Annotated in this window: 49 protein-coding genes and 3 pseudogenes (1 of these 52 only partly in view); 34 read left to right on the top strand and 18 right to left on the bottom strand. The window is 70.4% G+C overall.

Going from position 1 to position 56091, the window contains the following annotated elements; all coding sequences use genetic code 11:
- Positions 1-600 carry the 3' portion of a DUF3489 domain-containing protein gene (locus GXW74_RS28170; protein ID WP_246523938.1) on the top strand. Its footprint begins 192 nt before the window's first position, so only the last 600 of its 792 coding nucleotides appear in the window; its start codon lies beyond the left edge, outside the window; the stop codon is at positions 598-600.
- 495 nt (positions 601-1095) lie between these two features.
- Here GXW74_RS28170 and GXW74_RS23185 read toward each other — a convergent pair whose 3' ends face one another.
- A complete protein-coding gene (locus tag GXW74_RS23185; protein WP_338148311.1) occupies positions 1096-1944 on the bottom strand; it encodes a SulP family inorganic anion transporter in 849 nt (282 codons plus the stop codon).
- A 316-nt stretch (positions 1945-2260) separates the two neighbouring features.
- Here GXW74_RS23185 and GXW74_RS23180 point away from each other — a divergent pair, with 316 nt between their 5' ends.
- From GXW74_RS23180 to GXW74_RS23155, 6 genes are all read left to right on the top strand, one after another.
- On the top strand, positions 2261-2491 hold the full coding sequence (locus tag GXW74_RS23180; protein ID WP_211848970.1) for a hypothetical protein: 231 nt from the start codon (positions 2261-2263) through the stop codon (positions 2489-2491).
- Complete coding sequence (mbhE, locus tag GXW74_RS23175) at positions 2425-4503, top strand: hydrogen gas-evolving membrane-bound hydrogenase subunit E (RefSeq protein ID WP_211848969.1); 2079 nt, start codon at positions 2425-2427, stop codon at positions 4501-4503. Before GXW74_RS23180 ends, mbhE begins: the two co-directional genes overlap by 67 nt.
- Positions 4503-4910, top strand: coding sequence for an MnhB domain-containing protein (locus tag GXW74_RS23170; RefSeq protein ID WP_246523935.1), 408 nt, complete (start codon positions 4503-4505; stop codon positions 4908-4910). The genes mbhE and GXW74_RS23170 overlap by 1 nt, the downstream gene beginning before the upstream one ends.
- Positions 4911-4946: 36 nt before the next feature.
- Complete coding sequence (locus GXW74_RS23165; RefSeq protein WP_211848968.1) at positions 4947-5255, top strand: monovalent cation/H+ antiporter complex subunit F; 309 nt, start codon at positions 4947-4949, stop codon at positions 5253-5255.
- Positions 5248-5721 carry a monovalent cation/H(+) antiporter subunit G gene (gene mnhG / locus GXW74_RS23160; protein ID WP_211848967.1) on the top strand — a complete coding sequence of 158 codons (474 nt, stop codon included), beginning with the start codon at positions 5248-5250 and terminating at the stop codon, positions 5719-5721. The genes GXW74_RS23165 and mnhG overlap by 8 nt, the downstream gene beginning before the upstream one ends.
- Before the next feature lie 212 nt (positions 5722-5933).
- The gene (locus GXW74_RS23155; protein ID WP_211848966.1) at positions 5934-6935 is read left to right on the top strand and encodes a calcium/sodium antiporter; all 1002 of its coding nucleotides are present in this window, start codon (positions 5934-5936) and stop codon (positions 6933-6935) included.
- Between the two features lie 12 nt (positions 6936-6947).
- On the opposite strand, the gene GXW74_RS23150 is transcribed toward GXW74_RS23155, so the two are convergent.
- The 5 genes from GXW74_RS23150 to GXW74_RS28685 form a co-directional block, all read right to left on the bottom strand.
- Positions 6948-8390: a GntP family permease gene (locus GXW74_RS23150; protein WP_211848965.1), complete on the bottom strand. Its 1443-nt coding sequence runs from the start codon at positions 8388-8390 to the stop codon at positions 6948-6950.
- Entirely contained in the window at positions 8387-9475 is a 1089-nt protein-coding gene (locus tag GXW74_RS23145) for a patatin-like phospholipase family protein (protein WP_211848964.1), read from the bottom strand. The genes GXW74_RS23150 and GXW74_RS23145 overlap by 4 nt, the downstream gene beginning before the upstream one ends.
- The gene (locus GXW74_RS23140; protein ID WP_211848963.1) at positions 9472-9966 is read right to left on the bottom strand and encodes a phosphate-starvation-inducible PsiE family protein; all 495 of its coding nucleotides are present in this window, start codon (positions 9964-9966) and stop codon (positions 9472-9474) included. The genes GXW74_RS23145 and GXW74_RS23140 overlap by 4 nt, the downstream gene beginning before the upstream one ends.
- 40 nt (positions 9967-10006) lie before the next feature.
- Positions 10007-12754: a cation-transporting P-type ATPase gene (locus GXW74_RS23135; RefSeq protein WP_211848962.1), complete on the bottom strand. Its 2748-nt coding sequence runs from the start codon at positions 12752-12754 to the stop codon at positions 10007-10009.
- 90 nt (positions 12755-12844) lie between these two features.
- Positions 12845-13669 carry a universal stress protein gene (locus GXW74_RS28685; protein WP_211848961.1) on the bottom strand — a complete coding sequence of 275 codons (825 nt, stop codon included), beginning with the start codon at positions 13667-13669 and terminating at the stop codon, positions 12845-12847.
- 424 nt (positions 13670-14093) lie between these two features.
- Between GXW74_RS28685 and GXW74_RS23125 the strand changes: the two genes are divergently transcribed.
- The 4 genes and pseudogenes from GXW74_RS23125 to GXW74_RS23110 all read left to right on the top strand — a co-directional run.
- Complete coding sequence (locus GXW74_RS23125; protein ID WP_211848960.1) at positions 14094-16772, top strand: AMP-binding protein; 2679 nt, start codon at positions 14094-14096, stop codon at positions 16770-16772.
- Positions 16773-16890: 118 nt separating this feature from the next.
- On the top strand, positions 16891-17190 hold the full coding sequence (locus tag GXW74_RS23120; protein ID WP_211848959.1) for a helix-turn-helix domain-containing protein: 300 nt from the start codon (positions 16891-16893) through the stop codon (positions 17188-17190).
- Between the two features lie 47 nt (positions 17191-17237).
- On the top strand, positions 17238-17930 hold the full coding sequence (locus GXW74_RS23115) for a CBS domain-containing protein (RefSeq protein ID WP_211848958.1): 693 nt from the start codon (positions 17238-17240) through the stop codon (positions 17928-17930).
- A 30-nt stretch (positions 17931-17960) separates the two neighbouring features.
- Positions 17961-18992, top strand: a pseudogene (locus GXW74_RS23110) (NAD(P)-dependent alcohol dehydrogenase); the annotation flags it as partial.
- A 77-nt stretch (positions 18993-19069) separates the two neighbouring features.
- Here the strand turns inward: GXW74_RS23110 and GXW74_RS23105 are convergent.
- Positions 19070-19729, bottom strand: a complete 660-nt coding sequence (locus tag GXW74_RS23105; RefSeq protein WP_211848957.1) for a DUF2459 domain-containing protein — start codon at positions 19727-19729, stop codon at positions 19070-19072.
- Between the two features lie 92 nt (positions 19730-19821).
- Here GXW74_RS23105 and GXW74_RS23100 point away from each other — a divergent pair, with 92 nt between their 5' ends.
- From GXW74_RS23100 to GXW74_RS23085, 4 genes and pseudogenes are all read left to right on the top strand, one after another.
- On the top strand, positions 19822-20451 hold the full coding sequence (locus GXW74_RS23100; RefSeq protein WP_211848956.1) for an exopolysaccharide biosynthesis protein: 630 nt from the start codon (positions 19822-19824) through the stop codon (positions 20449-20451).
- A 12-nt stretch (positions 20452-20463) separates the two neighbouring features.
- Positions 20464-21033: pseudogene (locus GXW74_RS23095) on the top strand (universal stress protein); the annotation flags it as partial.
- A complete protein-coding gene (locus GXW74_RS23090; RefSeq protein WP_338148310.1) occupies positions 21013-21513 on the top strand; it encodes a universal stress protein in 501 nt (166 codons plus the stop codon). The pseudogene GXW74_RS23095 and the gene GXW74_RS23090, both read left to right, overlap by 21 nt.
- Positions 21514-21545: 32 nt before the next feature.
- The gene (locus GXW74_RS23085; protein WP_338148309.1) at positions 21546-23225 is read left to right on the top strand and encodes a cation:proton antiporter; all 1680 of its coding nucleotides are present in this window, start codon (positions 21546-21548) and stop codon (positions 23223-23225) included.
- 11 nt (positions 23226-23236) lie between these two features.
- Here the strand turns inward: GXW74_RS23085 and GXW74_RS23080 are convergent, their stop codons facing one another.
- Together GXW74_RS23080 and GXW74_RS23075 are read right to left on the bottom strand one after the other, a co-directional pair.
- Positions 23237-24565, bottom strand: a complete 1329-nt coding sequence (locus GXW74_RS23080) for a sodium-dependent transporter (RefSeq protein WP_211848952.1) — start codon at positions 24563-24565, stop codon at positions 23237-23239.
- A 442-nt stretch (positions 24566-25007) separates the two neighbouring features.
- Complete coding sequence (locus GXW74_RS23075) at positions 25008-25316, bottom strand: hypothetical protein (RefSeq protein ID WP_211848951.1); 309 nt, start codon at positions 25314-25316, stop codon at positions 25008-25010.
- Between the two features lie 645 nt (positions 25317-25961).
- Here GXW74_RS23075 and GXW74_RS23070 point away from each other — a divergent pair.
- From GXW74_RS23070 to GXW74_RS23015, 12 genes are all read left to right on the top strand, one after another.
- Complete coding sequence (locus tag GXW74_RS23070) at positions 25962-26285, top strand: DUF465 domain-containing protein (RefSeq protein WP_211848950.1); 324 nt, start codon at positions 25962-25964, stop codon at positions 26283-26285.
- 102 nt (positions 26286-26387) lie between these two features.
- Positions 26388-27116, top strand: a complete 729-nt coding sequence (locus tag GXW74_RS28680; RefSeq protein ID WP_211848949.1) for a Crp/Fnr family transcriptional regulator — start codon at positions 26388-26390, stop codon at positions 27114-27116.
- Positions 27117-27423: 307 nt separating this feature from the next.
- Positions 27424-27891, top strand: a complete 468-nt coding sequence (locus GXW74_RS23060; RefSeq protein ID WP_211848948.1) for a hypothetical protein — start codon at positions 27424-27426, stop codon at positions 27889-27891.
- A complete protein-coding gene (locus tag GXW74_RS23055; RefSeq protein ID WP_211848947.1) occupies positions 27888-29177 on the top strand; it encodes an MgtC/SapB family protein in 1290 nt (429 codons plus the stop codon). The genes GXW74_RS23060 and GXW74_RS23055 overlap by 4 nt, the downstream gene beginning before the upstream one ends.
- A 415-nt stretch (positions 29178-29592) precedes the next feature.
- Positions 29593-30090: a Na+/H+ antiporter subunit E gene (locus tag GXW74_RS23050; protein ID WP_211848946.1), complete on the top strand. Its 498-nt coding sequence runs from the start codon at positions 29593-29595 to the stop codon at positions 30088-30090.
- Entirely contained in the window at positions 30083-30361 is a 279-nt protein-coding gene (locus GXW74_RS23045) for an MrpF/PhaF family protein (protein WP_027285822.1), read from the top strand. The genes GXW74_RS23050 and GXW74_RS23045 overlap by 8 nt, the downstream gene beginning before the upstream one ends.
- Positions 30358-30669 carry a cation:proton antiporter gene (locus tag GXW74_RS23040; protein ID WP_027285821.1) on the top strand — a complete coding sequence of 104 codons (312 nt, stop codon included), beginning with the start codon at positions 30358-30360 and terminating at the stop codon, positions 30667-30669. Before GXW74_RS23045 ends, GXW74_RS23040 begins: the two co-directional genes overlap by 4 nt.
- On the top strand, positions 30666-31640 hold the full coding sequence (locus GXW74_RS23035) for a hydrogenase subunit MbhD domain-containing protein (RefSeq protein ID WP_211848945.1): 975 nt from the start codon (positions 30666-30668) through the stop codon (positions 31638-31640). The genes GXW74_RS23040 and GXW74_RS23035 overlap by 4 nt, the downstream gene beginning before the upstream one ends.
- Before the next feature lie 10 nt (positions 31641-31650).
- Positions 31651-31968, top strand: coding sequence for an NADH-quinone oxidoreductase subunit K (locus GXW74_RS23030; protein ID WP_211848944.1), 318 nt, complete (start codon positions 31651-31653; stop codon positions 31966-31968).
- The gene (locus tag GXW74_RS23025) at positions 31965-33407 is read left to right on the top strand and encodes a complex I subunit 5 family protein (RefSeq protein ID WP_211848943.1); all 1443 of its coding nucleotides are present in this window, start codon (positions 31965-31967) and stop codon (positions 33405-33407) included. The genes GXW74_RS23030 and GXW74_RS23025 overlap by 4 nt, the downstream gene beginning before the upstream one ends.
- Entirely contained in the window at positions 33404-34879 is a 1476-nt protein-coding gene (locus GXW74_RS23020; protein ID WP_211848942.1) for a complex I subunit 5 family protein, read from the top strand. The genes GXW74_RS23025 and GXW74_RS23020 overlap by 4 nt, the downstream gene beginning before the upstream one ends.
- The gene (locus GXW74_RS23015; RefSeq protein WP_211848941.1) at positions 34876-36564 is read left to right on the top strand and encodes a complex I subunit 5 family protein; all 1689 of its coding nucleotides are present in this window, start codon (positions 34876-34878) and stop codon (positions 36562-36564) included. The genes GXW74_RS23020 and GXW74_RS23015 overlap by 4 nt, the downstream gene beginning before the upstream one ends.
- Before the next feature lie 182 nt (positions 36565-36746).
- Here the strand turns inward: GXW74_RS23015 and GXW74_RS23010 are convergent.
- A pseudogene (locus GXW74_RS23010) lies at positions 36747-37489 on the bottom strand (IS5 family transposase); the annotation flags it as partial.
- A gap of 381 nt (positions 37490-37870) precedes the next feature.
- On the opposite strand from GXW74_RS23010, the gene GXW74_RS23005 reads away from it, so the two are divergent.
- The 4 genes from GXW74_RS23005 (at position 37871) to GXW74_RS22990 (ending at position 40502) form a co-directional block, all read left to right on the top strand.
- A complete protein-coding gene (locus GXW74_RS23005) occupies positions 37871-38197 on the top strand; it encodes an ATPase inhibitor subunit zeta (RefSeq protein ID WP_211848939.1) in 327 nt (108 codons plus the stop codon).
- Positions 38194-39228, top strand: coding sequence for a universal stress protein (locus GXW74_RS23000; RefSeq protein WP_338148308.1), 1035 nt, complete (start codon positions 38194-38196; stop codon positions 39226-39228). The genes GXW74_RS23005 and GXW74_RS23000 overlap by 4 nt, the downstream gene beginning before the upstream one ends.
- Entirely contained in the window at positions 39221-39436 is a 216-nt protein-coding gene (locus GXW74_RS22995; RefSeq protein ID WP_211848937.1) for a hypothetical protein, read from the top strand. The genes GXW74_RS23000 and GXW74_RS22995 overlap by 8 nt, the downstream gene beginning before the upstream one ends.
- Positions 39437-39509: 73 nt before the next feature.
- Entirely contained in the window at positions 39510-40502 is a 993-nt protein-coding gene (locus GXW74_RS22990; RefSeq protein WP_211848936.1) for an IS481 family transposase, read from the top strand.
- 161 nt (positions 40503-40663) lie between these two features.
- Here GXW74_RS22990 and GXW74_RS22985 read toward each other — a convergent pair whose 3' ends face one another.
- The 6 genes from GXW74_RS22985 to GXW74_RS22960 all read right to left on the bottom strand — a co-directional run bounded on the left by GXW74_RS22985 (position 40664) and on the right by GXW74_RS22960 (position 49760).
- On the bottom strand, positions 40664-42007 hold the full coding sequence (locus GXW74_RS22985; protein WP_211848935.1) for an MFS transporter: 1344 nt from the start codon (positions 42005-42007) through the stop codon (positions 40664-40666).
- Positions 42008-42076: 69 nt separating this feature from the next.
- On the bottom strand, positions 42077-45598 hold the full coding sequence (locus tag GXW74_RS22980) for an efflux RND transporter permease subunit (RefSeq protein ID WP_211848934.1): 3522 nt from the start codon (positions 45596-45598) through the stop codon (positions 42077-42079).
- A 10-nt stretch (positions 45599-45608) separates the two neighbouring features.
- Positions 45609-47120: an efflux RND transporter periplasmic adaptor subunit gene (locus GXW74_RS22975; RefSeq protein WP_211848933.1), complete on the bottom strand. Its 1512-nt coding sequence runs from the start codon at positions 47118-47120 to the stop codon at positions 45609-45611.
- Positions 47121-47168: 48 nt separating this feature from the next.
- The gene (locus GXW74_RS22970; RefSeq protein WP_211848932.1) at positions 47169-47573 is read right to left on the bottom strand and encodes a hypothetical protein; all 405 of its coding nucleotides are present in this window, start codon (positions 47571-47573) and stop codon (positions 47169-47171) included.
- Between the two features lie 139 nt (positions 47574-47712).
- Entirely contained in the window at positions 47713-48849 is a 1137-nt protein-coding gene (locus tag GXW74_RS22965; RefSeq protein ID WP_211848931.1) for an MFS transporter, read from the bottom strand.
- Positions 48846-49760: a transcriptional regulator GcvA gene (locus GXW74_RS22960; RefSeq protein WP_211848930.1), complete on the bottom strand. Its 915-nt coding sequence runs from the start codon at positions 49758-49760 to the stop codon at positions 48846-48848. The genes GXW74_RS22965 and GXW74_RS22960 overlap by 4 nt, the downstream gene beginning before the upstream one ends.
- Before the next feature lie 146 nt (positions 49761-49906).
- Here GXW74_RS22960 and GXW74_RS22955 point away from each other — a divergent pair, with 146 nt between their 5' ends.
- The 3 genes from GXW74_RS22955 to GXW74_RS22945 all read left to right on the top strand — a co-directional run bounded on the left by GXW74_RS22955 (position 49907) and on the right by GXW74_RS22945 (position 54957).
- Complete coding sequence (locus tag GXW74_RS22955) at positions 49907-50158, top strand: DUF1127 domain-containing protein (RefSeq protein ID WP_211848929.1); 252 nt, start codon at positions 49907-49909, stop codon at positions 50156-50158.
- Positions 50159-51310: 1152 nt separating this feature from the next.
- The gene (locus tag GXW74_RS22950) at positions 51311-52429 is read left to right on the top strand and encodes a HamA C-terminal domain-containing protein (RefSeq protein WP_246523940.1); all 1119 of its coding nucleotides are present in this window, start codon (positions 51311-51313) and stop codon (positions 52427-52429) included.
- Positions 52426-54957, top strand: a complete 2532-nt coding sequence (locus tag GXW74_RS22945; RefSeq protein WP_211848927.1) for a DEAD/DEAH box helicase — start codon at positions 52426-52428, stop codon at positions 54955-54957. The genes GXW74_RS22950 and GXW74_RS22945 overlap by 4 nt, the downstream gene beginning before the upstream one ends.
- On the opposite strand, the gene GXW74_RS22940 is transcribed toward GXW74_RS22945, so the two are convergent.
- Positions 54954-55265, bottom strand: coding sequence for a DCL family protein (locus GXW74_RS22940; RefSeq protein ID WP_211848926.1), 312 nt, complete (start codon positions 55263-55265; stop codon positions 54954-54956). The genes GXW74_RS22945 and GXW74_RS22940 overlap by 4 nt on opposite strands.
- Before the next feature lie 321 nt (positions 55266-55586).
- Positions 55587-55979: a hypothetical protein gene (locus tag GXW74_RS22935; protein WP_211848925.1), complete on the bottom strand. Its 393-nt coding sequence runs from the start codon at positions 55977-55979 to the stop codon at positions 55587-55589.
- Positions 55980-56091 lie beyond the last annotated feature (112 nt).

Below are 56091 nucleotides of genomic sequence, written 5' to 3'. Positions count from 1 at the left end.
GACGAGGGCACCCGGATCGTGGCGCGCATCACCGATGAGGGGCTGCGCGCCATCGGCATCGACCCGAACGAGGACGACGCGCAGGCCGCCGCGCCGGTCGCCGGCACGGCGCCCACGGGCGGGGAGGACGCCGCGGAGGGAGACGCCCCTGCGGAGGAGGCGGAACCCGTCCACGCCGCGCCGACACCGGCGTCGCGCACCAGCCTGCGCGACGCCGCCGCGGCGGTGCTGGCCGCCTGGGACAACGAGGCCAACCGCGAGACGGACATCATCGCCGCCCTGGATGCGCCGATGGAAGCCCTGCGCACCCTGCTCGCCAGGAAGGCGCCCCGCCAGGTGGGGGAGCCCGGCGCGTCGCGCAAGCCGCGCGAGGGGACGAAGCAGGAGGCGGTGCTGGCGATGCTCCGTCGCGAGGAGGGGGCCACAATCGCGCAGATCTGCGGGGCGACGGGCTGGCAGCAGCACACGGTCCGCGGATTCTTCGCTGGCCTGAAGAAGCGGCAGGGGATCGAGGTGCAGGTGCTGGAGCGCATCCGCGAGGTCGGCCCAAATAAGGATGGCGCACGCGGGAGCTACACGATCTACAAGGTAGCGGGCTGACCTGCACGCGATTGGATCAGGGCTCGCTGCTGAGGCAACGCGAGCCCTGATGCTGCGGGACCACGGCTCCACCCTCCTCGTTCGCCCGCGCGCAGATCGGCGGTCCCTGCGGCTGACGCCAGCAATGGGGAGGGGGGCTCGAATCTCTGGCACCTTGGGGGAGCCATCCGCGGGAGGGGGCACGCAGGGATTATTCCCGCCTAAAAAAGAGCCTTCGGATTCATCGAGCCCGGCCGGCCGATGCGGCCGAACGGCGCTTGCGAGACGCGCGGCTGGTCCGGGACAGGTGCCTTCAACTGAACGCGGCGGCTCGGGCCGATGATCCGCCGCCGTTCAATTTATCTCGCCTGCACCCAACATCAGCCGAGCTGATATTGGCGCCTCACGCTATGGATAGCGGCCGTACCCCAACGGCGTTCACGCGACTTCGCCGCAGCCAACGCACAAGCCCACAGACCGGATGAAGCCCACGGAGCGATCCGATCGTGCCGCGGCTCACGGCCTCATGGCTGGCGTGTTGTCGAGAACGGCCTCAAGCGTCGAAGCCCGGCCTATGTCACCGACCAGGTCCGCAAAGCCCTCCCGTCGCAGAAGGTCGCGCACGGCGCCGTGCGCCCCTATCACGGCCAGGCGTGCGCCTCGGCGCTCCACCTCGGCATGCAGCTTCCGCAGCATCGCCGTGGCCGCGAGGTCGAGATAGGGCGCGGCGGAGAGGTCGCAGACCACAAGGCGCTGCGTGGCGGGGCCCGCGGCGCCGAACCGCGCGATGACGGCATCGAGCACAGCCTCCGCATTGACGTAGAGCAGCGATCCTTCCGGGCGGAAGGCGATGACCCCCGGGATCGGCTCGTTCTCCGGGTGGCGCGCCATGTCGCTGTACCGCGTCGTGCCCGGCACGCGGCCGAGGAACGCCACATGCGGCCGGCTCGTCCGCACCAGCATGATCAGCACGGACACCAGTGCCGCGAGCAGGATGCCCTGCAGGATCCCGAACAGCAGTACGCCCGCCAGCGCGACCGCAGCGGCCGCGAAATCGGGCCGGCTGACGCGCCACAGGCGGATCAGCGCCGGAATGTCGATCAGGCCGGCCACGGCCGTCAGCACGACCGCCGCCAGCACCGCCTTCGGCAGGTTCGCGAACAGCCCGGTCAGGAACAGCAGGCAAAGGCCGAGCGCCACGGAAGCAAGGATCAGCGTGAGCGGCGTGCGCGATCCCGCCTTCTCCGCCACGGCGGATTGCGACAGCGCCGGCAACTGGGTCATGGCGATGGTAATGCCCGCGCCGGCCTTGAAGCCGACCAGGATGCTGTCGCTGATCAACTTGGTCAGCACGCTCAACCGCAGCGTCCAACCGCAGCAACGGGAGAAGCGCTAAGCGGAGACAGCCTCGCCCGACCTGTGCTTGCGTGGCATCTGGCTGAGGTGGACCCAGATGGTTCTCAACCTTGGGACGCGTTCGCGCCGGTCATCCGTCGTGCGGAAGACGACCGCGAGGACTGGGTCCAGCACGGGGGCCGTCGTCACGGGGCGAAGTTGTCGGAACCCGCACACATCCCCACGTCCCGGCGCTAGCGCCGCTGGAAAGCAAGAACGGCGTCCGCATGCCTTCGTACTGCGGTGCGTCCTTTACCTGCCGGTGCGAAGCCTGCAATCAGGCGGCATGCTCGCGCTGCCCGCCATTCCGCTCCTTGCCCTGGCCTGCGTCCCGCTGGTTGGCTGGGGGCTGCGCCGTGCCCCCGTCATGGCGCCCTGGCTCGCCGCGCTCCCGGCGGCGCTGTTCCTGCTGGTCCTCACGACCCCCGACGGGGCCATGTTCAGCCTGCCTTGGATCCCGACGCTCGGCGTAGAGCTTTCCGCCTCGACGGCCTGTCGCGCCTTTTCGCGCTGCTGATCGCCGGCATCGGTGCCGGCGTGTTCCTCTACGCTGCCGCCTATCTTGAAGGGCACCCGCTGCTGCACCGCTTACTCGCGGTGCTCACGCTGTTCATGGCGGCGATGCTGGGCGCGGTTCTGGCCGACGACCTGCTGCTGCTGTTCGCCTTCTGGGAACTCACCAGCCTCGCCTCCTTCCTGCTGATCGGCTTCGACGCCCATCGCGCCGAGGCGCGCCGTGCCGCGCAGCAGGGGCTGATGGTGACGGTGGCCGGCGGCCTCGCCATGCTCGCAGGGATCCTGGTGCTGGGGGATGCCGCCGGCACCTTCCGCATTTCCGCCATCCTGGCGCAGGGCAGCACCCTCGCCGCGCATCCGGCGGCGCCCTGGATCGTGGTGCTGATCGCAATCGGTTGCTTCGCCAAGAGCGCGCAGTGGCCGCTGCATTTCTGGCTGCCCAACGCCATGGCGGCGCCGACGCCGGTCTCGGCCTATCTTCATTCGGCCACCATGGTGAAGCTCGGGGTCTATCTGCTGGCGCGGCTGAATCCCGCCTTCCAGGAGATGGCGCTGTGGCAGGGCCTGCTCACCGGATTCGGCACCGCAACCATGCTGGCCGGCGCGGTGCTGGCGCTGCGCGAGCGCGACCTCAAGCGCAAGCTCGCCTGGTCCACGGTGGTGGCGCTCGGCACGCTGGTCGCGTTGATCGGCATCGAGGACCCGCTCGCCGCGACCGCCGCGGTCGTCTTCCTGCTGGTCCATGCGCTTTACAAGGCGAGCCTTTTTCTGATTGCCGGCATCGTGGACAAGAAGGCCGGCACGCGCGATGCCATGCAACTGCGCGGTCTGGCTCGGCGCATGCCCATCACCGCAGCCGCGGCGCTGCTGGCGGGGCTCTCCATGGCGGGCGCGCCGGGCTTCATCGGCGCCTTCGCGAAGGATCTGCTGTTCACCGTTCAACTCGGCGTGCCGGGACTGCTGCCTGCGGTCGCGCTGGTGGTGAACGCGGCGATGGTGGTGGTTGCGGGCGTCGTCGCGGCGCGGCCCTTCATGGGCAAGCCAATGGAAACCCGCGACGTGGCGAAGGATCCGCCGCCTGCGCTGCTCGTCGCGCCGATCGTTCTGGCGACGCTTGGGCTCGTGTTCGGCATGGCGCCGCACCTCATCTCCGCCGCCATCATCGAGCCTGCGGCCGGCGCCATCCTCGGCCGGCCGACGGGGATCGCGCTCGGCGAGAAGCAGGGCGGCACGGTGGTGATGACCATGTCCTTCGCCGCGCTCGGCCTCGGCCTGCTGATGTTCCTGGGCTGGCGGCGCCTGCAGCCCACGCTGGCCGGCCAGACCTGGCTCGACACCTACGGTCCGGACGCCGGCTATGGTCGCGCGATGCGCGCCGTCTCGGCCGTCGCGGTGGCGCTTACGCGCCGGGTGCAAGGCGGCAGCCTGCGCGGCTACCTGGCGGCGAGCCTCGCATTGGTCTTCGCCGGCGCGGCGCTGGTTCTGATGGCTCGCGGGGGGCTCGCGCTGCCGCTGCCCGGTCCGTGGGCCGGGCCGGCACAACTCGCGCTCGCGGCTGTCATCCTCGCCGGCGCGCTGGCCGCCTGCCGGCTGCGTGCGCTGTTCGGCCAGGTGATGGCGGCAGCACTCGTCGGTTTCGGCGTCGGCATCCTGTTCCTGACGCTGGGCGCGGCCGACCTCGCCTTCACCCAGTTCACCGTCGAGATCCTGGCCATCGTGCTGCTGGTCGCGATTCTGGCGCGGCTGCCCTTCCACGCGCCGGACGCGCGGCGCGCGCCGGAGCGCCGGCGTGACGCGCTGCTCGCCGCCGGCGTGGGCGCGGCCGGCACCGCCATCCTGCTCGCCGTGCTTTCGGTGCCCTTCGACCCCTTCATCACTGAATGGATGGGTCAGGCCGCGGTGCCGGAGGCGAGGGGGCGCAACGTCGTCAATGTCATCATCGTGGATTTCCGGGCGCTCGACACGCTGGGCGAGATCGCGGTGCTGCTGCGCCGGGCCGGGAAGCCGGGCTGATGCTGGACAGCCTGATCCTGCGCGCCTCGGCGCGCTACGTGCTGTGGGCCTGCGTCGCGCTGTCGGTCTTCGTGCTGCTGCGCGGCCACAACGAGCCGGGCGGCGGGTTCATCGGCGGGCTGATCGGCGCGCTCGGCTTCGTCTTCCACGCGCTGGCGCGCGGCCCGGCGGCGACGCGGCGCGTGCTGCGGCTCGACCCGCTGGCCTGGGGCGGCATCGGGCTGCTGCTGGCCGCCGGCTCCGGCCTGCCGGCGCTGCTGCTGCACGCCGAGCCGCTGCTGACGCACCAGTGGATGGAGGGCCTGCCGATCGGCACCGCGATCCCCTTCGACATCGGCGTCTATCTCGTGGTGCTGGGCTTCGCGCTGGCCTTTGTGCTGCCCTTCCTGGGCGAGGACGCGGCATGAAGGCGGCACGGTTCGCACGGGCGGGGCGGCTCTGAGATGGAAACGCTGCTCGCCCTGCTGTTCGGCCTGCTGCTGGCCGCCGCCTGCTACATGCTGCTGGCGGTCGCGGTCGCGCTCACCGGCTGGCGGATGCTGCGCGGCCCGGGCATCGCCGACCGCGCGGTGGCGATGGACCTGCTCGGCCTGCTCGCGGTCAGCGCCACCGCGCTCGCGGCGCTGGCCAGCGGGCACCTCGCGCTGCTCGATGTCGCGCTCGGCCTCGGCCTCGTGGGCTTCGTCGGCGCGGTGGGCGTCGCCGCCTTCATCGCGCGCGCCTCCCGCCCGCCGGAGGCGCGCGATGACTGACGCGCTCGCCGCCCTGCTGCTGGTGCTGGGCGCCGCCATCGCGCTGATCGCGGCGATCGGCGTGGCGCGGCTGCCCGACGCCTTCCTCCGGATGCACGCCGCCACCAAGGCGGGGGTGGTCGGCGCGGGACTGATCCTGATCGGCGCCGGCCTCGCCTTCGGCAGCGGTGATGCCTGGCTGCGCGTCGGGCTGATCGTGCTGTTCCTGCTAGTGACGGTGCCGCTTTCCTCGCATGCGCTCGGCCGCGCCGCCTATATCGGCGGTGCGCCGCTGTGGGCGGGCAGCGCCGAGGACGCGCTGGCCGGCGTGCTGCCGCGCCATGCCATTGATGACGAAACCGCCTCTCCCGCCCCGGTGCAGCAGGCCGCTGCCATCCCGGCGCCGGCCATCGCGTCCATGCCGGGTGCGCCGGACGGCCCGGCGCGGCCCGCCGGTCCGGGCGACGCGCGCGGCGCTGCGCCCTGACCGTCCGTGCTGTAGTACGATCGCAGCCGCGCGCCCGCGCAGTTCCGGGCCGACACGGGGCATCTCGCTGGCGGCGGGGCCTTTGGCCTTCCGGACGCTTCCGAGGGAGACGATACGGCAGGCATGACAGGGCCCGTCGGATCTGCCCAGACTCCACGGGCCGGATTCGTGCGCCGCCCGCCGATCGGGACCTGCCAACATGAGGACGACCAATGAACGACGCTCTTCTGATCGCGGGTGGCCTGATCCTGCTGGTGGCGGGCGGGGAGCTGTTCGTGCGCGGCGCCGTGCAGATCGCCGAGCGAATGGGCGTGTCGCCGCTGCTGATCGGCCTCACCCTGGTCGGCTTCGGCACCTCGACGCCCGAGCTGGTGACCAGCGTCAAGGCCTCCCTGGCGGACTCGCCGGGGATCGCGGTGGGCAACATCGTCGGCTCCAACATCGCCAACATCCTGGTGATCCTCGGGCTCGCCGCGCTGATCACGCCGATCGCCGTCGGCCGCGGCGCGCTGCGGCGCGACGGGACAATCGTCGCGGCGGTGGCGCTGGCCTTCACTGGCGTCAGCCTGTTCGGCACGCTCGACCGCGCGGTGGGCACGCTGTTCCTGCTCGGGCTGGTCGCCTATGTCGCCTATGCCTGGCGCGAGGAGCGCCGCGGCGAACCCGACCACGCCGCCGCCTTCGAGAAGGCGCAGGCCTTCGAGGAGGTCCACCCGAGCGGGCTGCATGCGACCAACGCCTCGGCGCCGGGGGCGGGCTGGAAGGGGGTCGCGATCTCGGTCGGCTTCGCCTTCGGCGGGCTCGCGGTGGTGGTGCTCGGCGGCGGCCTGTTGGTGGACGGCGCGGTCGGCCTGGCGCGCGGCCTCGGCGTGTCGGAGACGGTGATCGGGCTGACCATCGTCGCGATCGGCACCTCGCTGCCCGAACTGGTGACCTCGGTGATCGCCGCGCTGCGCCGCCACGCCGATGTGGCGCTGGGCAACGTGCTCGGCTCCAACATCTACAACATCCTCGGCATCGGCGGGGCGACGGCGCTGATCGCGCCCACGCCCATACCCGCGGCGATCGTCGCCTACGATGGCTGGGTGATGCTCGGCGTGTCCTTGCTGCTGCTGCTGGTGGCGCGGACCGGTTGGCGGATCGGCCGCCGGGAGGGCGCGGGGCTGCTCGCGCTCTACGCGTTGTATGTCTGGTCGATCTGGCCGGCGGCGTGACGTGGGCCGCGCTCAGAACGCGCCGAACCGCCCGGCGAGGACGAGCACGACCACCAGCGCCAGGATCGGCCCGGCGCAGGCGACGGCGAAGATGTCGGCATAGGCTTCGCGGTGGGTCAGCCGGCAGATCGCCAGCAGCGTGACCACCGCGCCGCTGTGCGGCAGCGCATCGAGCCCGCCGGTGGCGATGGCGGTCACCCGGTGCAGCACTTCCGGCGCGATGCCGGCGGCGAGCCCGCGCGCGAGATAGGTCTCGCCCATGGTGCCGAGCGCGATGCTCATCCCGCCCGAGGCGGAGCCGGTGATGCCGGCCAGGATGTTCACCGCGATGGAGAGCGAGACCAGCGGATTGCCCGGCGCGATGCCGAGCACCGCGTCGCGGACCAGGGCAAAGGCCGGCAGCGAGGCGACCACCGCGCCGAATCCCACCAGCACCGCCGTGTTCAGCGCGGGGATCGCCGCGGCATTGGCGCCTGCGCCGAGGGTCTCGCCCAGCCGCGGCAGGCGGCGGCGGTTGGCCAGCACGGTCAGCACGATGGTGGCGGCGAGCGCGAGCAGGATCGCCCAATACCCGATCAGCTTCGCCGGATCCGCCCCGCCCAGGCGCGGATCGGCCGGCTGCCCGGCCAGCAGGGCGGGCAGGACCAGGCCGGCGAACAGCCCGTTCAGCGCCACCACCAGCAGGATCGGCGCGGCGGCGAGCGCCAGCGGCGGCGGCGCGGCGGCCGCGGCGGCGCCGTCGCGCTGCGCCTCGGCGATGTCGAAGCCTTCGCCCTGCGCCATCTCGCGCAGTCGCGCCGGCGCGGGCGGCGGTGGCTCCGGCGCATCGGCGGCGAAGCGGCCGCGCCGCGCCCGCCACAGCAGCCAGGCGAGGCCGAAGCCCAGCATCACCGCGCCGCCGATCAGCCCGAGCCCGGGGGCGGCGAAGGCGGTGGTGCCGAAGAACGGCATCGGGATGGCGTTCTGGATCGCCGGCGTGCCGGGCAGCGCGGTCATGGTGAAGGTGAAGGCGCCGAGCGCGATGGTCGCCGGGATCAGCGCGCGCGGCAGGCGGGCGCGGGCGAACAGCTCCGCGGCCAGCGGCTGCACCGCGAAGGCGACGACGAACAGCGACACCCCGCCATAGGTCAGCGCCGCGCAGGCCAGCACCACCGCCGGGATGGCGTTGGCCGGGCCGAGCCGCGCCGCCAGCGCCGCGGCCAGGGCGCGCGCCGCGCCGGTCTCCTCCATCAGCTTGCCGAAGATGGCGCCGAGCACGAACAGCGCGAGGAACTGCGCGAGGAAGCCGCCGAGCGCGGGCATCATGACATGGGTGAGCGAGGCCAGCGCCGGCGCGCCCGCCGCCAGCACCGCGGCCAGGGCGGCGAGCGGGGCGGCGACCAGCACGCTGACCCCGCGATAGGCGAGCAGGATCAGCAGCGCCAGCGCGGCGAGGATGCCGAGGATGCCGCTCACGGCAGCATTCCGGCGTCGGGCGGGACGGCCAGCGTGGCGCGCCGGCCGAGATCGGCGCGGTGGCGCGCGAGCCAGGCGCCGGCGGCATCGAAGCCCTGCTGGTGCAGGCACTGCAGATAGGACCACTCGGGCAGGCGCGCCCTGTCGCCGGGCGCGAAGACGCTTTCGTCGGCGCTGATCCGGTGCAGCCGCAGCGAGCCGAGCCGGTTGAACAGCGGCTCGGCGCCGGCACCCGCCCCGCCGCCCTCTGCCAGCGCGCGCTGGAGCGCGGCGATCGCCCGCAGTTCGTTCACCAGGCTCGCGTTGAAGACGATCTCGTTCAGCCGCTCCGCGGTCGCGGCGGCGCCGCGCGGCGCCTCGCGCCGTTCCTGCGGGGTGAGCTGGACGATCAGCAGGTCGCTCGCGTCGGCTTCGGCGATCAGCGGCGCCAGCGGCGGATTGGCCAGGTAGCCGCCATCCCAGTAGGCGCGGCCGTCGATCTCGACGGCGCGGAACAGATGCGGCAGGCAGGCCGAGGCCAGCACAGCCTCGGGCGTCAGGTCGGCGTTGCGGAAGACACGCAAGGCGCCGGTCGCGACGTCGGTCGCCGAGAGGAACAGCCGCGGCGCGTCGGCGGCGCGCAGGCGCTCGAAATCCACCGCCTCGGCCAGCAGGCGGCGCAGCGGGTTGAGATTCTGGCCCAGTGCCGTGCCGCCGCCGAGCCCGCCGATCGCCGTCTCGGCGAAGGCGCGCCAGGCGGCCTGGGTGGCCGACCACAGCGCGAAGGGCGCCCATTCGGGCAGCGCCGCGCCGAAGGGACCGGCCGCGAGCCGCGCCGCCTGCGCCGCGCGGCTGACACTCTTCCAGAACTGCCACAGGGTGCGCTGCGCCGCCGGGCGGCCGCCCTCCATCAGCCCGTGCGCCAGCAGCACGGCATTGACCGCCCCGGCGCTCGCGCCGCTGATGGCCACGATTTCGATGCCGTCCTCGTTGAGCAGCCGCTCCAGCGCGCCCCAGGTGAAGGCGCCATGCGCACCGCCGCCCTGCAGCGCGAGTTCGAGCCGGACCGGCGGCATTGCGGTGCCGGATGGCGGGCGGGCGGTCAAGTGCCGGCGTCCCCGTCGCGGCGGGCTGGCGGTGTTTCGGCGTTGTCCTTCCGCGCCAACCGCACGCTGACCGGGGGCGTGTTCTGGACCAGCCAGTAGCCGACACTCGTTGCGACGACCAGAAGAGCGAGTCCGAACATCTCCATCGGCTGGGTCGTCTCCTGGTCCAGGATGATCACCTTCCGCGCCACCGCCATCAGGGCGGTGGCGATGACGATCTTGATGTGGATGACTTCCTCGCGCAGGTAGATCGTGATGTTGACGAAGATCTCGATGGCAACCAGCACGGCCATGAAGGCGCCGAAGGTCGCCAGCATGTCGGCAATGGTCAGGATGAAGCGCGGCGGCGAGGCGAGACGCTGCCAGATCACCCAGCCGACATCCACTACTCCCATGATGATCACGAACACCATCATGACCGCCATGGCGCGGACACACATGCGGATGACGTATTGCAGCCGGTCGATGAGGGGTTCCTGGTCCGGCGCCATGTCGGATCCTTCTTATTGGGGCGATGGCAGGTGGTGGCAATCAGGCAGCGGACACGACTAAGGGGCGCAGGCAACGTATCGCCAATTTCTCCATCTCCAGCAGCGCGAAGATCAACACTGCGACCGCCAGCACGGGCAATCCTTCCCCGAGCGGGTCCAGCGGGCGCGACGCGAAGAGCACCTGCATGGGCTCAGCGTAGGTGAAAAGCAACTGCAGGACGATGACGGCCGCGACGCCGAGCAGCACTGCCCGGGTGCCGAGCATCCCGCGCCAGGTCAAGGAAGCGCCGTGCCGGTAGCGAACGCTGAACAAATAGGCGACTTCGGCCGCCACCAGCGTGTTGACGGCCATGGTCCGTGCCGTCTCGACCGACAGCCCCTGCGCGGTGGCGTATTTGAACATGCCGAAGACGCAGCCGAAGAACAGCAGCGAGACGAAGACGATGCGCCAGACCACGAAGCCGGTGAGGAGCGGCTGGTCGGCCGGGCGCGGCGGCAGGCGCATGGTACCGGGCTCGGTCGGCTCGAAGGCGAGGGTGAGCGCGAGTGCGACCGAGCTCACCATGTTCACCCACAGGATCTGCGTCGGCGTGATCGGCAATTGCGTGCCGAGCAGGATCGCCAGCACGATGCTCATCGCCTCGCCGCCATTGATCGGCAGCAGGAAGGTCACGGTCTTGGTGAGGTTGTCGTAGACCGTGCGCCCGGCCCGCACGGCGGCGGCGATGGTGGCGAAGTTGTCGTCGGCCAGCACCATCTCGGCCGCTTCCTTGGCCGCCTCGGTGCCCTTGCGGCCCATCGCCACGCCGACATCGGCGCGCTTGAGCGCGGGGGCATCGTTCACCCCGTCGCCGGTCATGGCGACGACGGCGCCCCCGGCCTGCAGCGCCTCGACCAGGCGCAGCTTGTGCTCGGGGCTGGTGCGGGCGAAGACATCGCTCTCCAACACGCGCACGCGCAGCGTCGCGTCGTCGAGCGTGTCAAGCTCGGCGCCGGTGACCACCGACCCCGCGCCGCGCAACCCGACCTGGCGCGCGATCGCGCTCGCGGTCGCGGCGTGATCGCCGGTGATCATCTTCACGCGGATGCCGGCGGCCTGGCATTCCGCCACCGCGGCGATCGCCTCCTCGCGCGGCGGGTCGATCAGCCCGAGCAGCCCCAGCAGCACGAGCCCGCCCTCGATGTCGGCGGGCGCCAGGGTGTCGGTGCCGTGCGGCACGTCGGCCCTGGTGGCGACGGCGATGACACGCAGCCCGTCGGCGGCCAGCGCCTCGGCCCGGGCACGCCAAGCGGAGGCGTCCAGCGGTGCGGTGCCGTCTTCCCGCCGGACCGCGGCGCACATGGCCAAGACCCGTTCCGGCGCGCCCTTGACGCAGACGAAGGCAGCGTCGTGGCCGGCGTGCAGCGTCGCCATGTAGCGGTGGCGGCTGTCGAAGGGGATCTCGTCGCGCCGCGGATGGCGCAGCCGCGCCGTCTCGGGCGCCAGACCGGCCCGGGCGGCGAAGGCGAGCATCGCCCCCTCCATCGGGTCGCCCGCCACCGTCCAGCCGCCGTCCGGCTGCTCGCGCAGCGCGGCGTCGTTGCACAGCGCGACGCCCTGCGCGAGTTCCTGCAGTAGCGCCAGCGCGGCGGGGCCTGGCGTCTCGCCGGCCAGGGCGACGCTGCCGCCGGGCGCATAGCCCGAGCCCGAGACCTCGAAACGGCCGAAATCGGAGTCGATGACCGCGACCGCCATCTCGTTGCGGGTCAGCGTGCCGGTCTTGTCGGAGCAGATGACGGAAACGGCGCCGAGAGTCTCGACCGCCGGCAATTGCCGTACGATGGCGTTGCGCGCCGCCATGCGCCGCACGCCGATCGCGAGCGTGATGGTCATCACCGCCGGCAGCCCCTCGGGGATCGAGGCCACCGCGATGCCGACCACGGCCATGAAGGCTTCCTCGGCGCCGAAACCGCGGAAGAGCCAAGCGAAGGCGAAGATCAGGACCGCCAGTCCGAGAATGATCCCGGTCAGCCGCCTGGCGAACAGGTTCATCTGGCGTAGCAGCGGCGTCGTCAGCGTCTGCACGGCACCGATCATGCCGCTGATGCGGCCGATCTCGGTCGCCGGGCCGGTGGCGACGACGACGCCCATGCCCTGCCCCGCGGCGACCAGCGTTCCTGAGAAGGCCATGGAGGTCCGGTCGGCGAGCGGCGCGTCCGCCGCCACGGGATCGGACGTCTTGTCCACCGGCACCGATTCGCCCGTCAGCGCCGCCTCCTCGACACGCAGGCCGCGCGCGCGCAGCAGCCTGAGGTCGGCGGGAACGCGCTCGCCCGGCTCGAGCAGCACCACGTCGCCGGGTACGAGATCGGCCGCGTCCACGGTGATCCGTGCGCCGTCGCGCAGCACGGAAGCGTGCGGGCTGAGCATGTCGCGGATGGCATTGAGCGCCTGCTCTGCGCGGCCTTCCTGGACGAAGGCGACGGTGGCGTTCACCAGCACCACGCTCAGGATGACGATGGCGTCCTTGAAGTAGCCGAGCACCCCGGTGATGGCCGCCGCGGCGATCAGGACCTGGATCAGCAGGTGGTTGAACTGAGCGAGGAAGCGCCGGAACGCGCTGCGCGGCGCGGCCGCCGGCAGCGTGTTCGGGCCGTGCTCGGAGAGGCGCCGGGCGGCCTCACCGCGCGTGAGGCCCGCGGGCGCCGCACCAAGACGGCCCAAAGCTTGCTCCGTCGCCAGGCTATGCCAGCCGGCGCCGCCTCCGTTTTGTGCGCGCGGCGGTGCCGGGCCTGGTGGAAGCGACATGCCGCCTCTCCTCGATGGTCATGGTCCCAAGTGTCGTCCAGTGGTGCGCGGCTGGACCCGACCTGCCCACCGCTCGGATGACCGGTCCGCCTATGCGGCCAGCAGCGTAGGCAGCGTCGGCCCCTGGTCGAGCAGGTCCATCGTCGCGCTGCCGAACACCAGATTGTGCAGCGGTGCATGCCGGACGGCGCCCATCACCAGCAGGTCCGCCTGGGCCTCCCGCGCGGCGTCCAGGATCGCGCGCGTCACGCCGCCGCTGCCGCGCTGCACGGGCCGGAAGTTGGCCTTCGCGCCGTGCCGCGCCAGCAGGTGGGTCAGTTCGACCGCCGACTGCCCCGGGCGGAATTCCTTGTCGTCGGTGACGCTCACGACAGTTACCGAATCCGCCCGCTTCATGAGCGGCAGCGCGCCATGCACCGCGCGCACCGCAGCGGTCGAGGCATCCCAGGCCACGATGACGCGTGAAGGCGGCGACGCGGCGGCGTGGCTGGGCGGCACGAGTAGCATGGGGCGTCCGGACGAGAAGATGCCGCCGTTGGCGACGAAGCGCTTGCCGATGTCGGCGCCCGACCCGAAGGACATGACACCGAGGTCGCTGACCCGCATCTGATCGGCGAGGACCTCCCCGACGCCGTAGGCGAAGCTGCTGCGGCCGCGCACCTCGAAGCGCAGGCCCCGCGTCTCGAGCGCCGCCCGGACGTGCAGCAGCACGCCATCCTCGTGCGCTGCCAGCTCGGTCTCCGGCATCTCGGCGTCTCCGCCCGGCGGCTCGGGGCGATAGACGCTCGCCGCGAACACCAGTGCCGCAACATGCGCCGAATGCGCCTCCGCCAGGGCCAGAGGCAGGGCGATGGACGCATCCACCGCGCCCAGCGTGTCCGGCTCCACATGCAGCGCGATTGTAGTGACAGCCACGATCCCAGCCTCCTTCACGTTCAATTCGGACCCCGCGAGCATGAGGCGCGCACGAGGTCGGTTTTCAAGAGCATGGCGCGCTGCCGAACCGCGGAGCGCTGTTCCGTTCGCTCTCCGTTTGTCCTTCCGCGCCTGGTCACGCCATCGGCCCGGGCCCGCTGCGCCGGCTCGGCCCGCGGCGCTCAGATGCACTCAACGGCGCTGATTGAGCAATGATGTACATCAATGCCGGCCAGTCGCGCCTGCGGATACACGTCGCAGTCTGACGAGCGTTCAGACGTGAGGAGCGCGGTGCTCACGCGGCGTCTCCTGATCTTGAGGGAGGCTGCGGAGCCGATGCCCTTGTCGGCGACCGCGTGCGTTTTCGCACGCGGCAATGTGCGGTGGCGCTGCGCGGCGACACCGCGAGGAGTATTGGGACGGCATGACAACCGACGACAAACCGCGCGCGTTGCCCCCGACACTCCAGACCGCGGTGCATGACCTCGCGCAGGCCGGGTCACGCGACGCGATCGTCTCCTTCGAGGTGAATCGGACGCGGGTGATCAGCTACAGCGATCTCGCCGCCGAGGTGGCGCGCCAGGCGCGCCGTCTCGCGCATGCGGGTGTCGGCCCGGGAGATCCCGTCATCCTCTGCGGGCCGGGCGGCGCTGACTGGATCCTGACCTGCCTCGCCATCCTGCATTGCGGTGCATGCGTAGTCCCGGTGGACGCGACGCTCGGCGCCGACAGTTTCCGCCACGTGCTGCGCGACAGCGGAGCGCGCGTCGCGCTGATCGCGCCATCCTCGGCACTGAGGCTGCGCCGGCCGCTCGACCAGCAGGGCGTGCGCGCGCTGCCGCTGGCCCAGGACGAAACGGCAGAGGAAAGCCGGGACGCCACCTTCGCGCGCGTCGGTCCCGAGGATCGCGCGGTGCTGTTCTACACGTCGGGAACAACCGGGCCGCCCAAGGGCGTGCCGCTGACGCACGGGAACCTGATCTACCAGCTCCGCGTGCTCGCCGGCACGGGCATCGTGTCGCCCGATGACCGCGTCCTGCTGCCGCTGCCGATGCACCATGTCTATCCGCTGGTTCTGGGCGTGCTCACGCCGCTCGCCGGCGGCATCGCCGTGGTGCTCCCGGCGGGCTTCACCGGCCCGCAGGTGGTGGCCGCGCTGCAGGCGGGCAGGCCGACGGTGATGATCGGGGTGCCGCGGCTGTTCGATGCCCTGACCAACGCCGTGGTCGAGCGGATGCGACAGCGCGGGCCTGTCGTTCAGGCGCTGTTCCGCGGCGCGCTCGGACTGTCGCGCCTTGTCCGCCGCCGCTTCGGCTGGCGGATCGGCCGGACGCTGTTCGCGTCGCTGCACCGCCGGCTCGGCCCATCGCTGCGCGTCGTCGTCTCCGGCGGCGCCGCGCTCAGGTCCGAGACCGCCTGGACCATGGAGGCGCTCGGCTGGAAGGTGGCGAGCGGCTACGGACTCACCGAGACCTCGCCTATGCTCACCATCCACCCGCCGGGCGCGATGCGCTTCGAGACCGTCGGCGGCGTGGCCCCGGAGACCGAGCTGCGGATCGAGGGCGCGGCGGAGGGCAACGCCGAGGGCGAGGTCCTGGCCCGCGGTCCGGGCGTGTTTGCAGGCTATCATGCGCTGCCGCAGAAGACGGCAGAGGCCTTCACCGCGGATGGCTGGTTCCGCACCGGCGATCTCGGCCGGATCGACGAGACGGGCTGGCTCCGCCTCACCGGTCGGCGCTCGACGGTGATCGTCACCGAAGGCGGCAAGAACCTGCAGCCCGAGGAGATCGAGGAGGCCTACCAGGCGCATCCGGCGATCGAGGAGATCGCGGTCCTCCAGCACGACGGCCGCCTCGCCGGGCTGATCGTGCCGGCGCGCGCCGCGCGGGCCGAGGACGGGGGCGAGGCGGCGATCCGCGAGGTCGTGCGCGAGGTCGCGCGCGCCCTGCCATCCTACCAGCGCATCGCCGAGTACCGCCTGACCGCCGAGCCCATCCCGCGCACCCGGCTGGGCAAGCCGCGCCGCCAGCTCATCGTGCAGGCCTATGCGCGCGCCGGGGAGGCGGGGCGCGAGGAACGCGGCCGCGCGAGCGGCCTCGTGCCGATCGAGACTCTTTCGGCCGACGACCGGGCGCTGCTCGAACACGACACGGCGCAGACGGTGCTCCGGATGCTCGGCGAGAGGTTCGCCGATCGCCGCATCGGGCCCGACAGCGACCTCCAGCTCGATCTCGGGATCGACTCGATTGGCTGGCTCGACCTGTCCCTCGACATCGCCGACCAGGCTGGCGTCACGTTGTCCGACGCGACGATCGGCGAGATCCGCACCGTACGCGACCTGCTGGTGCGGGTGGCCGAGGGCGGCGATGCCGGGGCCGATGCGCGGCTGCCGCTCGAGGAGCCGGAGCGCGTGCTGGGCGAGGACGGGCTCCGCTGGCTGGAACCGCGCGGCACCGGCCAGCGGATCGCCGGCCGCGTGCTCGCGGCGGCGAACCGCTTGGTGTTCCGCCGGCTGTTCGGGCTTAGCGTGCGCGGCGTCGAGGCGCTTCCCGCCAACGGCCCCTTCGTGCTCGTGCCCAACCATGCGAGCTATCTTGACCCCTTCGCGATCGCCGCCGCGCTGGACGCGGCGCGGCTCGAGCGGATGTACTGGGCGGGCTGGAGTCGGCTCATCGTCGCCGGACCGCTACGCCGCGCCTTCGCCCGCATCGCCGGCATCCTTCCGGTGGACGACGGGCGCGCGACCGCGGCTAGCATCGCCTTCGGTAGTGCGGCGCTGCAGCGCGGCCATGGGCTCGCTTGGTTCCCCGAGGGCATCCGGTCCGCCGACGGGCAATTGCAGCCGTTCAAGGCCGGCATCGGCGTGCTCCTCGCGCACCGCAACCACATCCCGGTGGTGCCGGTGGTGCTGCGCGGGACCGTCGAGGCGTGGCCGCGATCACGCCGGCTGCCGCGGTTCCGCCGCCTCTCGGTGGAGTTCCTCGCCCCTTGCACGCCCACCGAGTTGGCCGCGGAAGGCGTGGGCGAGGCCGAGGCGCGGCGGATCGTGAATGCGCTCCGGACGCGGATCGCGGCGGCGATCCGCGCGCAGGATGCCGGATGACGCGGGCGCTCGGATGCGCTCGATCCAGCCCAGGTAGGGTTGATGCAGGTCAATGCCGGCCGGCGGCGCTCGTGGCAACTCTGCCGGGCCTGACAAGTGTCGACACGGGAGGGGCGTGATGCTGACGCGGCGGTTCCTGACCGTGAGGGAGGTCGCCGAGTTGGTCCAGGTGTCGGAGGCCACCGTCCGTCACTGGATCAAGCTGCGGGAACTGAGGGCTATCGCTCTGGGACGCGAGTGGCGGATCATCCCTCGCGACCTCGAGGCTTTTCTCGCCACGCATGAAACCCGACGCGTGGCCGCATTCCCGGTCGATGCCCCCGACGGAACGGCCGTGATGCCTGGGTCCCAGGGCGAGGCGGCGCCGGAACTGCCGGCCGACGCGTCCGGGCCCCAGGACGCCCGGCGCAACCACTGACGCATGCCGACCGCCAGAAGGCGGGGGTCGCAGAATGGAGAATCGAAATGCTCGCGCGTGATCTGATGTCGACCGGGTTGCTGACGTTCCTGCCGGACATGGGCCTGGAGCCCGCCGCGCGCGCGATGGCCGAGCGCGGCGTTTCGGGCGCGCCGGTGGTGCGGGAGGACGGATTGCTGGTCGGCGTGATCACCGAGGGCGACCTGATCCGCCGCCTCGCCGATGCGGCGGCGCCGAAATCCGGGTGGTTCGCCAGCCTGTTCCGCGCCTCGGAAGAGGACGCCGCGCGCTTCGCCCGGGTCCGTGGCCGTACGGTGAAGGACGTCATGACCATGGACGTCGCCAGCGTCACGGAGGACGCGACGGCGGAACAGATCGCGCACGTGATGGAATCGCGCGGGATCCGCCGCGTGCCGGTGCTGCGCGACGGCGTCCTGGTGGGCGTCGTCTCGCGCGCCGACCTGCTGCGCGCCCTCATCTTCGGGGAGGATGGAACGGCCGTCGCCCGGTCGGACGCCGAGATCCGGCGCGCCCTGTCCGCCGCGCTGCGCCAGCAGCCCTGGTTCGACCGGCAGCTGATGTTCGTCGATGTCGCGGACGGCGTCGTACGCCTGCACGGCTTCTGCGGCTCGGAAGATATCCGCCGTGCTCTGCGGGTGCTGGCCGAGGGATTGCCCGGCGTCAAGCGCGTGGAAACCGATTTCACCGCGCCGCCGCCGTTCCTGCTCGGGGCGCGCTGAGCGCCAGCGGCGGCCACCTCCCGAAGGACAATGCCGATGCCCAAGACCATGAAGGCCGCAGTCTTCGTCGAACCCGGCCGGATCGAACTGCGTGAGAAGCCCGTCCCCGAGATCGGGCCGCTCGACGCGCTGCTGCGCATCACCACCACCACGATCTGCGGCACCGACGTGCACATCATGAAAGGGGAGTATCCGGTCGCCGAGGGCCTGACGATCGGCCACGAGCCGGTCGGCGTGATCGAGCGCCTGGGTTCCGGCGTGAGGGGCTATCGCGAGGGCCAGCGCGCCATCGCCGGCGCCATCACCCCCTCCGGCTGGTCCAATGCCTGCCTGTGCGGCAGGTGCAGCCAGGACGGCGCCGGCACGAAGCACGGCTGGCGGCCGATGGGCGGCTGGCGCTTCGGCAACACCATTGACGGCTGCCAGGCCGAATACGTGCTGGTGCCGGACGCCATGGCGAACCTCGCCCCGGTGCCCGACGAGCTGACCGACGAGCAGGTGCTGATGTGCCCCGACATCATGTCCACCGGCTTCTCGGGGGCCGAGAGCGGCAAGGTGCAGATCGGCGACGCGGTCGCGGTCTTCGCCCAGGCGCCGATCGGGCTGTGCGCCACCGCCGGCGCGAAGCTGATGGGGGCCACCACCATCATCGCCGTGGACCGCGTGCCGGAGCGGCTCGCCATCGCGCGCCGCCTCGGCGCCGACCATGTGGTGGATTTCTCGAAGACCGACCCGGTCCAGGAGATCATGCGCCTGACGGACGGCCGCGGCGTAGACGTGGCGATCGAGGCGCTCGGCGCGCAATCCACCTTCGAGGGCGCGTTGCGCGTGCTGCGGCCGGGCGGCACGCTGTCCTCGCTCGGCGTCTATTCGACCGACCTGACGATCCCGCGCGATGCCTTCGCCGCCGGGCTCGGCGACCACACCATCGTCACCACGCTTTGCCCCGGCGGCAAGGAACGGATGCGGCGGCTGATGGATGTGATCGCGAACGGGCGGCTCGACCTCAAGCCGCTGGTCACGCACCGCTTCCCGCTCGATCGGATCGTCGAGGCCTATGACCTGTTCAGCCACCAGCGGGACGGCGTGATGAAGGTGGCGATCACGCCTGAATGCGGCACGGGGCCCGTCGGGCCTTGTCAGGGCTGCCGCTCCGGCGCGCCCGGCTCCGCCCGTCCCGGCGCGCCGGCCTGGCGCACGGCCTCCGCCCGTACCGCGGCCATGGCTTGGCCGCGCAGGACGATCCCTGCGAACGGGACCGGCAGCCCGGCTTCCGCCAGGGCGCGCGTCACCCATGTATTGCACGTGAAGTGCAGTGAGTAGGCGATGACCGAGGGCACCAGCCGCAACCCGGCGCCGGGCGGCAGGGAAGGCGGCACCGGCACGCGCATCTGGCCGGCGACGAAGGCGGCAATGGCGCCGATGCCGCCCGCCGGGAGCCGGAGCGCGATCGCCTCCTCCGCCCCGGGCGGCACGGCGTCATGAAGCGCCCGGATCGAGACCACCGCGACGCCGCCGGTCAGCGCCTCGAACGCCTCGGTCAGGCCGGGCCGGTCGGCGCGCATCCAGCTCTCCAGCGCGAAGCCGAAGCTGAAGGCCGCCGCCGACGGGGCGCCGGCCCGGACCGGCGCGAGCGCCGTGGAGGCCAGCGCGTGAGCCGGCAGGCAGATCTCCGTGTGCCAGGATTCGGCGATGACGATCAGCGCAGGGCCTGGCTGCAGCGGCGGCCCCGCCGACGGCGTGAGCCGCGCGGCACAGGCGCCGACGAGCAGGGCGGGAAGGGCGCGTCGCAGCGGCATGCCCTCCCCAGATCGGGAGCCGCACGGCGTTCGCCAACGTCCCGCCGCCACGCACCGCGCGGGCCCGGCGCGGCTCGCCGCTCGTTGTGCCGATGAGCGCGACACCCGATCGCCCCGCGTCAACGGCGCTGCGGCGTGTCGCGGACCGGATCGGGACCGGGCAGGCGACGACCATCGGCATGGTGCTCCACGGCCTGGGCCCGGCGGGCGTGCCGCTGGCGGTGGTGCTGCTGGCGCTGCCCTCGGTGCTGCCGGTGCCGTTCCTGCCCACCGGCCCGGTGACGGGCCTGCTCCTGATGATGATCGGCGTGGAGTTCGGCCTGGGTGCGAGGCGGCTCAGGCTGCCGGGCGCGCTGCTGCGCATCGGCCTGCCCCGCGCCGTCCTCGCCGCCGTGTTCCGGCGCGCGCTGCCGCGGGTGGAGCAGATCGAACGATGGCTGCGGCCGGGACGGCTGCGCTGGCTCACCGGCGCGGCCGCGCGGCCGCTGCTTGGGCTGAGTATCGTCCTGCTCGGCTTCTCTCTCATCCTGCCGGTGCCGTTCGGCAATCCGCCCCCGGGCATCGCGCTGATCCTGCTCGGTCTCGGCCTGCTGGCGCGCGACGGCGCGGCGGTGCTCGTCGGCCTCTGCCTTGGCCTGCTGGCGCTGGCATGGGTGGTCGCCATCAGTGCGGGAGCGCTCTATGCGCTGCATCTCGCGGTCGTGGCGCTCGGCTGGTGGTGACCGGGGACGCCGATGGCGGAGCAGGCGGCATTGCGCGAAGGTGTCGCCGGCATGCCCGGCGGACGGCACGCCGCCGCCGCCGCGCGGGCGCAGCAGCCGGCAATGCGGCGGCCGCACCGGCGCCTGGCAGAACAGCGTCGCGGCAACGGGAGGGCTAGGCGGATGTCGGATGCAGAGGGCCTCGTCCGGCGCGGGCCGGCGATCCGGCGGATCGTCGCCGGCACCGATCTCTCATCGCGCGCGGACCGCGCGCTGCGCCGCGCCGCGCTCGTCGCCGCTGCGGCGGGCGCCGAGTTGCTCGTGCTGCACGCGGTGGACGATGACCAGCCGCGCCACGTCGTCGAGGCCGAGCGTCGCGAGGCATCGCCGATCCTCCTCGAGCAGGTGGCGGCGCTCCGACAGGCGTCGGCGCATCCCATTCTCCCGCTGATCGAGGAAGGCGATCCCTTCTAGGCGATCCTGGGCGTCGCCGAGACGTGGGAGGCCGAGCTCATCGTGCTCGGCGAGCACAGGCGCCGGCCGCTGCGCGACATCTTCGCCGGCACCACCGTCGAGCGGGTCATGCGCCATGGCTGCCGCCCGGTGCTGATGGTCAATCGGGCGCCGGCGGGTCCCTACCGCCAAGCGATCGCCGCCACCGACCTTTCCGAGCATGCGGCGCGGGCGCTGCGCGCCGCAGCACGGCTCGGGTTGCTCGACCAGGCGCGGCTGACGCTGCTGCACGCCTTCGAGCCGCCCGGCCTTGGGGCGCTGGCACTGGCCGACGCACCGGCGGCCGCGGTGGCGGCGCGCGAGGCCGATTCGGCACGCGAGGCCGCCGCCGCGCTGGCGGGTTTCGTCGCGGCGCTCGACCTGCCCTACCGGCCCGAGCAGCGCGTCGTGGCGGGGCGGGCGGCAACGGTCGTCAAACAGGCGGTGGAGCAGGCGCGCCCCGACCTTCTGGTCATCGGCACCGCCGGCGCCGGCTTGCTGCGCCGCGCGGTCCTGGGCAGCGTGGCTGCCGAGGTGCTGGCGGCGGTGCGCTGCGACGCGCTCGCCGTGCCGCCCGATGCGCCGCGATGAGAACCCGATCCGGCATGGGGGCCTGAGTCTTGGTGGAACTGATCGCGGCCTCGGTGTTCTACGAGGTCGCCGCCCTGCTGGCGCTCGGCGCCGCGGCCGGGCTGATCGCGCTGTTCCTGCGCCAGCCGCTGATCGTCGGGCTGATCGGCGCTGGCATCATCGCCGGACCCGGGGTGCTCGGCGTGGCGCGCTCGGACGAGCACATCCAGTTGCTGGCCGAGCTCGGCATCGCCGTGCTGCTGTTCCTGGTCGGCCTCAAGCTCGATATCGGCCTGATCCGCAGCCTCGGCGCCGTGGCGCTCGCCACCGGGCTCGGCCAGGTGACCTTCACCGCGGTGATCGGCTTCGGCCTGTGCCTGCTGCTCGGGCTCGACACCGTGACCAGCATCTATGTCGCGGTGGCGCTGACCTTCTCGAGCACCATCATCATCGTCAAGCTGCTGTCGGACAAGCGCGAGATAGACAGCCTGCACGGGCGCATCGCGCTCGGCTTCCTGATCGTGCAGGACATCGTCGTGGTGCTCGCCATGGTGGTGGTCTCGGCGATGGCGGCGGGCGTGGGCGAGGTGTCGGCGCTGGGCGGGCTGCTGCGCGTCGCGGCGGGCGGGGCGGCGATGCTGCTGCTGGTCGGCCTGGTGATCCGCTTCGCCGCCGAGCCGCTGACCGCCCGGCTGGCCCACGCGCCCGAGCTGCTGGCCGGCTTCGCCATCGGCTGGGCGGCGCTGCTGGCGGCGGTCGGCGACGCCCTCGGGATCGGCAAGGAGATCGGCGGCCTGCTCGCCGGCGTCGCGCTGGCCTCCACCCAGTTCCGCGAGGCGATCGCCGCGCGGCTGTCGGCGTTGCGCGACTTCCTGCTGCTGTTCTTCTTCATCGCGCTCGGCGCGCGGCTCGACCTTGGCGCGATGGGCGAGCAGCTGGGCGCTGCGGCGGTGCTCTCGGTGTTCGTGCTGGTGGGCAATCCGCTGATCGTGGTCGCCATCATGGGGGCGATGGGCTACCGGCGGAGAACCGGCTTCCTTGCCGGGCTGACGGTGGCGCAGATCAGCGAATTCTCGCTGATCCTGATGGCGATGGGCGTCGCGCTGGGGCATGTGGCGGAACCGGCACTCGGCCTGGTGACGCTGATCGGCCTGATCACCATCGCGCTGTCGACCTACATGATCACGCATTCGCATCGGCTCGCCGCCTGGTTCGACCGGCCGCTGCGGAACTTCGAGCGCGATCACCCCTGGCGCGAGGCGGCCGAGACGGGCGGCATGGCGGCCGAGGCGGCGGCCGCGCCCGATGTGGTGATCTTCGGGCTCGGCCGTTTCGGCCGGGCGATCGCCGAGCGCCTGCGCGCGCGCGGCCTGGCGGTTCTGGGGGTTGATTTCGACCCCGAGGCGGTGCGCGCCTGGCGCCGCCGCGGCTTCGAGGCGGTCTATGGCGACGCGACGGATCCCAAACTCGTCGCCACGCTGCCGCTCGGGCGTGCGCGCTGGGCGATCTCCGCCATCCCGAGCCATGCTGGCGGGCTGACCCACGAGGACCATCGCCTGGCGCTGATCGCTGCGCTGCGCGGAGAGCGGTTCGGCGGCAGGATCGCGGTCACCGCCCATGGGCGGTCCGAACGCAACGAGCTGCTGGGGCGCGGCGCGGACCTGGTGCTGCTGCCCTTCCACGACGCCGCCGAGCGCGCCGCCGAGCTCGTCGCGGTGAAGCCCGAGGGCTGAGCGGGTTCCGTTCAGCCGGCGAGCAGCCGGAACAGCATCAGGCCGATGATGAACACCGGTGCGAGCCAGCGGATCGCCCACAGCAGGAGCGCCCAGGCCAGGCCGCGCATTCCCGCTAGGTCGCGGGCGGTGCCGGCCGGCAGCACCCAGCCGAAGAACAGGGCGAGACCGAGGCCGGCCAGCGGCAGGACCAGGTTGGAGACCACGTGGTCCACCTCCTCGAGCAGCGGCGCGCCGGTCACGTTGAGCCAGGCGAGCGGTCCGTATCCGAGGGCCGGCGCCACGCCGCCCAGCAGGGCCGCGCCGCCGACAGCGAGGACGGCCGTGCGGCGCCGCAGGCCGGCACGCTGCATGAGGGCAGCGACCGGAACCTCGAGCAGCGAGATCATCGAGGTCAGCGCCGCCGCACTGAGCAGGAGGAAGAAGGCGTTGGCCAACATCTTGCCGCCCGGCATGGCGAGGAAGATGTCGGGCAGGGTGATGAAGGCGAGCTCCGCCCCGGCAGCCGGGTTGCCACCCATCGCGAAGACCGCCGGGAAGATCGCCAGGCCGGCGACAATGGCGAAGCAGGTGTCGCCGGCGACGATCACCGCGGCCGAGCCGACGATGCGCTGCTCGGGCTTCATGTAGCCGCCGTAGGTGATGTAGACCGCCATGCCGAGGCCGATCGAGAAGAAAGCCTGCCCCATTGCCGCCAGGACCACGCGCGGGTCGAACACCGCCGACCACTGGGGCATGAAGAGGAAGGCGACGCCGCCGGAGGAGCCCGGCAGGGTCAGCGCGAAGCCGGCCAGCAGCAGGACGATGAAGGCCAGCATCGGCATCAGCCACAGGCAACTGCGTTCGATGCCGCGGGCGACGCCGGCGACGACGATGGCCATGCTGATCGCCATCATGCCCAAATGCCAGCCGAGCGGTTCGAGCGGATGGGCGATGAAGGCGCGGAAGGAGGCCGCGAAGCCGCCCGGCGGGCGGTCCCACAGCGTCCCGGACGCGGCGGCGGAGAAGTAGCGCAGCGCCCAGCCGGCGATTACGGAGTAATACGCCAGGATCAGCGCCGAGCCCGCCACGCCGAGCCACCCGACCCGGCGCCAAGGCGAGGCAGGCGCGAGGCGCTCGAAGGCAGTGACGCCGTCAACCCTGCTGCGCTTCCCGATGGCGATCTCCGCGACGACCAGAGGCAGGCCGAGCGTCAGGACGATGACCAGATAGACCAGCAGGAACGCGCCACCGCCGTTCTCGCCGGCGACATAGGCGAAGCGCCAGATGTTTCCGAGCCCAACCGCCGAGCCGATGGCGGCGAGGATGAAGCCCGTCTGGCTGCCCCATTGCTCACGCATCGGGCGCGCACCGCCTCCGGGTATCCCATCCGTCCGGGAAACGGACCGGCCGGCGGCATGGTGTCCGGCCGACGGCCTTCGGCTTGAGGATGGCGAAGTCCATCACGGCGGTCACATTCCCGTGGCATCAGGACCCGCGTGCCGGAGCGGGGAGCCATACCACGAAGGTCGGCGATGACGAAGCCGCCTGCACGACCAGCGGCACCGCAGGCTGGCACCATGACCGAGGCGGAGCCCGGCGGCAACGGGGTGCCACACCGCGGGATCCTCCTGCGCCTCAATCCTGTCGCCGCGTCCCGCTTGGGAGCGACACGCCCCTGCGGGGCGGGCCACACTACTAGGTCGGCGCCGCGGACAGGCTCGCGGCGCCGATGGCTTCCCGCCTCCATCGGTGGAAGTGCCAGCTGGTGATTCAACCCGCGCTGATGCCCTGATCGCCCGCTCAGGAGCGGAGGCCAGCCAGGAACGGTCCAGCCGCCTGCACCGCCGCGGCGCACCCCGGAGTCGCCTCCGCGACGATCACGACGCCATCGCGGAAGCCGATCAGCACGCCCGCGGCGGTGGTGATCCCCCACCATGGGTCATCGGCCGCGCGCGCGGCGAGTGCCGGACCCGCCTCCGAGGTGCAGCGCGTCACGTCGGCGACGACCGATGGCGATGCGCCTGCCGCCTGCAGCCGCGTGCTCCATTCCGCCTGCATCGGCTCGACTACCAGGCTCATCAGCAGCCAAAGAAAGAAGTCCCGAATCATCGCATCTTCTCCAGATTGTTGGTTTGGCCGGTGTGGTCGGCACGCCCGACGCGCGGAACCTGCCGACGTCGTGTTCGTTGCCCGCGAAGACCCGCATCGGCGCGCCCGTCCTGAGCAGAAGCACCGCGAAAATGGAGCGCACGCGGTCGCCCAAGGTCAGTCCGAGAACGATGCAGCCGGCCGACAGGCTGAGGCTCTCGCGCATTCCGCTCCGGGCGTGCAGCGCCCCGAGGTCGACGACCGGCAGGCCAATGACGCTTGCCATGAAGGCGCGCCGCGTCCAGGCAGGCTTGCCGGGTCCAGTTGCCGACCAGGATCGAGTCGCAGCAGTCCATGTTGAAACCGGGCTCCATGTGCGGGCGCGACGGTCCGACATGACGCTGCATATCGCGCCAGAGGAACCCGGGTACCGTCTTGCGGCATACATCGCCGTGCCTGAACCGCCAGGCAAGCGCGGGCACGCCCGCCGCGTGCGGTTCCGCACGGTCTCGGCCGGAGCCGGATTGAACCACGTACCAGCAGTCCGGATGTACACCGTGTTAGGTCCGGGTGCCTCTGACGCCGATCCGAACGCTGGGGCGGCGTGATGTCGGACCTTCACCTTGCGCGTCCGACCAACGGGCGCCAGAGACGGAGACGCCGACCATGACCGCCGACGCCCGCCCCCCGATCGCTTCCACGCCGACCGCCGTCACGTGTCGCCACCAGGCCTTGCGGGAGGGATACCGGCTGTTCCCCACGCGGCTCTCGTTTGAGCGAAGCGCGCTGCAATCCAGCGATAAGCTGCCTGAAGACTTGGCCTCTCTCACTTGGCTCCTGTCGCGGCTCTGGCTTCACCATTCGGCGCTGGAGCGCCGGATCGCGGAGGCGGCGGCGAGACCGCGGCCCGACGCCGCCGCACTCGGCGCTCTTAAGCGCGAGCGCCTGGCCGTGCGCGACCGCATCGCCGCCCTGGAGCGCGGCATCTGAGGGACCGCCTCCCGTCCTCGCCGCCATCGAAACCAACACTTCCCGGTTGCGCGAAAGGCCATCGCACGGAACACTACCCGCCGCAGCCGGTTAAGGAACGCGGTGGACAAGGAACGCCTCGCGCCGGGCCTCGGGCGACTTGCCTTCTTCAGGGATGCGGACGCCGCGACGCTCGCCCGTGCGGAGGCTGCGTCGCGGGTCGTGCAAGTCGCTGCCGGCGAGCTAGTGCTCGACTTCGACTGCCCCTCCACCGAGGTGCGCGTGGTCCTGCGTGGCGGGCCGCTGCGGGTCCTCATGCGATCGAGCGGGGGGCGGGAGAAGATCGTGGCCGAGGTGGGCCCGGGCGCCTTCGTGGGCGAGCTGGCAGCCTTCGCGGGCCCCGCCGTTTCCCCCTCGGCTGGCATTCACGCCCTCCATCGCGCGGTGATTGCGGTGATGCCGGGCGACGCCTTCGTGGAACTGATCCTGGCTTCGCCACCGCTCGGGCGGCGGCTGATCGCGCTGCTGGCGGAGCGGGTGCGGAGCCAGAACCGACGCCTACTCGAATACGCCGTGCTGCCGACGCGGCAGCGACTCTGCGCCGAGTTGCTTCGTCTTGCGCGGCCTCGCCCGCCGGAGGCAGGAGGAGGTCTTGCAATCTCGCCGCCGCCGGCCCGGCCCGAACTCGCGTCGCGGATCGGGGCGCGACGCGAGGCGGTGTCGCGTGAATTGGCGGACCTCGTCCGTCTCGGCCGCCTCCGGGTCGGGCCGCGCGCCATTGTCCTGCTGGATGAGGCGGCGATTCGGGCCGACGTCGAGGCAGCGATGGAAGCCGCGAAGCGCTTGGCGTGAGAGTTTGTGAATGAATGTCCGACCGGTGGGAAATCGTCCGGAAGATGGTGAGCGATATCAACGGACATTCAGGTGACCTGCCCCTCTAGAAGCGGTACGCCGGCGATGTAGTCCGGTGGCAGCGTGAGAGCCATCGGGCGAGGCGGCCAGGCACGAGGCGGTTCATGGCCATGCGCAGAAAGCCTATGTGCGATGCTGCACGGCTACTCGGAGCCGCGGACGGCGCGCCGTGCCCGTCGTCCCTCGGCGGATCAGGCGGGGCGGTCTATCGTCGCGTGGGCGGACAGTTTCGGCCGGAGGGACGGACATGGCGACGAGAGAGACGGCGCGGCCGGGGGTGCCGCGCCTTGTGCGCGCGCACGATCTGCCCGCCCCGTCGCAGCGCGGCGGGCCACGCGGGCCGCGGAGCCACGACCGCCCGACCATGCCGGCGACGGTCGACTCCCTCCGGGGCACCGGCCCGACCACCGCGATCACCAGCGGCCGGCAGGTCGCGGTGTTCATCGCCGTCGGTCACCGCCCGGCCGAGCGCGTCGGCGTCCACGCCGCGCCACGCGCCACCCGCTTCGAGACTCTCGAACCGATCCGCCATGACGTGCGCCGCCGCGTCGGCGGCTTCGCCGAGGGTGTCGCTCGCGGGCTCGCGCTTCCCCGCGACCACGCCGGCCAGGACATGGCCGACGACTTCCATGAGGATTTCCTCCTCCCCCGGATCGAGCGCGCGCCCGCCTTCGGCCGCGCACCCGAGGGCAACGCCTGCCGGGCCCGCCGATGAACCAGGAGGCGCTGATCCTGTTCAATCTCGCCGAAGCACTGGGGATCGGCCTCCTGATCGGGGCCGAGCGCGAGCAGCGCATGTCGCCCGACGTCAAGTCTTTGGCGGGAATCCGAACATTTGCCATCACGGCGCTTCTGGGCGCGGTTGCGCAGCAGGCCGGCGGTGTCATCCTGCTGGCCACCGTCATCATCAGCGTCATGCTGCTGGTTGGGCTGGCCTACTGGCGCGACAAGTCAGAACACATCGGCCTGACCACCGAGGTCGCCCTGGTGATGACTGTGCTGCTGGGCGGGTTGTCGGTGACGCATCCCGTGGTCGCCGCCGGGACCGGGGTCGTGGTGGCGGTGCTTCTGGCATCGCGGGCCTATCTGCGCGGCTTCGTGCGGTCGGTGATGACCGAGCAGGAATTGCGCGATGGGCTCTTGCTGGCGGCCGCCACGCTCGTGGTGCTGCCGATCCTCCCAAACCGGACCTTCGGCCCCTACGGCGTGCTGAACCCCTATCTGATGTGGTCGGTGGTGATCATGGTCATGGTCATCGCCGCAGCCGGCTATGTGGCGGTGCGGCTCTGCGGGGCGCAACACGGACTGGCGCTGACCGGTTTCGCCTCGGGTTTCGTCTCCAGCACGGCGACCATCCGTGACATGGCCCGGCGGACGCGCTCGGCACCTGCGCAGATGCGGGGGGCGGTCGCGGGGGCCTGTCTGTCCTCGCTCTCGACGGCCGTCACGATGTCGATGGTGCTGGCGGCGGCCAGCGTGGCCACGCTGAACGCGATGGCGCTGCCACTGCTGGCCGGGGGTCTGGCGGCAGTCCTTTATGCCGCGCCATGGACGATTACGGCCTTGCGAGCGCCGCCGGCCTGCGCCGAGAACCCGCCGCCAGACCAGGGCGCCACTCCGGTCGTGCAGCCGCGCGCGATCAGCCTGACCGGGGCGCTGGCCTTTTCGGCGGCCCTGGCCGGGATCATGCTGGCGTCCACCGCCGTGCAGCAGGAGTTCGGGCTGAACGCCATGATCGCGGCCGCCGCGCTGGCCGGCATCGTCAACACGCAATCGGCGGCAATCTCGGTCGCGCTGATGGTCGGGGCGGGCCAGATCGCGCCGCAGGAGGCGGTGCTGCCGATCCTTGCGGCGATCAGCACCAACACCGGTGCCCGGGTCGTCCTGGCCGTGACGCTCGGGCGCGGCGGCTTTGCCGGCCGGGTGGTGCCTGGGCTCATTCTTGGCCTGGCGGCGGCCTGGGCGGCGTTCCTGCTGCCGGTTCCGGCGGCGCTGCCCTGATGACCCGCCAGCCGCCGGAGGCCGTACGCGGCTGCGTCGCGGAACCGTCCGCTCTCCCGCTGATGCCGCCGCGAGGCCCCGGCCGTGACGACGGTCGCTGCGCGACGACGATCCGCGTCGCCGCAAGCGCAAGCCGACCCTGGCTGGCCCGTTCGACCTCCGATTGTCGCGACCGGCGGCCGACCCGCTGCGTCGCGATGGCGCGCGAGGTCCCGGTGGTCGCCGGCCAGCATCGGCGGCTCAGGGCGGCATGGCAGAAACCCGCCGGGCGCGGTATGCTGTGCCGCTATGCGGTCCGATGAGCCTTCTGCGGGGAGGCAAGCGCTGCCCACGGGCGCTTGCCTGTTTTCCGGTTGTCGGAATCCTGGAAAGTACTGTTATCCGACCCGCCACCCACAAAGGCACTCGAGAGACGATGCGGCTTGCCTCAGCTCTGAACCGGTCGGTTTTTTTTGCGCTGCTTTGGGTCACCCTGACGGGTGGATCGGCGGATGCGCTGATCTATGGCGGGCTTGCGGTTGCTGCTGCGACGCTGCTCAGTCTGCGACTGTATCCCGCGGACCAGCCTGGCATCGTGCTCTGGCGGGTGGCGGGGTTCCTGCCGCGTTTCCTGGCGGACGCCTTCATGGGTGGACTCGATGTCGCGCGGCGTGCCCTCGACCCCCGCCTGCCGATCGCGCCTGGGTGGGTGCGCGCTCAACTCACCAACCGGAATGAAGCGGCCGGTGTGCTGCTGGGCGGGGTGGTCAGCATCCTGCCCGGAAGCCTCGCGGCGGGATCCGGCGACGCGGCGATGGACGTCCACCTTCTGAACGTCACGGGATACTCTGCCGACAGGATGCAGGCCGATGAACGCCGGATTCTTGGCCTGTTCGACCGGCGCATTGACAGCCAGGATGTCGCGAATGGCTGACTGGTTTACGCTTGCGGCCGTCTTCCTGCTTCTGAGCGTCGCGGTCGCGCTGGGGCGCTGCTGGCGCGGCCCCGGTCCGGTGGAGCGGATCATGGCCGCCCAACTGGCCGGCACCGGAGTGATCGGCGTGGCGGTGGTCCTCGGCGCGGCGCGGCGCGATGCGGCGATGCTGGACGCGGCGCTGATCGGCACGCTGCTGGCCGCCGTCGCGGTGACCGCCTTCGCGCGCAGCGCCGCCAAGCCCGGCGACCGGCCGGAGGGCAGGGGATGAGCTGGATCGATCTGGCGGTTCTGGCGCTGCTGGGCACGGGGCTGGCCTTCTATGGGGCAGGCTCGCTGGGTCTCCTGCGCTTTCCTGACACCGCCTCGCGTTTGCATGCGCTGACCAAGGCCGACAACCTCGGGCTCGGGCTGGTGGCGCTGGCGGCGGCGCTCCACTGGGGTTCGCTGGCAGTGGCCGCCAAGATCGCGCTGGTCTGGCTGTTCGCGGTGATCGCGGCCGGCATCACCTCTCAACTGCTGGCCCGGCAGGCCCGCTTGGACGGGACCCGCAGCCATCCGGACGGCGACCGGCCTTGACCGCTGCCTTCGACATCATCCTGTGCCTGTTGATCCTCGGTACGGCGGGCATCGCGCTTTTCGTGCGCGACGCGCTGGCGGCCATCGCCTTCTTCATCGCCTTCGGCAACCTCCTGGGTCTGGCCTGGCTGGGGCTCGATGCGGTCAACGTGGCGCTGGCCGAGATCGCGCTCGGCGCCGGGGTCACCGGGGTCCTTCTGATCCTGGCCCGGGCGCGGCTTCTGGCGCTGGGCGATGACGCGACCTGCGCCGATACGTCCGCGTGGCTGCGGGCGGGCGCCCTTGCGGCCTGCGCGGGCTTCGTGCTGCTGCTGGCTGCGGCGGTGCTCTCGATCCCGGCGGAAAGCGGGCTTGACCGCGCAGTCGCGCCGCTGATGCCGGGGCTTGGCATCGAGAACCGGGTGACCGGCGTCCTGCTGGCCTTCCGCGCCTATGACACGCTCCTGGAAAGCTTCGTGCTGCTGGGCGCGCTGGTCGCGGTCTGGTCGTTGGCGCCCGCCGGGGTCTGGCCGGGCCGTCCGGCTGATCTCGGCATGGCCGATGGGCCGATGCGCCGGGTGGCCGGCAGTTTCGGGCGGTTTCTGCTGCCGGTGGCGCTGGTGATGGCGACATATCTGGTCTGGGCCGGATCGGACGTGCCGGGCGGAGCTTTTCAGGCCGGCACCGTTCTTGCGGGCGGGCTGATGGTGTCGGCGATAGGCGGCGCGATCGGCCTGCCGCGCAGCGACCTTCCGGGGCTGCGGGTGGCGCTGGTCCTGGGACCGCTGGTGTTTCTGCTGATCGGCCTGGCCGGAACGGGGTTCGGCGGCTTTCTGGTCTATCCTCAAGGGCTGGCCAAGGCGGCGATCCTTGCGATCGAATACTCGCTGGCCCTTTCGATCGGGGCGACGCTGGCGCTGCTGGTGGCAGGGCCCAATGTCATCGGGCCGGCGGGCCCCGCTGGTGGCGCCGGCAGGAACAGCGGTTGCTGAGGCCGGCTTCATGGTGACGGGGCATGTCTACGCCCTGACCGGCGCGATCCTGGCCGGTCTGGGTCTTTTTGCCTTCATCATCCTGCGCCATCCGTTGCGCCAGCTGCTTGCGATCAACGTGGTCGGGGCAGGCATCTTCCTGATCCTGGGCGGTCTGGGCCGAGGACCCGACGCGACCGATCCATTGCCGCAGGCGCTGGTCATCACCGGGATCGTCGTGGCCGTTGCGCTGACCGCCTTCGGCGCGGCGATGATCGTGCGGCTGGCCGAGGCGCGCGCGGCGACGAACGCCGCCACACGGCCCGACGGCGGAAAGCCCGTGCCATGAGCCCGCTTGACCTTCTGGTGGCGGTGCCGCTCGGATTCATGCTGGCCGCCCTGCTGTCAGGGCGGGCCGCGCGCTGGCTGATCCTGCCGGCGGTGCCCGCGATGGCGGGGCTGGCGCTCTGGCTGGCACTGGTGCCGCCCGATGCGGCCTATCTGGTCGGTCACTGGGACTTGCCCTTGGGCATCCTTTTGCGCCCCGATGGGGTGGCGCGGCTTATGGTGGCGGCCACGGCGCTGGTGATCGGCGCGGTCGGGCTGCACGCGCTGGTCGATCCGCCGGAAAAGGCCGGCAACGCAGCCCAGGCCGAGACCTTCTGGCCGCTGATCTATCTGCTCTGGGCGGGGGCGAATGCGGGCTTTCTGACCACCGACCTGTTCAACCTCTACGTCACACTGGAGATGGTCAGCCTGGCCGCCGTGGCGCTGGCGGCGATGGGCTCGCTGGAGGCGGCGCTGCGCTATTTCATGATCGCGCTGGTCGGTTCGCTGGCCTACCTCCTGGGAGTGGCGCTTCTGGTGGGGCGCTACAACACCGTGGACGTCACCCTGCTTTCGCAGGTCGCACAGCCCGATCTGGCGACGATGCTGGCGCTGGGGCTGATGACGGCGGGACTTCTGATCAAGGCCGCGCTTTTCCCGCTGCATGGCTGGCTGCCGCCCGCCCACGCCGCCGCCCCCGCCCCAGCCAGCGCGCTGCTGTCGGCGATCGCGGTCAAGCTGGGATTTGTCATCCTGCTGCGGCTCTGGTTCGAGGCCTTTCCGGCCGTCACCGGCCCGACCGCGCTGCATGTGCTGGGCGGGCCGGGGGCGCTGGCGGTGATCTACGGCTCGGTCCAGGCGATGCGGCAGCAGCGGCTGAAGGCGCTGGTGGCCTATTCGACGGTGGCCCAGGTCGGCTACCTGTTCCTCGCCTTTCCGCTGGTCGCAGGCGCGCCGGACCCGTCCGGTGCCTGGGCCGGGATGATGCTTCATGCGGTGGCGCACATGCTGGCCAAGGCGGCGATGTTCCTTGCCGCCGGGCTGATGCTGAAGGCCGCCGCCGGCGACCGGATCGGCGATCTCGGCGGGCTGGCGCAGGCGATGCCGCTGACGGTGACCGCCTTCGGCCTGGCAGCGGTGTCGCTGATGGGGTTGCCGCCCTCGGGCGGGTTCACCGGCAAGTTCCTGCTTCTGAACGCGGCGATCGCGCAGGGCGCCTTCCTTTATGCCGGCGTGATGATTCTGGGCGGTCTGCTGGCGGCGGTCTATTTTTTCCGGACGCTCTCGGCCTGCTTTGCAGCCGGGCCGGCGCCGCGTGAGCCTGCGACGCGCGGGGTTTGCACGGCGGCGCCGCTGGTGCTGGCGGGGCTGGCCATCGCCATGGGTTTCGGCGGCAGCGCGCTGCACAATCTGTCGGCGATTGCCGCGCCCTGGGCCGCCCCGGGCGCGGCCGCGCCATGATGACCTTCGCGCCGCTTCTGCTGGTCCTGCTGCCGGTGGTCGCCGCTTTGGTCAGCTTTGCCCTGCCCGAGCGTCTCTCGGCTTGGCGCAACGGGGCGAACATCGGCGTGGCCTTCGTCAAGCTCCTGGTGGTGGCCTACCTGCTGGTGCAGGCGCAGGCGGGCGTGGTGTTCGAATGGCGCTACGAATTCCTGCCGGGCTACGATTTCGTGCTGCGGCTGGACCCGCTGGCGCTGCTGTTCGTGACACTTTCGGTGTTTCTGTGGCTGCTGACCACGATCTACGCCATCGCCTATTTCGACCGGGGTCCGAACCTGCCGCGCTTCTTCGGCTTCTTCAACCTGTGCGTGCTGGCGGCCACCGGCGTGGCGATGTCGGGCACCGCGATCACCTTCTTCCTGTTCTACGAACTGCTGACGCTGGCGACCTGGCCGCTGGTGGCGCACCGGGGCGACGACAAGTCGCTGCGGGCGGGGCAGATCTATCTGACCTACACGCTGGCGGGCAGCGTCGCCTTCCTGGCCGGGATCCTGTGGCTGCAATCGCTGGTCGGCGCGATCGAGTTTTCCGCCCCGGCCGATCTGGGCGCCATCCCGCCCCTGACCCTGACGCTGATCTTCATCCTGTGTATCGGCGGGCTGGGGGTCAAGGCGGCGATCATCCCCTTCCATGGCTGGCTGCCCGAGGCGATGGCCGCCCCTGCCCCCGTCAGCGCGCTCCTGCACGCCGTCGCGGTGGTCAAGGCCGGGGCCTTCGGCATCGTGCGCGTGATCTACGATGTCTACGGCATCGGCACCGTGGCCGAACTGGGCCTGGGTGTGCCACTGGCCGCCCTTGCCTCGGCGACGATCCTCTACGGCTCGGTGCGGGCCCTGATGCAGAGCGACCTCAAGAAGCGGCTGGCCTATTCCACCGTCAGCCAGGTCAGCTACATCGTGCTGGGTGCCAGCCTGGTCGGGCCCTTCGCGGTGATCGGCGGGCTGGTGCATCTGGTGCATCAGGGCATCATGAAGATCACGCTGTTCATGTGCGCTGGCGCGCTTGCCAACCGGATGGGGATCAAGGCGATCGCCGAGCTGGACGGCGCGGGCCGGCTGATGCCGGTGACGATGGCGGCGTTCTCGGTCGGGGCGCTGGGAATGATCGGGATGCCGCCGGTGGCCGGCTTCATCTCGAAATGGTATCTCGGGGTCGGGGCGTTGCAGTCGGATGCGGCCTGGGCAGTCGCGGTGCTGGCGGGCTCGTCGCTTCTGAACGCCGCCTATTTCCTGCCGCTGCTGTACCGCGCATGGCTGCTGCCGCCGCCGCCCGGCCGGCCCGCCATCGCCGAGTTGGCCACCACCCGCGACCGAATGCTGATCCTGCCCGCGGTGGTGACGGCGGTGGTGTCGCTGGGGGCGGGCATCTTCGCCTCGCTGCCCTTCAGCCCGCTTGGCTGGGCCACGCTGGTCGGACTGGGCTATTTGCGATGATCGCCGATCCGACGCTGCTTTTGCCGCTGGCCGTACTCTGGCCGATGCTCCTGGCGGGGCTGGCCCTGCTGCCCGGCTGGGGGTCGCGCATGGTGCTGCTGCTGCCGCTTGGCCCACTGCCGGCCCTGGCGGCGGCCCTCGTCGCGTCGCGCGACGTTCCCGTCGCGCTGCCGGGGGTGCTGCTGGACAGCGGCCTGGAGCTGGGCGCGACCGGCGCGCTGTTTCTCGGCGGTGCGGCGACGCTGTGGTTCTGGGCCGGGGTGTACGCCGCCTTCTACATGCGGCGCGACGAGCGGCCCGCCGGCTTCGCCCTGTTCTGGAACCTGGTCCTGGCCGGCAATCTCGGCGTCTTTATCGCCGCCGACATCGTCAGCTTCTACGTGTTCTTCGCGCTGGTCTCGCTTTTGGCCTATCCACTGGTGATCCACGATCGCCAGCCCGCCTCGATGCGGGCGGGGACGGTCTATCTGGTGCTGGCTGTCTGCGGCGAGGTGGCGATCCTGGTAGGGCTGATGCTGGCCTCGTTCGGGGCGGGCGGCGCCATAGGCATCGAGGCGGTTCGCGCGGGCCTTGCCCTGCCTTCGGCGCATCCCGCGGCGGTGCCGCTGCTGATCGCGGGCTTCGGGATCAAGGCCGGACTCATGCCCCTGCATGTCTGGCTGCCGGTGGCGCATCCGGCCGCGCCGGTGCCCGCCTCGGCCGTGCTGTCGGGCGCCATCGTCAAGGCCGGGATCTTCGGGCTGGTGGCCTTCCTGCCGCTGGGCATGCCGGCGGCGGTCGCGGGCAATGTCCTGATGATCCTGGGCTTTTCCGGCCTCTTCCTCGCGGCGCTGATGGGGCTGGCGCAGGCCGGCGCCAAGGCGGTGCTGGCCTATTCGACGGTCAGCCAGATGGGCCTGGTCATGGGGGTTCTGGGCTTTGCCCTGGCCGGGGGCAGCGCGCCGGCGGCCGTGCTGCCGGCGGTGGCGTTGTTCGCGCTGCATCACGGGCTCGCCAAGGGGGCGCTGTTCCTGGGCGTCGGGCTGGCACCGGTCTGCGGGCGGGCCTGGCGCTGGGGGCTTCTGGGGGCGCTGGCGGTGCTGGGCTCGTCGCTGGCCGGGATGCAGCTACTGGCCGGGGCGCTGGTCAAATCGGCGCTCAAGGACCAGGCCGGGGCCTTTGGGGCCACGCTGATCGGCCTCTCGGCGCTAACGACGGCGCTGGCGATGGCGCGCTGTCTGGCAGTGCTGCCAAGGGCGAAATCGCGCTGCCGCCCGCCGCTGCTGATGGCCCTGCCGTTCCTCGCCCTGTCCGGGGCGGCGCTGTGGCTGCCCTGGCTTCTGTACGCCAGGATCACCGGCGAGACCCCGCTGGCCGCAGACCTGCGGTCGCTGATCTTCGAGGCCTGGCCGCTGGGGCTTGCGGCGCTGATGATTGCGGGCGCGGTCGCGGTCGGGCTGAAGGCGCCTAGCCTGCCAGAAGGCGATGCGCTTGGCCCGGTGCAACGCCGGGTGGCGGCCCTGAGCGCCGCCGCAAGGGCCGCCGAGCGTGCCGGGTCGCGGTCGCTGCGCCGATCGCGCCCGAAGCCGCAAACCGTCATCGGCGAGGATCTGGACCGGATCGAGGACGTTTTCCGCGAAGGCGCCGCCGCCGCCATCCTGGTATTGGCCATCGCGGGGGCGGTCGTCGCCGCTAGCCTGATCTAGCAGGCTGCGGAAATTCGCGGCCAAGGGCTTGGTTTTCCTGGCCGGCGTAGTTTTTGTGAGGTGCTTGGCGGGCTGATGGGCGTGGTTTTCGGTGGCCAACCGCCGCGGACTACCGCGTTGAGGCCTGTTGGCGGCGCCAGTCAGGCAGGCGCCGCCAACAGCTTCGGCAGCCGGACGGGGGTTTAGGCGGCGACGCGGAGCGTGAAGCTCCATCCGACCCGCTCCAGCCCGCGCAGCAGGGTGCGGCGCATGCGCGGATCTCCTTGCGCCGGCCGAACACCTCCTCGACCCGCTTGCGGATGCGCTGGCTCACCGCGTAGCCCAGGTGCCGCGTAGTCCGTCCATCGATCGCCGAGCGCCGGCCATTGGCGTGCTGCGTCACGTGCGGCGTCACGCCCATGTCGCCCATTGCCCGGACGAAGGCCCGCGTGTCGTAGGTCTTGTAGCCTCCCAGCGTGCTGCGCGCGGCACGATCGAGCCCTGCCATCATCGCCTCGCCGGCGTCGCGCTCCGCGATACCCGTCTCTTGCGTCGTTGTCGCAGCGACCGCCAGGCCGTGCCGGTTCTCGATCACCACGTGCCCGGCGTAGCAGAGCTTCGATGCTTGGCCGTTCGACTTGCGCGCCAGCCGCGCATCCGGGTCCGTGGTCGAAGCATGCGTCTCGTCGCTGCGCTTCTCGGCATGGAAGTCGCGCTCGCCGTTGCGGCCGGGGCCGAGCGCCTCGCCGGAGCCGTCCTTCGGCCGGAAGCTCTTCATCGAAGCCCAGGCCTCTATCAACGTGCCAGCCACCGAGAAGTACGCCGAGGGCAGCAGCGGCTTGACCTCTGGGTCGGCCAGCACGGCGGCGAAGAACTTGCTCGCCACCTCGGTCCCCAGCAGCCGGTCCCGGTTCTTGGTGAACACCGTCACGTCCCATACGGGCGCCACGCCCGACGCAGCTGCGCAGGAACTGCCCAACTTGCACGTGCGGAACCGCACGGGGCGGCCGTACCCCGCCTTGCCCAGGGCGGCCGGCGCGGCGATGTCTTCCGCGGGACGGTGCCCGGCTGCCCTGCCGTCCGATGCGACGCCACGCTGGGCCGCCGTACCTCGATCTGGAGCCCGCTGCCCGCATGGACGTCCTCGACTCGATCCTGTCCGCCGACTGGCCCGGCAATCCCGGCCCGGATGTGGCTCGCCTTCATGGGCGGTCGTGTCCGGGTTCGCTCGGACGCGCCGTATCCTCGGGGCTGTTCCTGATCGCGACGGGCGGGACATGACGGGACCATGGCGCCGGAGCAACAACCACGTAGAGGAGATCACTTGATGACCCAGATTCAGACCGCCCTCGCCGCCGACATCACACTGCATAGCCTGGAGCAGGCAACGGCCGAGAGCCCCAGGGCGAGGCGGAACCTGCTCATCGGGCTCTGGGCGGGGCGTCGGCTCGGCCTTCCCGAGGCGGAACTGCCCCGCTATGCGCTAGACGTCATGTGGGTGGATCATGCCGAACCGGGCGATGCCGACGTGATCCACAAGCTTGCCGCCGATTTCGACGCGGCAGGTTGCTGCGTCGGCGATGAGGCACTGCGCTCCGAGCTGACCGTCGCGCAGCGCCGCGCTTACGCCGAAACCGTGTTGCACCTGCTATGATCCATTCGGTGGCAGCACCGCCGCCAGCGCAGGCGGCCACAGACGGCGCGATGGGCGCCCGAGATGGAAACGGAGGTTGTGCGATGCAGAAAGACTCAGAACGGCGGGATGCCGGGCTAGGTAGTCCGCCGCGAAGCCTGCTCCTCGCGACGGATCTCAGCTGCCGCTGCGACCGCGCCCTGGACCGCGCAGTGATGCTGGCATCGGCCTGGGGTGCCAAACTGCATGTGCTGTATGTGCTGGAAGGCAATGAGCCGGAGCAAGGCCCCGAACCGGTTCCCGGCGGTTCGGTGCGGGCGCTTGCCGAGCGTCACCTCCGCGCCGCCACGCGCAATCATGACGTCGAAGCGGAGATCGTGATCGAGCGGGGGGATCCCGCGGAGATCATCCTGCGCACGGCGAACGAACTCGACTGCGAGCTGATCGTCACCGGCATAGCCCGCAGCGGAAACCTTGCCCGAGCGGTGCTCGGCACGACGGTCGAGAGGCTGGTCCATCGTGCGCCGATGCCTGTACTGATCGTGAAGATGCGCCCTTGGCGCGCCTACCCGACGGTGGTCGTCGCCTCCGACTTTTCGGAGACTTCCGCCCACGCCTTGCGGCAGGCACTGAGCGTATTCCCGGATGCCCGGATGATACTGGCGCATGCGTACCGCGTGCCGTTCGAAGGCTTCATCAGCCGCGCGGCGCATGAGGCGGAGTTGCTGGCGGATGCCGAGCGTCAGCGTGCGGCGTTCCTGCCGAGCGTGGGCGCACCGCCAGACAGGCTGGAGCAGATGGAGTACCTGATCCGCTACGGAACAGCCGAGAGCGTGATCGGAACGCATGTCTGGGACAACGACATCGACCTCGTCGTGATGGGGACGCATGGCCGAAGCGGTCGCTTCGGCATCCTGATGGGCAGCACCGCCGAACGTCTCCTCATCTGCCTGCATTGCGACGTGATGATTGTCCGCGAGCCGCGCGCGCTGTCCGCCACGATTGGCGCGGGCGGCGCCTCTGCGGGTCCTCGCCTGAGCGGGAATGGGTGAGCAATGGGGTAGCAGAAGCGGGCTAATTTTTGCCGCCATCGGCGCGGCCGCAGGCCTCGGAAACATCTGGCGATTCGCCTACTTGGCCGGGGAGAACGGCGGCGCCTTTCTGCTGGTGAACCTTTTGATCGCGCTGGCGTTGGGCGTGCCGCTGGTGGTCGTGGAACTCACCATCGGCAAGCGGGGTGCAGGCTACGCTTCCGTGTAAACGCAGCGCGCTCTAGATGTTTGGTCCCAGGCTTTGATGGTGCAGTCTTCTCGCCGGCATGGAGAGATGCGCTATGGGCCAGGTTCTTCACGGCTGCGCCCGCACGACTGAGGCGGTCCGTCGCGCGATCCAGCATAGTCAAGAGAGCCTGAGGGCTTTGGCCCGCCGGCATGGCGTGAACCCGAAAACCATCGCCAAGTGGCGGGCGCGAGGCGACGTCGCTGATCGGCGCACGGGCCCGGCCCAGCCGCGCTCAACCACCCTCTCGGCCGACGAGGAGGCGATCATAGTCGCCTTCCGCCGCCACACCCTGCTGCCGCTGGACGACTGCCTCTATGCCCTGCAGCCCAGCATCCCGCACCTGACGCGCTCGGCTCTGCATCGCTGCCTCCAGCGCCACGGCATCTCGCGCCTGCCCGAGACCGAGGGCGACAAGCCGGTCCGCAAGCGCTTCAAGGCCTATCCGATCGGCTACTTTCACATCGACATAGCCGAGGTCAGGACCGAACAGGGCAAGCTCCACCTTTTCGTGGCCATCGACCGCACCTCGAAGTTCGCCTTTGCCCAACTGCACGAGCGCGCCACCACGCGCATCGCCGCCGACTTCCTGCGCGCCCTGCTGCAGGCCGTGCCTTACTGCGTGCACGCCGTGCTCACCGACAACGGCCAGCACTTCACCTCGCCGGGCAACATTGCCTCGGCCGCACCGCTCATCCGCGAGGCGATCGACCGCGGCGAGATCTTCCGCGCCCATTCCTTCGAACTCGCCTGCGCTCAGAACCAAGTCGAGCACCGCCTGACCAAGCCCTACCACCCGTGGACAAACGGCCAGGTCGAGAGGATGAACAGGACGCTCAAGGAGGCCACCGTCCGGCGCTACCACTACAGCAGCCACGACGAGCTCCGCGGTCACCTCGCCCTGTTCCTCGACGCCTACAACTACGCCCGGCGGCTCAAGACCCTGAAGGGCCTCACCCCCTACGAGTTCATTTGCCGTTCATGGGCCGCAGAACCTCACCGGTTCACGGCAAATCCGCACCACGAAATGCCGGGACCAAACATCTAAGAATCGCTGGATTGGTCGGTTCGCAATCGCCGAATGCCTTGGTCGTGGAGAGGCGCGCAAAGATGAGCGGCCTTCGGTGATCTTGCTGTTCAGGGCGCCGGCTGTGTCGCTCGGGTCACCGCGGAGCGGTCAGCTCGGTTCGGCAGCGAAGAGCCATCCCGCTACCGCGTCCTGGCCGGCCACTCTGGATGCAGCTCGTCGATCACGAAGGCATGCCGGTGCCGGAAGCCGTCCGGCCCGGTCACGAGCGGCTGGTGCTCAGCTGCGCGATGCGGGTGCTCCGGTGGGAGGCCAGCATGGTCGTGCTCGATCTCCTCCGGGTCATCCCGCGGCCACAGCGCCGCCGCCGCACCGAGCCCTGCCACCGCCAGCACGGCCAGCACCAGGAAAGTGGGCCCGAGCCCGATCGCTGCGCCGAGGCCGCCGGCCAGCGGATAGGTCAGCAGCCAGCAGGCGTGGCTCAGTGCGAACTGTGCGGCGAACAGCGCCGGCCGGTCGCCGGGATGCGCGGAGCGCCGCAGCAGCCGCCCGCTCGGCGTCAGCACAAGCCCGTTGCCGAGGCCGAGCAGCGCCCAGACCGGCAGCAGCACCGGCCATGACGGCACCAGGGGCGCCAGCAGCAGCCCAGTGACCAGGAGCGCGGCGCCGGCCAGCATCGCGCTCCGGTCGGTCATCCGATCGCCGAGCAGGTGCGGCAGGGCGAGCGCCGCGACCATGGAGCCCAGGCCGTAAGCGGCCAAAGTCCAGGCCACTTCTCGCTCGCCGAGGCCGAAGCCGGCCCGCACCAGCACCACGGTGTTCACGATCACCATCGCGCCCGCCGCGGCCGCGGCGAGGTTCAACGCCAGCAAACCGCGCAGCCGCGGCGTCGCGAGATAGATGCGCGCCCCGCGCGTCGTGCGCCCCCAGGCACCCTCGGAAGTCGTCGGTGGCTTCGGCGAGGGCAGCACCACCGACAGCACCAGCACTGCAGACGCGAGGAAGCCCAGCGCGTTCAGCCCGAACAGCCAGTGGAAACCGATCACGCCAAGCAGGGCCGCGGCGATGGCGGGGCTCGCCAGCGCCTCGAGGTCGTAGGCGAGGCGCGAAAGCGACAGCGCCTTCGTGTACTCCGCCTCCTCCGGCAGGATGTCGGGGATGGTCGCCTGGAAGGTCGGCGTGAAGGCGGCCGAGCCCGCCTGCAGCAGGAAGATCAGCAGGTAGACCTGCCAGATCTCGGTGACGAAGGGCAGGCAGACCGCGACACCGGCGCGCAGGAGATCGAGTGTCACCAGCAGGCTGCGCCGCGGCACCAGGTGGACGAAGGCGCCGGCGACGGGCGCGATGCCGACATAGGCGATCATCTTGATCGCGAGCGCCGTGCCGAGCACTGCACCGGCATCGGCGCCTGCCAGTTCGTAGGCCAGCAGGCCGAGCGCGACCGTCGCTAGCCCGGTGCCGAGCAGCGACAACACCTGGGCCAGGAACAGGTGGCGGTAGGTCAGGTTCGACAGCGGCGACAGCACGGCGTCCTCCGAGCGAATTAGCCTAGCGTAGTCCGGCCGGCGCCGCTCGGCACCGGCCGTGCGTGTGCATCAGGGCATCACATAGCGCGCCTGGACGGTGTGGCCGTCCGGCATGCGGCCGGTGACCACCACGCGGGCGCCTGGCGTGATCGGCGTCTCCAGCGTGGCGGAGAAGCCGTCGCCGCTGGCCGTGAGCGCCGCCGTGCGGTTCGCCTGGCCTTCCTGGATCACCATCCGCGCCGTCGCCCCGCTGCGCGGCGGCGCCACACGGCCGTGATTCACCAGGTAGACGCGGATCGCCGTGCCATTGGCGACCAGTTCCACCTCATGTCCGTCGCTCCCGGCGAGCAGCCCACCATTCGGGCCGCGTCGCTCGCGCTGCTGGGCGAGCGCCGGGGTAGCAAGGGTAACGGCGAAGCCGGCCAGGATCATGCGTCGGTTCATCGGGGTCTCTCCTTTCGGGTTCAGAAGGTGGTGGCCGGGCGCAGCGCCGGCCTCAGCCGCCGCATCGCGCGCGGCGATCAGGCGTTCGAGCGGACGCCGCCCGAACAGCAGGAACAGCACCGGCGTCAGCACCGCGTCGAATAGGGTCGCGGTGACCAGCCCACCGAAGATCGTCACCGCCACGGGGTGCAGGATCTCGCGCCCCGCTTCGCCGGCGCCGATCATCAGCGGCACCAGCGCAAGCCCGGCCGACAGCGCGGTCATCAGTACCGGCCCTAGCCGTTCCAGCGTCCCGCGGAGGACGAGGCCGGGCCCGAAGGTCTCGCCCTCATGCAACGCCAGGTTGATCCAGTGCGAGACCTTCAGGATGCCGTTGCGCGCCGCGATGCCGACGAGCGTCACGAAGCCGATCATCGAAGCGACCGAGAGCGGCTGCCCCGCGATCCACAACGCCGCGACGGCGCCGACAAGGCCCATCGGGACCACCGCCAGCACGATCAGCGCAAGCACGACGGAGCGGTAGCGCTGCCACAGCACCAGCAGGACCAGCAGCGCCGAGACCGCGCCGAGGATGGCGATGGCCCGGCTTGCCGCCTCCTGCGCGCGGAAGGTGCCGTCCAGCACGATGCGGATGCCGGGTGGTGGCGCGGGCTCGGCCACCAGCCGCGCTAGATCGGCGGCGAGCGCCGCCATGTCGCGCGAGCCGTCGCTGTTCGCATAGACGACGATGCGCCGCGCGCCGTCCTCGCGCAGGATCTGGTTCGTCACCGTGGTCTCGACCACCTCGGCGAGGCGCTCCAGCGGCACCGCGCCATGCGGCGTCGGCACGAGCAGGTCGCGCAGCGCGTCGGCATTGCGCCCCGCCTCAGGCAGGCGGAGGACGATCTCGGTCCGCCGCGTACCCTCCCCGAGCGCGCCGAGCACGCGGCCGCCGGCCAGCGCCTCGACCGCCGCGGTGACGGCCTGCGGCGTCAGCCCGTGCAGCGCGGCGGCGGCCGGGTCAACGCGGATCTCGACCTGCGGCACCAGCGTCTGCGCCTCGACATTGATGTCCACCAGGCCTGGGATGGCCTGCATGCGCGCGCGCAGCCCTTGGGCCACGATGCGTGCCGCCTCCTGATCCTCGCCGAACACCTTGAACGACAGCGCCGCCCGCACGCCGGAGAGCATGTGGTCGATGCGGTGGCTGATCGGTTGGCCCATCACCACCGAGGCTGGCAGCACCGCGAGCCGTTCTCGGATCTCGGCGAACACAGTCTCGCGCGGGCGGTCGGAGCGGCGGAGCGTCACGTCGATCTCGGCCGCGTGCACGCCCTCGGCATGCGGGTCGAGCTCAGCGCGGCCGGTGCGACGGCCCACGCTCACCACCTCCGGCACCTGCATCACCAGGCGCTCGGCGATCAGGCCGAGACGCTGGCTCTGCTCGAGGCCGATGCCCGACTCAAAACGCATGCCGACCAGGGCCGTGCCCTCGTTGAAGGGCGGCAGGAAGGCGCGCGGCAGCAGCACGGCACCGACTGCCGCCAGCGCCACCGCCCCCGCCACGCCGCAGATCACCAGGCGCGGCCGGCGGAAGGCGCCCTGAAGCACGCGCGCCTGCGCACGCTTCAGCGCACGCAGCACAGGCGTGTCGCCATGCGCGCGCTTGGGCACCTTTACCAACAGGAAGCTCGCCAGCGCCGGCGTGACTGTGATGGAGACCAGCAGCGAGGCCAGGATGGAGACGATGTAGGCGACCCCGAGCGGGACAAACAGCCGCCCCTCCAGGCCGGCGAGCGCAAAGAGCGGCAGCAGTACCAGTACGATGATGAAGGTCGCATAGAGGATGCCCGAGCGCACCTCCTGGCTTGCCTGCGCGATCACCACCATCGATGGCAGCGGGTTGGGTCGCTCGGCATTCTGGCGCAGGCGGCGCAGGATGTTCTCCACATCCACCACCGCGTCGTCCACCAGCTCGCCGATGGCGATCGCCAGCCCGCCCAGCGTCATGGTGTTCAACGTCAGCCCAAAGGCGTCGAAGACCAGTACCGTGACGAGGATCGAGATCGGGATCGCCGTCAGCGAGATCGCCGTCGCCCGCCCGTTCAGCAGGAACAGGGCGAGCACCAGCGTCACCGCGATCGCCGCTTCGATCAGCACGATGCGCAGGTTGCGGATCGAGGTCTCGATGAAATCGGCCTGGCGGAACTGGATCTGGTTCGCGGTGACGCCGGCGGGGAGCGACGCCTGCACCTCCGCCAGCCGCGCCTCGACCGCACGTGTGGTCGGCAGCGTGTCGGCGGTCGGCGCCTTCTGGACGCTGAGGATGACGGCGGGCTGGCCGTTGAAGCCGGCATCGCCGCGACGGGTGCGGGTGGCGAAGTCCACCTCGGCGACCGTCCCGAGCGGTACCGCGCCGCGCGGGGTTGCCACCGGCAGGGCGCGCAGCGCGTCGAGGTCCGGCGTCGGTGTGCTGGCGCGCAGCACGAACTCGACGCCACGGCTCTCGATGAAACCGCCACCGGCCGAGGCACCAACGCGGGCCATCGCCTGCGCGATGGCGTCGATGCCGATACCGGCCTCGGCCAGCGCGGCCATGTCGGGGCTGACGCGGATCTGCCGCACGGCACCGCCGATCGGGTTCACCTGCACCACGCCGGGAACTTCGAGCAGGCGCGGGCGCACCTGAGCCTCCACCACGTCGCGCAGCCCGGCCGGATCGAGCCCGGACGCGGTCACGGCGATGAGCAGGATCTCGCCCATCACCGTGCCGATGCCGCCCATCTGCGGAGCGAGGCCTGGCGGGAGTCGTCCCTGCAGGCGCGTCAGGCGTTCTGCCGCATCGGCACGCGCTGCGGTCAGGTCGGCGGCCCACTCGAATTCGGCGAGCACGATGGACAGGCCGGGCGCGGAGGTGGAGCGGATGCGCGCCAGCCCCGGCGCGCCGCGCAGCGCTGCCTCGACGGGCGCGGTGACCAGCCGCTCGACCTCGGGCGGCGCGAGGCCCTCGGCCTCGGTCATGATGGTGACGGAGGGCCGCGTCAGGTCGGGGAAGACATCCACCGGCACGCGCGGCAGGACATAGAGGCCATAGGCGACGAGCAGCGCCGCCGCCGCCAGCACCGCGACGCGGTGCCGAAGGCTGGCCGAGACCAGGAAGTTGAACATGCGCGCCCCCTCAGCGGATCTGGTTCACGAGGAGGGCGCCCTGGACGAGGATCTGCTCGCCCGGCTCGATGCCGGCCAGGATCGCGACGCGGGTCGCGTCCAGCGGCTCGAAGCGCACGATGCGTGGCTCGAACAGCTCCGGCTCGGCGTGGCGGAACACCACGGGCAGGCCGTTCGGCGCCTGCACCACCGCGTCGCGCGGCAGGATGATGGCGGTGCGGCGCTCCGGCAGTTCCACCACGACCTGCACGCGGCGGCCGATCTCGAGGCCATGGTCCGCGGCGCGGGGCGCGAAGTCGAGCAGCGCGGTCTGGCCGCGGAGCGCGGGCGCGCGGCCGAGCAGGGCGGCCGGCACCGGCGCCATGCCGCGCGCCTCGATGCTGGCGGCGGCAGTGGGCGCGAGCGCCAGCGGCGCGAAGGCCTCGGCCTCGATCCGCACGCGAGCGGGGTCGAGGATCTCCACCAGGGTCTGGCCGGGCGAAACCGTCTGGCCCTGGGCCAACGCAACGGTCGCGATCACGCCATCGGCCGGCGCGCGCAGCGTTTCCGCACCGGCGATCTCGCCGGTAGCGGCGGCGAACGGCACTACGAGGGCGAGCGCATCGCCCGCGCGCACCGCCTGGCCACGCCGCGGCAGGGCGCCGTCGATGGCGACGATCCGGCCGGCGGTCGCGGGCTGGACGACGGCCTGCGCGTCCGGGCTCGGCAGCACACGGCCGGCAAGGGTGACGCGGCGCGCGGTCTCCTCCGGCACGACGCGGCGCGTGCGGAGTTCGAGCAGGCGCTGCGTCGGCTTTGGCACGAAGACCATGCCATCGGCGCGGCGGCGCGGCGCGTCGCCGTCCTCGGCGGTTGCCGTCTCGGGGCCATGGCTGTGGTCCGGGCCGCCCGGCCCCGCCGTCGAGGGCGAGACAGCCAGCAGCGTCAGCGCCAGCACCGCGATGCCGGCGCGGCGACGGCCGAACAGGAAGCCGATCGCAAGGGCGCCGGCGCCGGTGGCGGCCAGGGCGATGAGCACCGTCTCGACCGAGATGCGGCGGTGCAAGAAATCACTGAGGGCGTGGGAGTGACCGTGCGCCGCGGCGGGTGCGGCCGCAGCGCCAGGGACCCGGATGGTGCCGACCAGCAGGTCGGGCGCCGCGCCGCCGATGGTGGCGAGCACCTCGATCTCCCCGGTGCCGAGCGCCTCGGCCGGGATGCGGAAGCTGCCGTCCGGCTGCGCCTCGGCGCGAACCGTCCGGCCCGCGATGTCGAGGTCGAGCGTCACGCCCGCGGCCGGCGCGTTGTCCTCCTGGCGGTCCAGGTAGAGCGTCAGCGCGCCGCCCTTGAGGATGCCGACGAGCTGCCAGGCCTCGGAGACGGCTACGAGCCTTGGGCTCTGCGGCAGGGCCGTGGCGGTGGGTTCCGGACCATGCTGGTGGTCAGGGCCGCCAGGGCCGGCAAAGGCGGGCGTGGCAAGCAGGAGTGAACACAGGGCAAGGCGGCGCAGCCCGGCACGGGCGCGCGACAGCAGATGAGGCATGGGAACTCCACGAGAAACGACGCGGGCCGGCGCGGTGGCGCCGGTGGCTCAGGCGAGCGCTGCGTCGCCTCGTGGCGGACGGTCGAGATTGCCGGACGGCGCCCCGGACAGTCGGGCGAACAAGGCCCGGGTCATGGATGCGCCGAGGTCACGTTGAGCCAGACCCGATGCGGCGGGCAGCAGGAAGGCGACCCCATGGGCGTGGTCGGCCAGGAGACCGTCCGGCCCGTCATGCTGATGCGCGGGCCCGTCGCCATGGCTGTGGCGGCCCTCGGTACCGAAGACCTGCACCGACGCATCGTTGCTATCCGCGGCGCCACCGGCGAGCCAGTCGCGTTCGGCCTGAAGGGCTGCGAGCCAAGCCGCCGCAGGGTCGGGACCACCGTGATGCGCCCAGGCATGTCCCACTTGGCCCAGCACTCCGGTCAGGAGCATGAGCGCAGCGAGCAGCATCCGGACGCGGCGGACAACGGATTTCGGCACGCGACGGCGGGTAGCATTCGCGCGCCGCGTCTGTCCAGTACGCAGCGTTCTAGGCTTGGCGTTCCTCCGGCGGGCGGATTTGACGGAACGCCCACAGCAAGGCGAAGTCCTAGGCGATCTTGAGGACACCGCAGAGGATGAAGGGCGTCGCCTGCCACCCTGCCGCAAAGATCGCCCCGGCAATCGCCGGTCCTGCCGCCGCCGCCAGGCTGCGCGGCACAGCCGTGAAGCTGGCCGCGGCGGTGCGCTCGGGGGGCGTCACCACGGCCATGACGTAGGAGGAGCGCGTCGGCACATCCATCTGCGACAGCGCCGCGCGCAGCAGCAGCAGTCCGAGCGCGACCTCCACCTGCGGCGCGAAGGCGGCCCCGATCAGGCAGAGGCTGGACGGGATGTGGGTGAACACCATGGTGTTCACGAGGCCGATGCGGGTGGCGAGCCAGGCCGCCACTGGGAAGGAGAAGGCCGAGAGCACGCCGGACCAGAAAAAGAACAGCCCGGCCTCGGCGAGCGAGAGGTCGAAGCGCTCGAATAGCCACAGCGCGAGCAGCGACTGTACCGCGAAGCCGCCCGCGAAGGAATCGACGCAGAACAGAGCCGCGAGCCGCACCACAATGCCGCGCGACGGGCCGAGAACGCTGTGGCCTGAGCCCACCTCAGCCGGCGCCTCCCGCGGCAGGCTGCGATAGACGAGCCCGCCGGCGATGCCGAGCGCGGCGTAGAGTACGAACATTGCGCGCAACGCGACGATCTCCGACAGCCCGGTCCGCGCCAGCAGATCCGGCGAGGCCGCGGCGAGCGCGCCCAACGCCGCCGCCATGGCGCCGACCAGGCTGTAGCGAGCGAAGCTGCGCGTGCGCTCCGCGTCCGGCACGGCGCGGGTCAGCACGGCATGCTCCAGCGGCACGAAGATGCTGACGCTGCCGGCCGAGGGATTGATCGTGCCCACCAGGGCGACGAGGAGGATGATGGCGAGTGCATCCGTCGCCGCGAAGACAAATCCGCTCGCCGCCATCACGACCGAGGCTGCCATCAGCAGGCGTCTTTGCCCGAACCGGCCACTGACCACACCGATGCCGAGCGTCGTCAGCGCCGACCCCAGCAGCGCGAGCGTCGCGACCAGGCCGATGGCGGCCGGGCCGAGGCCGAGCGCGGTCAGATAGACCGGCAGGAGCACCGCTACGAAACCGTCACCGAAGTCGCGCAGTGCGCGCGCCCAGAGCAGGCGCGTCGTCACCACAGTCACGTCAGGATCTCCCGCAGCCGGCGCGTGTCCTCCGCCGCTTCGCGCAGCAGCCAGTCGCGGAAGGCGATCACTTTCGGCAGGCCGGATGTCGCCCTGGGTCCAACGATCCAGTAGCCATAAGGCACCGCGAGGCGCGGGCCGAAGGGCTGCACCAGCCGGCCCGAAAGCAAATCCCAGGCGGCAAGCGCTGTGCGCGCCAGCGCCACGCCCTGGCCGTCCACCGCCGCGTCGATCGTCATGCTCGCCTGGTTGAAGACCGGGCCGCGCCCGGCATCCACGCCCTTGGCGCTGGCCTCCTCCACCCAGCGCGACCAGTCGCGGCGGTCGTTGGTGTGCAGCAGCGTGTGGTGATGCAGTCCCGCTGGCGCGCGCAGCGGACGGCGCCCACGAAGCAAGGCCGGGCTGCAGACGGGGAACAGCGCTTCCTCGCACAGCCGGGTCGCGTGTAGCGTCGGCCAGGATCCGTCGCCGTGGCGGATGGCGAGGTCCACATCCTCCCGCGCGAAGTCGATGTGCTGGAGCGAGGCGCTGACGCGCAATTCGATTTCGGGATGCGCTTCCGCGAAACGGCCGAGGCGATGGACCAGCCACTTCGACGCGAAATTCGGGGAGGTGCTGACGGTAAGCGTGCCCGCCCCCTGGCGTTCCAGCAGGCGCTCGGTGCCGGAGGCGATGCGGTCGAAGGCGTCGCGCACGACTTCGAGATAGGCGCGCCCGGCCTCGGTGATGACCAGGCCCTGCGTGCCGCGGTCGAACAGGCGCAGGCCGAGGCCCGCCTCCAGTGCCTTGACCTGGTGGCTGACGGCGCCCTGGGTGACGCAGAGCTCCTCGGCGGCGCGCGTGAAGCTCTCGTGCCGCGCGGCGGCCTCGAAGGCCTTCAGCGCATTCAGCGGCGGCAGGCGACGCGGCATGGCACCCGGGAGGGCATGAGGAAAACTAGGGCAGGCTAGAGAAACGATGCTTCGACGTCCATCGCACCGTGCCCTTATTCATCCGGCTCCTCAACAGCGAGCGGCCGCAGGTCGCCAGGACAGGAGCAACGGAAATGCGTTCAAGCATGCGCCTCGCCATCGAACCCGCCGGGCCGACCATCGGCATGAGCGGAACGATGGTCGATCACGACCGGGCGGAGAACCGGATCGCCCACCTCGTCGCGCTCGTGAGACTGTGGATGCAGCGGTATCGCGAGCGGCGCGCGCTGGTCGGCTACACCGACCTCGATGTGGTCAGTGACCATATTCTGCGAGACCTCGGGCTGACACGCGCCGAGGCGCGAGCCGAATGCCGCAAGCCCTTCTGGCGGCAGTGATCGGCCCGGTTGCCGGATGGGCGGGGATACTTCTCCCGCCGTCCGGTGGCAGCCGCGGAGACCCTGACTTGCCGACTGGTGCGGATCGTCGGGCCTCTACGGCATCAGACGACCGTGAATTCAGGCCAGAGAAGGTTAGATTCGGGTTCCCACCGCTGCTCCATTCTTCTCTCTCACAACCTGTCTCTCCTGCACGGTGACCCGCGCTGTCGCGCAGGTTTGGCCGCGGTTTGCGGGCGAACCTTGATGGTTCGAGGGCGCAACCACCGCCGAATTTCGGCCGGAGAGAGCGGAGAGTCTCCGAACCTTGAGGGTAGGCCGATTTTACCCTCAAGCTTAAGCCGTTGAATTACGGTCTTATTTTTTCGCCCCCGGCGCCGAAAGTCGGTAAATCGACCGCTCCTCCAATCGCGCTGTTCTGCGAAATGTCGATCGACCACCAAGCTTCTCTGCGGCGTCGAAATGCCGCCTCACCTCGCCATACTGGACGTCCATGGACGACATCGACCGCGTCTTCGCCCGCTTCAATGACGACAAGCCGGAGCCGACGAACCGGCGCGAAACGCTGAGAATCCCGCGTCGCAACGGCGCCGGCAGCGGCAGGACCGTGGAAGTCGTGCACCTGCGATCCGGCACGGGGAGCAAGGATCGCCCACAGCGATTGGACCCACGCGTACGCGCTGCATCCTGGGACGGGGGCTTTCGAGCACAGCGACCGGTCGCGACGCCCGCGCCCCCTGCGCCTGCCGCCGACGCTGCGACAGCACCCACGACGCATGTAATGCCGGCTTGGGAACCTGCGGCGACCAAGGAGGCATCCTCGGCACCTGGATCGATGCACGTGGCTGAAGCGCCTGATGCCGCCGCACGCCGCGGCCGAGGGCGGCCTCGCAAGGAGGTTAATCCGACGCCGCCCGCGAGGCACGTAGCGGACCCGTTCGACGTCGATGACGACGGCGCGAATTGCATGCGCTGCGGCTATGCAATTGAGCCGGCGCAGGAGAGGCACGGGCTGATGACCTGCTCGGAGTGCGGCTAGGTCCGTCGGTCCACGCCCGAACCGTCTAAAGTTGGGCGATTCCGGGCCGGCAAAACTTCCGGAGCAAAACTTTCGAGGTCATCGAGAAGCCCGCTGAATGCCCTTTGCTGAAGATGGCCCCGCGGCTGCCCGAACTCAGGCGGTGGCTGTCGCGCATCCAACCTCTGACAACCGACACTCGACATCTTGCTGTGGTTCCGGCATCGAATAGTCTCGAAGCAGATGTCGAACGGCGCGATTCTATGGATGATAGCGGCGATTCAGCTGGAACAATCGATCTTGATAATTTCGTCTCCTCTCTGGCCACTGGGCATGACGACCTGGGTCCGAGGCTCAGGACGATTGTCAATCGCTCCTCGAGCGGCCGCTCGGACGTCTCGGTGCACGCCCATTACGTTGCCTTTCGTGGCGGCAGGCCCACCGTGGAGGACTTCGTAGACATCTTGGTCACGAAGCTGGTCGGCTTCTGTCTTCCCCGCCGCGAACTGCGCAAAGCCCAGGAGCGCTGGGTCGGCATGCCGGCGGCGAAGGTTATGGAGGACGCCGTACGCCTCCACCGTCGCGCGGTGGACCTGTTCAAGAAGGCGAACCGGGAAACCAATCGCAATGGCGAGTTCGGCGAGGTGATCACATATCTGCTGATCGAGTCCGTTCTTCGCGCACCCCAGCTGGTCGCCAAGATGAGCCTCAAAACTAACTCTCAGATGCCCGTCCATGGGTCCGACGGAATCCACTTCAGGCTGGAGGATAGTGCCGGCGCGCTGCGGCTCCTCTGGGGAGAGTCGAAATGCTACCAGTCAGTAGGCGACGCCATCATGAAGGCGGCGGAATCGGTTGCTGAGAATGTCGAGAACGACAAGATGGCGCACGAGCTGTTCCTTATCGAACAGCATGCGGATCTGGACGGCTTTCCCGAGGAGCTGAGCGCCGCCATCCTAGACTTCCTTGATCCGTACAACGAAAAGTCTAATCAGCGGCTCGACACGTCGGTCATGCTGATTGCCTTTGACTTCGACGCGTTCGCGAAGCTGGAGGGCGTCGCCCCAGACAAGATGGAGGCAGTCTTTGCCGAGCATCTCGAAAACGCGCTTCCGGATCTTAAGGCTCGGATCGATGCTGCCCTAGAGAAGCACGCGGTGCCCGTCCACGACTTGCATGTCTTCTTCCTACCGGTGCCCTCGGTCGCGGCGATGCGCGAGCGCTTCCAGACGCAGATCGGATGGACGGCATGATGCAGCAGCTGATCACCCGCGTCTGGGAAAATCAGACGTTCCATGATCAGCTCGCCATTCTGCGAGCGGCGTGGCTTCGCCGAGAACTGAAGGTCGAGGAGCATCCCGACATTGCGGAGGGCCTTCTCGCCCAGAGCGCGCAGGCGGCAGCCATCCTGTCGACCAGCGACAAGCCCGAACATCTTAAGGCAGCCTTCTCGGCCGTCGCATGCGCGGCGGACCTGGGGCGGGAACGTCTTCCCGGTCTTGATGGCGTGCTCCGCATCGTGCTCACCCAGATGGGCAACTTCCCGGCTCTCAAGACCGCACCGGCCGTAGGACAGTTCGCTCGCCTTCCGACGCGCCTCGCCATTGCCGAAGAGATTCGGCGGGAGCTGAACCGGGTGGCCGTCGGAACTGGTGCGCTTGAGCTGACGGATTTCCAGCGTTCGCTCTGGAACGTGCTGGAAAGCGGTGACAACGTGGCGATCTCCGCCCCGACATCGGCGGGCAAATCGTTCGTCCTGCAGGCTCATCTTCGGTCCAGGGCGCGAGCCGGGAAGCTCACATCAGCGGTCTATCTCGTGCCGAGCCGCGCACTGATCGCGCAGGTCGGCGACGCCGTTGCGACTTGGATGCGGGAAGAGGGCCTCGAACAGCTGTCGCTGGTGACCATCCCGCTCTCCGCCGATGTGCAGCTTAGGGAGCCGGCCATCTATGTGCTGACACAGGAGCGTCTGCAGGCAATCCTAACATCGCATCCCAACTTTCGCGCGAGTCTGATCATCTGCGACGAGGCGCAGGGAATTGAGGATGGCGCGCGTGGCGTTCTACTCCACAACGTCGTTGACCAGCTACTGGAGCGAAACCCGTCAGCTCAGGTCGTATTCGCGGGACCGAACATCTGCAACGCCCAGGCGTTCGGGGCGATGTTCAATCTCAAACTGCTACGCGAGGTCGAGAGCCGATCGCCGAGCGTTGTACAGAATCTGATCCTGGTGAACACGCGCTCGCTCGAAGTCGGAAGGGTCAACATCGAGCGCCTCTCCGACGGCACTCAGTCCCTGATTGGCGATGCAGATCTTCAGCGTCCGTTGCCTACGATCAAGGAGCGGCTTGTCAGGGTCGCTGAGCGCTTCGGACGCGACAAGCCATCGATCCTGTATGCCAATGGCCCCAAGGATGCGGAGGACATCGCGAAGGGCCTGAAGGATGTGTTCAAAGACGTCGAGCCGGTCGAAGCCATCACCGACCTGATCGCGCTCGTGAAAAACGCGGTTCACAGCAAGTACGATCTCGTTCCATGTCTGCGGCGCGGAGTGGGCTTCCATTACGGAAGGATTCCCGCGCTCGTGCGCCGTGGCATCGAAACCGCCTTCGCGGAAGGGCATATCCGGTATCTGGTGACGACCAGCACGCTGATCCAGGGCGTCAACTTCCCAGCGGCCAACCTCTTCGTCTGCAAGCCGAAGAAGGGCGCGAAGAAGGAGAATCTCGACCCCGCAGAATTCTGGAATCTCGCTGGTCGGGCGGGTCGTCTCGGGAAGGAGCTTCAAGGAAACATCTTCCTAATCGACTACCAGGACTGGGACATCAAGTATGTCGACGCGCCCCACGAGATAGAGATCGCGAGCTCGATCGGGCGCACGCTCAAAAAGGACGTCGTGCGCCTGATAGAATGCGCCGAGAACGCGAACCCACCTCTGGAGACCGAAGAGCGGCTTTCGCTGGAGGCCACGTTCGCCAGGCTGCTTTCCGACCATATGTCCGGGAGGCTTGCGGACACGTTCAATCGCTACGGGGTTCCAGCGGCCGACCGCGCCAGCCTCTCCGCTGCGCTCGAAGTCGCGCGCGACCGCGTACGGCTTCCGCTGGCCGTGCTTGCAGAATCGCCAACCGTCTCGGCGATCCGGCAGCAGCGTCTTGCAGACTATCTCGCATCGGAGATCAAGGGCGGCGGATCGAAGCGGATCGAGGAGCTGATGCCGAGGCACCCGCGGGACGACGACGCCTATGTCCGCCTATCGGAGGTGTTCAAGATCTGTCACCGACAGTTACTGTCGCTCGACGTGAAGAAGCTGCATAGCCGGATGGCGGCGATCGCCGTCCGGTGGATGCGTGGCGATCCGGTGCCCGAGATCGTCAACGAAAATCACCGGCGGACCGGCGGCACCGATATCGCGAAGAGCATCCGCGAGACACTGAAGGACATCGAGCAGGATATCCGTTTCAAGTACCTGCGGCTGACCTCCTGCTATTTGTCGGTACTCGCCTACGTCCTCAGGACGACTGGGCACGAAGCGATCGCGGCGCGGCTGCCCAACCTGCCGAGCTTTCTGGAGGTGGGCGCGGCTGACCAGACGATGATCAGCTTCCTGGGCATCGGCATCACGCGCGTGACTGCACGCGCGCTCACTCACGAGGCGATGGACAAGAACATGGACATGGCGGCCGCGCTCAAATGGCTGCGAGACCAAGCCATGGACACACTCCTGTCGTCACGCCTCATGCGTGAGGAGGTCGAACGCGCACTTCGTAGCCACGCCTAGCCCCATTTGCGGTCTGGCGCGACACAAACGTGGAAGGAAAACCGCTCCCACGTCCCGTCGGTCCGGACGACGCGGAAGCACTGTGTATCGTAGTCGGCTTCCTGCACTTCGAAATGGTCGATGCCGCAACCGATCTTCTCATCAGCCTGAGGATGCCGCTTAAGCAACTCCGCAAGATCTGCTTCATCGTCCGCGGAGACGCGATCGCCTGGGACGTAGCGTTTCAGCATATCGGCGAAGTACGTCCAAGCATCACCCTGCTTGGAAAATGTCCTGCCCGCCAGAACAACCGGCTTAGCACGCCCCATGGTTCAAGCTCCTCCAAATCTTTGGTAGGAAACATAGCCATGGTGACACATCCTGCCAAACGCGGATCATGGGTGTGGTTTATGATCGACTACCGCAGTTTAGTCGCACAGGCTCTGCTGCGAGCATTGCAAGCTCGTCTTTACCCAATCAATTTGATCAGCCGGCTGCTTTGGAGCGAGGTCAAAACCCATCCGGACGCCGTTACTAGGCGTCGAGCCGCCCGTAGCCTCGAAGCTGGGCAGAAGGCCGGTTTCAGGTATCGCGAATCCTCGTTCGAATGGTGCACTCGGGCGCAGAGCTGATGTATTGGCGAGGAGCCGCTACCGGCGAATGAGGTATTGCTGCTGGTGTTGCCAGACCTGAGGCAATGGCTCGAGAACGGATGGTAGTGCAATGCCTTTGGGAACTCGTCCATCGAGAATCGATTCCACAATACCCGGCGCAAGCAGCGTCAGCCGTAGCAGGCTGCCGAGATACCCTCGCTCGATTCGCTCCGCCGCCGCCATCTCGCTGATCGTGGCATATCGCCCCTCATCCAGCAGCCGCTGGTACCGAAACGCCCGCGCCAGCGCCTTCACCAGCGCAGGGTCCGCGCGCGTCAGGATGGCAGCATCGCCACCCTCCCGCACCACCGGTGTCACCACCGTCTTCCGCCCTGGCCGCCGGCGGATCTTCAGCGGAACTCGCACAGTGATGTTGGTCGCTCCCTTCATGCCGCGGTCCTCAGCGCCTCGGGAGACCTCTGCGAAACGCCTTGGTGAGTGGATGATGGGGTGATTCGCTGAGCCTCGTGAAGGCTGAGGCGAGGCATCGATGGGTCAGCGA

The sequence above is a fragment of the Neoroseomonas eburnea genome (genome assembly GCF_018129005.1).
GTDB classification, from domain to species: domain Bacteria; phylum Pseudomonadota; class Alphaproteobacteria; order Acetobacterales; family Acetobacteraceae; genus Neoroseomonas; species Neoroseomonas eburnea.
Note: the sequence above shows the minus strand (reverse complement) of the source record. Positions and strands in the feature narration are given on the sequence as shown.

What these genes read in the sequence shown, in the direction of transcription:
- GXW74_RS23180 (WP_211848970.1), top strand. Translation starts at nt 2,261, where the DNA reads ATGCTCGCGCTGCCCGCCATTCCGCTCCTTGCCCTGGCCTGCGTCCCG.
- GXW74_RS23170 (WP_246523935.1), top strand. Translation starts at nt 4,503, where the DNA reads ATGCTGGACAGCCTGATCCTGCGCGCCTCGGCGCGCTACGTGCTGTGG.
- GXW74_RS23165 (WP_211848968.1), top strand. Translation starts at nt 4,947, where the DNA reads ATGGAAACGCTGCTCGCCCTGCTGTTCGGCCTGCTGCTGGCCGCCGCC.
- mnhG (WP_211848967.1), top strand. Translation starts at nt 5,248, where the DNA reads ATGACTGACGCGCTCGCCGCCCTGCTGCTGGTGCTGGGCGCCGCCATC.
- GXW74_RS23155 (WP_211848966.1), top strand. Translation starts at nt 5,934, where the DNA reads ATGAACGACGCTCTTCTGATCGCGGGTGGCCTGATCCTGCTGGTGGCG.
- GXW74_RS23140 (WP_211848963.1), bottom strand. Translation starts at nt 9,966, where the DNA reads ATGGCGCCGGACCAGGAACCCCTCATCGACCGGCTGCAATACGTCATC.
- GXW74_RS23135 (WP_211848962.1), bottom strand. Translation starts at nt 12,754, where the DNA reads ATGTCGCTTCCACCAGGCCCGGCACCGCCGCGCGCACAAAACGGAGGC.
- GXW74_RS23125 (WP_211848960.1), top strand. Translation starts at nt 14,094, where the DNA reads ATGACAACCGACGACAAACCGCGCGCGTTGCCCCCGACACTCCAGACC.
- GXW74_RS23120 (WP_211848959.1), top strand. Translation starts at nt 16,891, where the DNA reads ATGCTGACGCGGCGGTTCCTGACCGTGAGGGAGGTCGCCGAGTTGGTC.
- GXW74_RS23115 (WP_211848958.1), top strand. Translation starts at nt 17,238, where the DNA reads ATGCTCGCGCGTGATCTGATGTCGACCGGGTTGCTGACGTTCCTGCCG.
- GXW74_RS23105 (WP_211848957.1), bottom strand. Translation starts at nt 19,729, where the DNA reads ATGCCGCTGCGACGCGCCCTTCCCGCCCTGCTCGTCGGCGCCTGTGCC.
- GXW74_RS23100 (WP_211848956.1), top strand. Translation starts at nt 19,822, where the DNA reads ATGAGCGCGACACCCGATCGCCCCGCGTCAACGGCGCTGCGGCGTGTC.
- GXW74_RS23090 (WP_338148310.1), top strand. Translation starts at nt 21,013, where the DNA reads ATGCGCCATGGCTGCCGCCCGGTGCTGATGGTCAATCGGGCGCCGGCG.
- GXW74_RS23080 (WP_211848952.1), bottom strand. Translation starts at nt 24,565, where the DNA reads ATGCGTGAGCAATGGGGCAGCCAGACGGGCTTCATCCTCGCCGCCATC.
- GXW74_RS23075 (WP_211848951.1), bottom strand. Translation starts at nt 25,316, where the DNA reads ATGATTCGGGACTTCTTTCTTTGGCTGCTGATGAGCCTGGTAGTCGAG.
- GXW74_RS23070 (WP_211848950.1), top strand. Translation starts at nt 25,962, where the DNA reads ATGACCGCCGACGCCCGCCCCCCGATCGCTTCCACGCCGACCGCCGTC.
- GXW74_RS23060 (WP_211848948.1), top strand. Translation starts at nt 27,424, where the DNA reads ATGGCGACGAGAGAGACGGCGCGGCCGGGGGTGCCGCGCCTTGTGCGC.
- GXW74_RS23055 (WP_211848947.1), top strand. Translation starts at nt 27,888, where the DNA reads ATGAACCAGGAGGCGCTGATCCTGTTCAATCTCGCCGAAGCACTGGGG.
- GXW74_RS23050 (WP_211848946.1), top strand. Translation starts at nt 29,593, where the DNA reads ATGCGGCTTGCCTCAGCTCTGAACCGGTCGGTTTTTTTTGCGCTGCTT.
- GXW74_RS23045 (WP_027285822.1), top strand. Translation starts at nt 30,083, where the DNA reads ATGGCTGACTGGTTTACGCTTGCGGCCGTCTTCCTGCTTCTGAGCGTC.
- GXW74_RS23040 (WP_027285821.1), top strand. Translation starts at nt 30,358, where the DNA reads ATGAGCTGGATCGATCTGGCGGTTCTGGCGCTGCTGGGCACGGGGCTG.
- GXW74_RS23030 (WP_211848944.1), top strand. Translation starts at nt 31,651, where the DNA reads ATGGTGACGGGGCATGTCTACGCCCTGACCGGCGCGATCCTGGCCGGT.
- GXW74_RS23025 (WP_211848943.1), top strand. Translation starts at nt 31,965, where the DNA reads ATGAGCCCGCTTGACCTTCTGGTGGCGGTGCCGCTCGGATTCATGCTG.
- GXW74_RS23020 (WP_211848942.1), top strand. Translation starts at nt 33,404, where the DNA reads ATGATGACCTTCGCGCCGCTTCTGCTGGTCCTGCTGCCGGTGGTCGCC.
- GXW74_RS23015 (WP_211848941.1), top strand. Translation starts at nt 34,876, where the DNA reads ATGATCGCCGATCCGACGCTGCTTTTGCCGCTGGCCGTACTCTGGCCG.
- GXW74_RS23005 (WP_211848939.1), top strand. Translation starts at nt 37,871, where the DNA reads ATGACCCAGATTCAGACCGCCCTCGCCGCCGACATCACACTGCATAGC.
- GXW74_RS23000 (WP_338148308.1), top strand. Translation starts at nt 38,194, where the DNA reads ATGATCCATTCGGTGGCAGCACCGCCGCCAGCGCAGGCGGCCACAGAC.
- GXW74_RS22995 (WP_211848937.1), top strand. Translation starts at nt 39,221, where the DNA reads ATGGGTGAGCAATGGGGTAGCAGAAGCGGGCTAATTTTTGCCGCCATC.
- GXW74_RS22990 (WP_211848936.1), top strand. Translation starts at nt 39,510, where the DNA reads ATGGGCCAGGTTCTTCACGGCTGCGCCCGCACGACTGAGGCGGTCCGT.
- GXW74_RS22980 (WP_211848934.1), bottom strand. Translation starts at nt 45,598, where the DNA reads ATGTTCAACTTCCTGGTCTCGGCCAGCCTTCGGCACCGCGTCGCGGTG.
- GXW74_RS22975 (WP_211848933.1), bottom strand. Translation starts at nt 47,120, where the DNA reads ATGCCTCATCTGCTGTCGCGCGCCCGTGCCGGGCTGCGCCGCCTTGCC.
- GXW74_RS22970 (WP_211848932.1), bottom strand. Translation starts at nt 47,573, where the DNA reads ATGCTGCTCGCTGCGCTCATGCTCCTGACCGGAGTGCTGGGCCAAGTG.
- GXW74_RS22960 (WP_211848930.1), bottom strand. Translation starts at nt 49,760, where the DNA reads ATGCCGCGTCGCCTGCCGCCGCTGAATGCGCTGAAGGCCTTCGAGGCC.
- GXW74_RS22955 (WP_211848929.1), top strand. Translation starts at nt 49,907, where the DNA reads ATGCGCCTCGCCATCGAACCCGCCGGGCCGACCATCGGCATGAGCGGA.
- GXW74_RS22950 (WP_246523940.1), top strand. Translation starts at nt 51,311, where the DNA reads ATGGCCCCGCGGCTGCCCGAACTCAGGCGGTGGCTGTCGCGCATCCAA.
- GXW74_RS22945 (WP_211848927.1), top strand. Translation starts at nt 52,426, where the DNA reads ATGATGCAGCAGCTGATCACCCGCGTCTGGGAAAATCAGACGTTCCAT.
- GXW74_RS22940 (WP_211848926.1), bottom strand. Translation starts at nt 55,265, where the DNA reads ATGGGGCGTGCTAAGCCGGTTGTTCTGGCGGGCAGGACATTTTCCAAG.
- GXW74_RS22935 (WP_211848925.1), bottom strand. Translation starts at nt 55,979, where the DNA reads ATGAAGGGAGCGACCAACATCACTGTGCGAGTTCCGCTGAAGATCCGC.